Source organism: Herbiconiux sp. 11R-BC (assembly GCF_049472555.1).
Classification (GTDB): domain Bacteria; phylum Actinomycetota; class Actinomycetes; order Actinomycetales; family Microbacteriaceae; genus Herbiconiux.
This window is the reverse complement of record NZ_JBCEBO010000003.1, coordinates 283,513-339,330: the sequence shown is the minus strand read 5'-3', so window position 1 is coordinate 339,330 and position 55,818 is coordinate 283,513. Positions and strand designations below refer to the sequence as shown.

Below are 55,818 nucleotides of genomic sequence, written 5' to 3'. Positions count from 1 at the left end.
CCCGGCCCCGAGCAGCTCGCCCACGGCGCCCGAGCTGAGGCCGAGACGGTGGGCCTCGGCGAGGTCGAGCACGCCGGCGAGCGAGACCACCCGCTCGGCCCGGGCCCTGCCGTCTCCGGCCACCGCCTGGCTCCAGACGGCGAGGTGCCCGCCGGCGGAGTGCCCCACCACGGCGAGGGGGCCGGGTTCCCCGGCGCGGAGGGTCCGCAGCGCGGCGACCACGTCGTCGAAGGTGGCGGGGAAGCCGCCCGCGCCGCCGACCCGGCGGTACTCCGGCACCGCGACCCGGAACCCGCTCGCCGCGAGGCCTTCGGCCAGCGGATGCAGGTGGGTGCGGTCGTAGCGCTGGCGCCAGAAACCGCCGTGCAGCAGCACCACGAGCGGGCGCGGCGAGCCCGCCGGCGCGGGCACCGCATCCGGTTCGAAGCGGTCGATCACCTGATCGGGCAGCGGGCCGTAGCTCTCGGTGCGATCCGGGCGGCGCGCCGCGCGGTCGAGGACGTCAGTCGTCACCGTGCACGCGCGAGAACGAGGAGCGGTGGAAGACGAGGGGGTTGAGCTCGGGATTGAAGCCGAGCGCCGTCACCTCGAGCAGCACCACGTGATGGTCGCCGGCCGGCACCTCGCTGTAGATCGAGCACTCGAGCCACACCGGCGAGTCGGGCACGAAGAGCGCGCCCGTGCTGCTGATGTGCGCGTCGATGCCGTCGAAGCGGCGCGCCTTGTCCCGCGAGGCGATCTGCCGGCAGGTGTCACTGTGGCTCGACCCCATGATCGACACGCCCACAAACGGCGCCCGGCGGATGACCGGCCAGGTGGTGGAGCTGTTCTGCACGGCGAAGGACACCAGCGGGGGCTCGAGCGAGACGCCCACGGTGAACGACGAGGCCACGATGGCCTCCTGCACCCCGTCGACGACGGCGCCGATGCAGGCCACCCCCGAGGGGAACAGCGAGAAGGTCTGCCGCAGCAGGGCCGAGTCGGGGAGCTGCTTCTGCAGTGCCATGTCAGGCCTCCGTCGCGACGCCGGTGAGGAGCCCCTGCACCGCGTCGATCGTGATCTCCACCTCGGCGAAGCTCGTCGAGAGCGGCGAGAGGCCGATGCGGATGCCGGAGGGCGCCCGGAAGTCGGGGATGATCCCCCGGTTCCAGAGCACGCCCATCATGTCCCGGAACGCAGGGTGGTCGAAGGTCACGTGGCTGCCGCGCACGGCGTGGTCACGCGGGGTCGAGAGCTCGACGCCGAGCGGTGCGAGCCGTTCGTCGTAGAGGGCGATGGCGTAGTCGGTGAGCTGCAGCGACTTCTCGCGCACGGCGGCGATGCCCACCTCGGCGATCAGGTCGAGCATCTCCGACATCGCGAGCATGCCGAGCACCGGCGGAGTGCCGCTGATGAAGCGGCGGATGCTCTCGGCCGGCCGGTAGCCGTCGGCCATGTCGAAGGGGGCATGGTCGCCCATCCAGCCCCAGATCGGCTGGCGGGCCTCGCCGATGAGCGACGTCTTCACGTAGAGGAAGGCCGGGGAACCGGGGCCGCCGTTGAGGTACTTGTAGGTGCATCCGGTGGCGAAGTCGACGTCCCAGGCGTCGAGCTCGATCGGCACCGAGCCCACCGAGTGGCAGAGGTCCCACACCACCAGGGCGCCGTGGGAGTGCGCGAGCGCGGTGATGCCGGCGATGTCGGCCACGTAGCCCGAGCGGTAGGCGATGTGGCTGAGCAGCACCACGGCGGTGTCCGGCCCGAGCACGGGTTCGAGGTCGGCGGCCGTGACCCCGCTCGCCGGGTCGGCGTGCACCCAGCGGATGCTCGCCCCGGTCTCGTGCGCGATGCCCTCCACCACGAAGCGGTCGGTGGGGAAGTTGCCGCTGTCGATCACGATCTCGGTGCGGCCCGCGTTCAGCTCGAGCGCCGTGCGCACGAGCTTGTACAGCGAGACCGTGGTGGAGTCGGCGACGACGGTCTGCCCGGGAGCGGCCCCGAGGGTCTCGCGGCCGATGCGGTCGCCGAGCAGGAGCGGGAGCTCCAGCCACGACTCGTCCCAGCCGCGGATGAGCCGGCCGCCCCACTGGTCGCGGATGAACGCGGCGTACTTCTCGGGCAGCGAGCGCGGGGGGCGGCCGAGCGAGTTGCCGTCGAGGTAGGCGAGCACCGAGGGGTCGTCGGAGCCCACGAAGCGGTCGCGGTACGCGCCGAGCCGGTCGGCCGCGTCGAGTTCGGCCGCACTCGGCGTGGCCGTGCGGAGGGATTCGGTGGTCATGTCAGCGTCCAATCTCGGTGCGAACCGCGAAGAGCTCGGGGAAGAAGGTGAGGTCGAGGGCGCGGCGCAGGAAGTCGACGCCGGTGGAGCCCCCGGTACCGACCTTCATGCCGATGGTGCGCTGCACCGTGCGCAGGTGCCGGAAGCGCCAGAGCTGGAAGTTCTCCTCCAGGTCGACGAGCTCCTCGCACGCCTCGTAGACGGCCCAGTACTTCTCGGCGTTGTCGTAGATCTCGATGTAGAGCGGCAGCAGCTCGGGGGTCATCGTGTGCGCCACGGTGACGTCGCGCTCCAGCACCGCGGCCGGCACGTCGAAGCCCTGACGGGCGAGGTAGCGCAGGAACTCGTCGTAGAGGCTCGGCCGTTCGAGCAGCTCGGCGAGCAGCTCGCGCGCCAGCGGCTCGCCGTCGAACACGGCGAGCATCTTGGCGTTCTTGTTGCCCAGGATGAACTCGACCGCCCGGTACTGGAACGACTGGAAGCCCGAGGAGTTGCCGAGCGCCCCGCGGAACTGCGCGTATTCGCTCGGCGTGAGCGTGGCGAGCACCGACCACTGCTCGGTCATCGTCTTCTGGATGTGCTTGACCCGCGCGATCTTCTTGAGCGCGGCCCCCAGCTCGTCGGCGGCGAGCAGGGAGCACGCCTCGCGCAGCTCGTGCAGCACGAGCTTCAGCCAGAGCTCCGTGGTCTGGTGCTGGATGATGAACAGCAGCTCGTCGTGGTGCTCGGGGTCGCTCACCGGGTTCTGCGCGTCGAGCAGGGTGTCGAGCGAGAGATACGAGCCGTAAGTCATCTTCTCGCGCAGGTCGGTGACGATGCCCGGCTCGAGCTCGCGGGTGTTGCTCTGCGCTGTCTTGTCGTGTTCCACGTCTCCAGCCTATCTCTTAATCGTGACGAGCGTCGTTAATCCGACACAACATCCACGACGTACTTGGTGAACACCGGCGGCTCGACCGAGGCCGCGGCGATGAACGAGGTCCACTCCCCGACGTGCGGCTGCTGCGTGTGCACCGCGTGGGCGCCGCTCGGCTCCCAGATCTCGAGCAGGCGCAGGAAGTCGGGTTCGGCGATCGACCAGGAGAGGCTGTATTCGACGCAGCCCTCCTCGGCGGCGCAGAGCGCCTGGAAGGCGGTGGCCGCCGCCTCGATCTCGGCCTTCTTCGCGAGGTCGACGCGAACGCCGCCATAGACGTACAGCATGGGTGACTCCTTGTTCGATGTTTCGGTGGGGAAAGGGATTCAGAGCATCGAGCGCAGCACGGGCAGCACCTCGCTGCCGAGCAGACGCAGGGCTCCGTCGGGCTCAGGGCCCATCGGCGGCCCGAACGAGATGTGCCGCACACCGGCCTCGATCAGCGCGCCGCACTGGTCGATGACCTCGGCGGCCTCGCCCACGATGCCGAGGGTGAGCATCGAGTCGGTCACGGAGGCGACGGCGTCGTCCTCACGGCCGTCGAGCATGAGCTTCTGGGTGCGGGCGAACTCCTCCGGATCGAGGCCGTTCGCCTCGAGCGCCGCCGTGGAGAGCGAGCCGCTGTAGAGCGCGATGTGCCGCGCCATCAGGGTGCGCGCCTCGTCGCGGTCGGAGGAGATCGACACCCATACGCACGCGGCCACGTCGATCTCGTCGATCGAGCGGCCGGCTTTCGCCGCGCCGGCGCTGATCTGCTCGATCACTCCGAAGACATGACCGGGCGGCAGGCACAGCGGCAGGGCGCCGTCGGCCAGGCGCCCGGTGAGTTCGAGCATCCGGGGGCCCATGGCGCCGACGTAGATGGGCGTCGGGCGCGGGTCGCGCAGCAGCGCCTGCTCGGTCCAGCCCTCGGCGGCGCCGGCGACACCGGCCGGAGAGCGGCCGTTCACCAGCTCCCGGATGGCCACCACGGCCTCCCGGGTGCGCTTCACCGGAGAGTCCGGGGTGAGTCCGGCCCAGGAGAAGAACACCTCCGAACCGGCGCCGAGGCCCAGCAGGAAACGGTCACCCGAGAGCTCCTGCAGGGCGGAGGCGTACATCGCGATCTGCGCCGGGTGCAGCGACACCGGGTCGATCACGCCGGAGCCGAAGCGGATGCGCGAGGTGCGCATCGCGATCGCCGCGAGTCCCACGAGGCCCGAGTGGCCGAAGATGTCGTTGCCCGTCCAGACCTGGTCGAAGCCGCTCTCCTCGGCCAGCACCGCACGGTCGGCGAGGGCGTGCACACCGTGCGGCGAGCCGATGCGCGCGCTGAAGGTCACCGGTCGGGCGCTCATGCGGTCTCGCTCTCGTCGATCGCCTCGAGGCGCATCCAGAGCGCCTCCGGCGGGTCCGGACATTGCAGGAGTGGCTTGGAATCGAGCCACTCGGAGTCGTCGAGACGGCCGTTCACGAGCGGGAGCACGGTGCCGATGGCGAAGAAGCAGAACGACTGGCCGTCGGGCATCCGGAGTCCGTCGGCATCGATCTCGAAGTAGTCGCCCTTCTTCAGGGCGCAGGCCGAGTAGTTCATCGACTCGACGGTGCAGCGCACGCGCCGCCCGGTCACGAGGCGGCCCCGGCGGCGGACTCGGGCTCAGACTCGGGCTCGGGCGCGCCCGGCTCGTCGTAGACCGCTTCGACGCGCATCACCAGGTTCTCCTCCGCATCCGGCCCGCAGATCCAGGGTTTGCGCACGAGCCAGCTGTCGGCGGGCAGATCGGCCTGGCGCATCACGACGATCGGAAAGACGGCGGCCATGGCATAGGGGCAGAAGGACTTGCCCGCGGGCAGGAACAGCCGGCTCCCCACCACCTCGAACCAGTCCCCCACGCGGGTGGCGCCCCGGGGCTTGTCGATGCGCTCCACGGTCACCCGCACCCGTTCGCTGCCGGGCGAGATACCGGCGTCGGCGACGGTCATCGGGTGCTCCGGATGCGCGCGCCGCCGTCGTTGGAGCGGTCGTCGGGGATCGTGTAGGCGTACTCGGGGTTCTCGAGCGCCGCCGAGGCGTAGGCGGCCAGGTGCGCGCGCCGGGTGCCGGCGTGGGCCAGGGCGCTCATGCCGTCGCGGATCACGCGCTGGATGGGGTTCGCGTCGAGGATGTACCGGGCCGAGGCGATCTCCATGCACAGGCTCATCGAGCGGCGCAGGGCGTTGGCGGCCGCGGCGTTCGCGGCCGTCATCCGGGTGCGCTGCACCGCGGTGAGGGCGAGCCCCGGCGTCCAGAGCACCTCGTCGGTGAGCCGGGCCACCTCGCGCACGCCGGCGTAGGCGAAGTCGACCTCGCTCATGGCCTCGCCGAGCGCCTGCTTCGTGGCCGCGTCGATCTTCGAGGCGTCGGCCGAGCGCATCCGCTCGCGCACGAAGTCGCCGGCGAGCTGCACGGCGTGCCGGGCGACGCCGAGCACCACGCCGGTGAGGGCGAAGTGCGACACGCCCACGCTCTTGTCGAGCGGATGCGCGCCGCCGTCGTCGAGCGCCTCGCGGTCGAAGGAATGGCCGGCCGGCACGAAGGCGGGCTCCACGATGCTGTACGAGGTGCTGCCCGAGCCGCGCACGCCGAGGGTCTGCCAGTCGTGCGCGATGACGAGGCTCTGCTTCGGCAGCCACAGGCCGAGGTGCATCTGCTTGCCGTCGGCTCCGGCGACCGGCTCGCCGTTCCGGAAGACCTCGGCGCCGCCCACGATGTGCTCGGCGGTGTAGCTGCCGCTGCCCCAGTTCCAGGCGCCGGTCACGAGGAACCCGCCGTCGACGAGCTCGGCCCGGCCGCGCGGGTGGAAGGCGCCGCTCGTGGGCATGTCCTTGGTGGGGTAGAGCTCGGCGTAGGCCTCGTCGCCGAGGCGGCCGGCGTAGTAGCCTCCCGCGTTCAGCACGCCCACGTTCCAGCCCGTGGAGGCGTCGACGGCGGCGAAGAGCGCCGTCACCTCCACCTGCTGGACGAGCGACATCTCGACGCCGCCGCGGTGCGCGGGGAAGCCCATCTCGAACACGCCGGCGGCGCGCAGGGCGCGTTCGGCGCGCGGGCTCAGGCGTGCCAGGCGCTCGGTCTCGTCGGCCTCCTCAGCGGCGACGGAGAGGGTCTTGTGGGCGTTCTCGATGATCGCGTCGGCGGTGGTGGGCTCGCTCAGGCCGAACTCGGCGCGGGATTCGGGGGTCGCGGCGGCCGGCGAGGTGGCGGCGACGGGCGTGACGGGTGCTTCGGCGGTGCTCATGTTCGTGGTCCTTTCAGGAGCCGGCGTCTCGGGAGGCCGGGGAAGACGGATGCGGTTCAGGAGCCGATCGGCTCTCCCCCGGTCACCCACATGGTCTGCCCGGTGAGGGCGGAGGAGCCCGCGCCGACGAGCATCGACACGACCTGCGCGACCTCGGTGGGCGAGGGGAAGACGCCGAGCGCCGTGCGCTCGAGCAGCCGGGCGGAGAGGGCCTGGCGGGTCTCGTCGAGCTCGGCCTCGACGGCCGGGTCGACGACGCGGCCGGGGGCCACGACGTTGGCGGTGATGCCGTTGCGGCCCTCCTCGGCGGCGAGGTAGCGGGTGAGGGTGGTTGCGGCCGACTTGGCCGCTCCGTAGCCGCCGAAGCCCGGGTAGGGGCGGGTCATCAGGGCTCCGGAGACGTAGACCACGCGGCCCCAGCCGGCGGCGCGCATCCCGGGAACCGCACGGGCGCAGAGCGCCACGTGCAGCTTCACCGAGGCGAACTGCGCGTCGAGCTCGCCGGGGGTCAGCTCGGCCATCGGCACGATGCCGTGCGAGGCGTGCACGGTGTTGACGAGCACCGTCACCGGGCCCGCGGCCCGCTCCACGGCCGCGAAGGCGGCGTCCAGGGCCGCGGGGTCGTCGAGGTCGGCCTGCACCACGAGGTGCCCCGCGCCCGGGAGCGCCGCCGCGAGCGCCTCGGCGCCCGCCCGGTCGCTGCGGCAGTGCACGGCGACGGCGGCGCCGCCCGCCGCCAGTTCACGGCAGATCTCGCGCCCGATGACGCCGGAGCCGCCCGCCACGAAGGCGACCCGGCCCGAGAGCGGAGCACTCATCGGATGACCGCCGCCAGGAACTCCCGGGTGCGGGCGTTCTGCGGGGTGTCGAGAACCTGACTGGGCGTGCCCGACTCCACGATGCGCCCGTCGGCCATGAACACCACGCGGTCGGCCACCTCGCGGGCGAAGCCCATCTCGTGCGTCACCACCACGATGGTCATGTTGCTCGTGCGCACGAGGTCCTTCATCACCTCGAGCACCTCGCCCACCAGCTCGGGGTCGAGCGCGCTCGTGGGCTCGTCGAAGAGCAGCACCGTCGGGTCCATCGCCACGGCGCGGGCGATCGCCACGCGCTGCTGCTGACCGCCCGAGAGCTGCGAGGGGTAGGAGCCGGCCTTGGCGCCCAGACCCACCCGCTCGAGCAGGCTCTGAGCCCGGGCCAGCGCCTGCGCCCGGGGCGTCTTCTTGATCTTGATCGGGGCGAACGCGATGTTCTCGAGCGCGGTCATGTGCGGGAACAGGTTGAACTGCTGGAACACCATGCCCACGCCCACACGCTGGCGGCAGGCCTCGTGCTCGGGCATCTCGTGCAGGCGTCCGCGCTTCTCGGTGTAGCCGATGAGCTCGCCGCCCACCCGGATGCGCCCGGTGTTGATCTCCTCGAGGTGGTTGATGCAGCGCAGCAGCGTGCTCTTGCCGGAGCCCGAAGGACCGATCAGGCACACCATCTCGCCCTCGGCGATCGAGAGGTCGATGTCGAAGAGCACCTGGTTCTGGCCGAACCACTTGTCGACACCGGCCACCTCCACCATCGCCGGCACGGTCGCGATCGGGTCGTTCATCTCGAGCGTCATCGCGCCGCCACCCTCTTCTCCACGAAGTGCTGCACGATCGTGAGCACGGTGATCACCAGCAGGTACCAGATGGTGGCCACGATCAGCATCTCGATCGTGCGGAAGTTGACGCCCGAGATGCCGAGCGCCACGGTGAGCAGGTCTCCGCCCGCGATCACCGAGACGATGGCCGAGGCCTTGAGCATGCTGATGAACTCGTTGCCCATCGGCGGCAGCAGCACCTTCATCGCCTGGGGCAGCACGATGTAGCGCAGGGTGCGGGTGCCGTTCAGCCCCAGGGCCTTGGCGGCCTCGTGCTGGCCCCGGTTGATCGAGAGCAGCCCACCGCGCACGATCTCGGCCATGTAGCCCGAGCCGGCCACCGACAGTCCGATCACCGACGCCAGGAACGGCGTCATCACGTCCTTCACCGGCACCGACCAGAACACGATGTCGGTGAACGGGATGCCCAGGGCGAAGTTCTTGAAGAACAGGCCCAGGTTGCCCACGAAGATCAGCAGCACGATCATCGGGATGCCGCGGAAGAGGAACACGTAGCCCGCCGCGAAGCCGCTCACGATGCGGCTCGGCGAGATGCGCATGACCGCGATGATCACCGAGAGCACGAGTGCGATCACCATGGCGACCGCGCTGATGGCGAGAGTGGTGCCGAGGCCCTTGAGGATGGCGGGGCTGAACAGGAACTGCCAGACCACCGGCCACTGGATGTTCGGGTTGGTCCAGAGCCCGGCGACCACCGCGACCAGGATGATCGCCACCACCACGGCGAGCACGCCGCGGCCCCAGTGCCGCACCGGCACCACGTTGAGCTTCGTCTCGCGCATCAGCAGCGGCGGCGACTGCACCGGCGCGGTCATCGCACGGCCTTCGCGTCGTCGACGAGCGTCCTGCCCACGTCGACCCAGCGAGCCCGCCAGGTGGACGCGTGGGCGCACACGCCCACCAGGTCGCGGATCAGCCGTTCGAACGGCGCCGCCTCGTAGATCACGCGCGCACCCAGCAGCTCGGCGCAGAGGTCCACGATGCGGCGGGCCAGGTCGGCGGCCACCGGCGCGTCGCCCCGGGCCATGATCTCCGGGGTCGGGAGCTCACCCGGGGTGAAGACCGAGGCGTCGATCCGCTCCACGCCGGAGTACACCACGGCGCGGGCGGCCCGCAGGTAGCTCTCGGCCTCGCCGAGCAGACCCAGCTTGCGGGCGTCGACCGGCGCGGTCGCGGAGCGCTGGGCGAGCTCGGCGGTCGCGAGGTCGACGGCGTGCTGGGCGATGCCCACGGCGATGGATGCGGTGCTGTAGAAGGGCAGGTCGACGAGCTTGTTGAGCGGCTCGGCATCCGGGTCGGGGGTGAAGTAGCGGTCGAAGGAATGACCGGCCGGAATGAACACGTCCGAGACCGCGTAGCCGCTCGAGCCGGAGCCGCGGAGTCCGACCACCTGCCAGTCGTCTCGCAGCTCGACCTCGGAGGGCGGCAGCCACACGCCGAGCACGAGCGGGCTGCCGTCTTCGGCGAGCACCTGCTCGCCGCCGTCGAACACCTCGACGCCGCCGAGCATGTAGTGCGAGGAGTGGATGCCGCTGCCGAACTTCCACTCGCCGGTCACCCGGTAGCCGCCGTCGACGACGTCGGCGCGCCCGCGCGGGTGGAAGGAGCCGCAGGTGGGCCGGTCGAGCTCGGGGTAGAGCTCCGCGAAGGCGTCGTCGCCGAGGCGGCCGGCGTAGAAACCGGTGGCGGCGAGGATGGCCGCGTTCCAGGCGATGCCGGCGTCGATCGCGGCGATCATCTCCACCAGGCGGGTCTGCTCGGTGAGGTGCATCTCGGGGCCGCCGCGGTGGGCGGCGAAACCGATGCGGTAGACGCCCGCGGCCTGGAGGGCCGCCCCCATGCGCTCGGTCATGTGCCCGAGGGCGCTGCTCGCGTCGGCCTCCTCGGCGACGATCGGCAGGATGGCCTCGACGTTGGCGAGGATGGCGGCGGAGTCGAGGGGCGGCAGCAGCGAGGCCAGCAGCTCGGCGTCGGGCGGCGCGAGGGTGGTGCGGCCGGCGGCCAGGGTTTCGGTCAGTGTCATGAGGGAGTCATCTCCTGAAGTCGGTGAGGACGGACCGGGGGCGGGGNGNNGGGGCGCGACGGCGATGCCGCGACCCTGCGCACCGGGGCGATCAGGACGCCGGGGTGGGCGAGCTGCTCGAGACGGCGCCGGGCGCCGTGCCCGTCATCGGGTTGACGACCACCTGGTCGACGGTGATCGCCTGCGAGGGGACCTCGTACTTGTCGTAGACCGCGGCGTAGCTGCCGTCCTCGATGATCGCCTTCATGGCTCCCGCGAGGGCCTCCGTGAGTCCGGGCTGCGACTTCGAGACCGCGATTCCGGTGAACGAGGTCGGAACCTCGGACTCGGGGATGACCGCCGAGGTGTAGGTGGCCGAGTCGCTCGCGACGAGGGCGTCGATCGCCGAGGTGGTGTCGAACCAGGCGTCGACGGTTCCGGCGCGCAGGGCCTGGACGGCACCGGTGGCGCCGGGGTACTCGGCGAGCGTGATCGGCTTGCTGCCGCAGCTCGCGTCGCTGACCGCCTTGGCCTGGGCCGACTGGTTGGAGCCGACGGGTACCGCGATGGTCAGTCCGCACATGTCGGCGATCTTCGCGACCTTGTGGGGGTTGTCGGCCGGGAGCAGGAGCGACTCGGTCGACTGCTGGAAGGGAACCAGGTCGACGACGCTCTGCTCACGCTCGGCGGTGATGCTCACCTGGCCGAACAGGGCGTCGATGGTGCCGGCCTGGACGCCCGGCAGCTGTGCCGGCCACTGCATGTTGCTCCAGGTCACGTCGACGCCGAGCTTCGCGCCGAGCAGGGCGGCGAGGTCGGGCGCGATGCCGACCGGGACATCCGCGTTGTTCACGTCGACGCTGATGACGGGCGGGGTCTCCCAGAGGGCGCCCATCGTGATGACGCCGCTGGACTGGATGGAGGCCGGCAGCAGCTCGTGCAGGCTCTGGTCGACGGCGCCGGTGGCGGCGGCCGTCGAGGGGGTCGACGACGAGCTGCTGCAGCCGACGAGGGCGATCGCGGCGGCCACGGCGAGAACCGGCACGGCCAGCTGTTTCGCCCGGCGGGAGAGGGGAGTGGTGGAGGAACGCATGTCGGTTTCCTATCGATTCAGTCGGGATGGTGCGGGGGGTGCAGGCCCCGTGGTGCCAACCTGCCGAGTCCATTCCTACCGAACTGATGTGACCGTGACGTTTCTCGCGGTTACGACCATGTTTCAATTTGCTGACTTACGTCACAATTGCGTCAGATCACAGTCATGCGCTCCAGACGACCGCGCATCCCTGCCCCGCGAACGCCGTCTCGAGCGAGGCGACGGCCTCCGGCGCGGTCGCGAGCGCCGGTGCGAGCACGGCCACGGAGTACTCGTGGCCGTAGCGCGAGCCGAAGTCGGCCACGTCCGCCGCGCGCACCTCCGGCTCCCCCGGGCGCGGCTGCAGAACCGCCCGGCGGCGGCTGGGCTCGATGCCCTGGCGTTCGAGCACACGGCCCACCGTGGCGAGCGTCTCGGTGGTCACCGGGCCGGCCACGATCATGCCGAGCCGGCGCCCCTCGGGATGGAAGAGGGCGTCGAGCTCCGCCTCGAGCCCCGCCGGGGCGGGCCAGACACCGGTCTCGCACCACTCCAGCATCGCGGGCCACGGCCCGAAGCCCGCGGCCTGGTTGAGGTGCGCTCCGCCGGCGATCTCGACCGACGGCAGGCGCAAGGGCTCCCCGTAGGCGAGCCGTGCGCCCTCCGGCAGGTAGGGGTCGCCGAGCGAGAAGACGAGCAGAGTGCCCTCGGCCGAGGCCGCGGCGACGGCCTCCGGCGTCACCGAGGCGGGCAGCGCATCCGACACAGAACCGCCGTGCATCCCCGTCGCCGGGGGCGCCACGAGCACGACCCTCCGGGCGAGCGGCAGGGCCCCGGCCTCGGCGGCGTCGCCGCACATCCGCAGCCAGAGCAGAACGCTGAGGCCGTGGGCCACCACGACGGCATCCGGATGCCGGTCGAGCGCGCGCAGAGCGGCCGCCGACCACGCGGCGTAGTCGGGATGCTCCGGGTCGGGCAGCGTGAGGTAGTCGGCCACCGCACCGCGCTCGACGAGCCGCTCGGCGAGCCAGCCCTGCCAGTGGCCGGGCTCGCGGCGGTGCTGCCAGCCGTCCAGGAGCAGGACATGGGTGCCCTCCAGGGCGCGGGGCTGGGTCATCGGTTCCTCGAATCGGGTCGGGCGTTCACTCCGTGACGGTGAACGCAGGGGAGGCGTCGCGGGCCGGATCCAGCAGGGGGATGCCGGTGACCTCGGCCACGTAGTCGGTGCTCAGGGCGCTGAAGCGCTCCCGCAGCCGCCACTGCAGGGCGTTGCTCTCGTCGCCCGGCCAATCGGCGGGCAGCAGCTCGGCGGGGAGGCCGGGGTCGAGGTACGGGATGATGCGCCAGCTGTCGATGCTGCGGATGTACACCGAGAACGCCTCGCGCGCCGTCACGGGCTCGTCGACGCCCACCAGGGCGTCGGCCCGGTGCTGTTCCAGGAACTCCTCGTGGTGCGCGCGCAGCGCGTCGAGATCCCACCAGCTCGCGACGGCGGCCTGCAGGGAGCCGGCCACGAGCGGCCGTTCGGCGATGAACAGCGTCGAGTGCTCGCGGATGCCGAGGTCGTCGAGGATCTCCTCGACCTCGCCCGCCAGGTAGGCCGGGCAGATCCAGAGGGCCGGCGAGACCGTGCCGCAGCCGATCCAGTGCAGGCGGCGGCGCAGCTGATGGCGGAGATGGCGGTTCTCCTCCGGGATCGAGAACGACACGGCGCACCACCTGCTCTCGGGCCCCATGTTGCGCGGGTGGTAGATGCGACGGTCGCCCCGCTCGAGCATCGGCACGGCGTCGTCGACGAGGGCGTAGCCGGCCACCCGGTCGCGGGTCTCCGGCACGAGGAGGGACTTCTTCTTCACCCGCACCAGGGCCGTGCGGGTGCGGGGCCCCGGCACGTCGAGCGCCTCCATGAGTTCGAGCAGATGCGACACCGCGATCCAGCCGCCGAGCTCGCGCAGGTAGATGCCGAGCACGGTGCGCAGCAGCGACGTGGTGCTCCCGGGGCGGGAGTCCATGTCGTCGAGGATCTCGCTCACGACGCCATCCTTTCTTCGCCCGGCGACCCCCGCCGGTTCGATTCCCTCCCCATCATCGACGACCTCACCGTGGGCGGGAGAATTCGAGGGCGGTGAAGCGTGCCGAACCGGGGTTCCGGAGCCCCGAGACCAGCAGGTGGTCGAACTCGTGGAAGGCGAAGCCCGGCTCGAAGACCTCGTGCGGGGTGCCGGCGGCGATGAACGCGTCGGCCGGGCCGGACGAGGCGTCGGCGAGCCGGTACTCCACGGTCACCCGGGTTCCGGCGGCTTCGGCGAAGGCCGCCTTCCCCCGGCCGCGAACACGCCGGGGGAACTCCACCCGCAGGGCGCCGGTAGGCGTCTCGCGCACGGAGGCGGCCTCGAGCTCGGCCTCGATCCGCGTCGTCTCCGCTTGCTCGAAGGCGAGCCGGTCGAGGCCCTGGTCGGCCGACACGCGCACCGGGGTCCAGGCCGAGTCGTCGTACCCGGGCAGCTTCCAGCCGGCCTCGCGCAAGCGATGGTCCTGAACCTCGCCGGGGGCGTCGGCCGAGGAGACGATCGCGCCCGGCTTGGAGCGGAACTCCCCGTCGCTGCCCACGAGAACATGGTCGCCGCCGGGGAGTTCGACGTCGAGTTCGAGCAGGAGGGCGAGCGGAGGCCGCCCGGAGCCGTCGAACGGATGCCCGGTCTCCCACGCCGAGCCCACGATCAGCCCGAGCACGTTCTCGCCCGCCCGCAGACGCGACGTCACGTCGAAGCGGTGCCAGGCGACGAGTCCGTCGTTCCGCGGCTCCGGTGACAGAGCGGCCGAGTCGACGCGGTCGTCGTTCACGAACAGCGACCAGCTGCCGCGCGCGCTCACCCGCACGACGGCCGAGGTCACGTCTCCCGGGAGCACGACCGAGCGGCGCAGGCGCTGGGGCCGGCGCGGGGCATGCGCCGTCGGCACGGCCTCGACCCAGACCGCGCGCCAGGGCGCCGTGGGCCCACTGGGCTCGCGGAGCTCGCCGGCGGGCGCGGGCGGCACGGGGGTCATCGCGGTTCCGATCGTCGGGGACACTGTCTCCGACGACTCTACGGCGGTGATATTTCTATCGCGTTACGGCCGTCGCGCCCGCGACATCAGCGATGAGTGCCGAGTCCGAGCCGCTCGGCCACCACGCCCATCGCGTCGGCGAACGCCACCTCGGCCCCCGGCGCGGCGCCGCCCGAGAGGTTGACGCCCGCGACGCCCTCGAGCGCGAGCAGCCCCTCGCAGAGCTCCGTGACCGCATCCAGCCCGGCCTGATAGGGATCGGCGGCGTCGAGGATGCGCTCGAGGAAGCCCTCGGGCAGCACGAGCGTGGTGAAGGAGCGGAGGAGGGATGCGCTCCCCCGGTCGACCACCATCGGAACGCACGGGATGAAGCCGGGCGCGATGCCCTGCTCATGGGCGGCCGCGATGAAGCGGCGCACCGGCTCCACCCCGCCGGCGTGGTTGATGAAGCAGATGTCGGCGCCCGCGAGCGCCTTCTCGCGCAGGCGCTCGGCCCGCCGGTCCACCGGCGGGGTGGCCGGCGACTCGCCCACCGACACCAGGTGGCCGGCCTGCCGGGCGAGGGCCGCGAGCTGGGTGGAGTCGATGTCGAAGACGGGCAACGCGTCCGGCCGGTCGCCGGTGGAGGTGTGGTCGCCGGTGACGCAGTGCACTCCGCCCACGCCCACGTCGGCGAGCCCGGCGAGCTCGCCCTCGAGGGCCACGCGGTTGCGGTCGCGGCAGTTGACGCCGCTCCAGGCTGTGAGGCCCTCGGCCTGGATGAGCTGGGCCCGGTAGCTGGGCGAGAACTGCACGCGAGAACGGCCCGAGTCGCCGGCGAGGGTGGCGTCGACGCGCCCGGCGAGCGCCTGGGCGCAGTCGCGCAACGAGCCGCGGTCGACCGAGCGGCCCGGGAAGTCGGCGATCACGATCGGACGCGTGGCCATCAGGGCGCGCATCGCCGCGGCGCCCGGCTGCGGCGCCACCGCGAACTCGTGGGCGTCGCCGAGGCGGTGCACCGCGACGTCGGCGGCCGAGGTGCCCGCGGGCGACTCCGGGTTCGGCGCGATGCCGTGCCAGCGCACGGTCGGCGTCTCGAGGAAGACGCAGCGGAACTCGCCCACCTCGCAGCTTCCGTCGAACTCCACACCGCCGCACGGGCCGTACTCCATGTGCTTGGGGCAGGCGGTTCTCATCTCCGCGGTCACGACCATGGGCCCATGGTAGCCGCGGTTAGGCTGGCATCGCGGCGCGAGCATCCGTCGTTCCGCCCGCCAGGAAGCCGAGAAGGAGCACCCCGATGACCCAGCCCTACGACCTCGCGATCCGTGCCGGATCGGTCTACGCCGACGGCGAGTGGCGCTCGGCGGTCGTCGCGGTGCGCGACGGCGTGGTGGCATTGATCGCCGACCACGACGAGGACGTCCCGGCCCACGTCACGGTGACGCTCCCCGAGGGGCAGGTGCTCATCCCGGGCGTGGTCGACTCCCACGTGCACGTGAACGAACCGGGGCGCACCGAGTGGGAGGGCTTCACCACGGCCACCCGTGCCGCCGCGGCCGGGGGCGTGACGACCGTGGTCGACATGCCGCTCAACAGCATCCCGCCCACCACGACGGTCGAGGGGCTCGCCGTGAAGCGGGCCGCGGCCGAACCGCAGGCGAGCGTCGACGTGGGCTTCTGGGGCGGAGCCATCCCGTCGAACCTCGGCGCGCTCGAGCCCCTGTGGCGCGAGGGCGTGTTCGGCTTCAAGGCGTTCCTGGCGCCCTCGGGCGTCGACGAGTTCCCGCACCTGTCGGGCTCCGAGCTGCTCGAGGCGATGCAGGAGATCGCGTCGTTCGACGGGCTGCTCATCGTGCACGCCGAAGACCCCGAGGTGCTCGAGCGCTCCGAGAACCACGGCGGGCAGGACTACCGGGCGTTCGTGGCCTCACGCCCCGACCTCGCCGAAGAGGATGCGATCGCGCACGTCATCGCGGGCGTGCGGGCCACCGGGGCGCGCGCCCACATCCTGCACCTCTCGAGCGCCCGGGCGCTCGACCAGATCCGCGCGGCCAAGGCCGAGGGCCTGCCGCTCACGGTCGAGACCTGCCCGCACTACCTCGCCTTCTCGGCCGAGCACATCCCCGACGGCGCCACGCAGTTCAAGTGCTGCCCGCCCATCCGCGACGAGGCCAACCGCGATCTGCTCTGGGACGCCCTGCTCGACGGCACCATCGACCTCATCGCGAGCGACCACTCCCCCTCGACGGCGGAGCTCAAATTCAAGGGGAACGGCGACTTCCAGGAGGCCTGGGGCGGCATCTCGGGGCTGCAGCTGAGCCTGCCGGCGGTGTGGACGGCGGCGCGCGAGCGCGGCATCCCGCTCGACCGCGTGATCGGCTGGATGAGCGAGGGCACCTCGGCGCTCGTCGGCCTCACCGGCGTGAAGGGCTCGATCACCGCGGGCGCCGCCGCCGACCTCGTCGCCTTCGCTCCCGAGGAGTCGTTCGCCGTGCACGCCGAGGCCCTCGAACACAAGAACAAGGTCTCCGCCTTCGACGGGCGCACCCTGCGCGGGGTCGTGCACACCACCTGGCTCGCCGGCGACGTGGTGCACGCCCTCGGAGCGGAGGGCGCGGTGGGCGACGCCCAGCGCGTGCCCGGCGGAAAGCTCCTCACGCGTTCCACGAACTGACACGCCACGTAAATTGAACGTAAATTCCGGCGGCCGGGGCGCGCATCCGGAGCTCGCGGATGCGCGCTGCCGACAGACTGGAGGCGCGCGGCCCCGCGAACTCTCGCCGCGCAGTGAGTAGGGAAGCCATGTCCATCGTCCTCGGCCCGCACCAGTACGGCAAAGCGGAGAACCGCATCGTGCGCATCTACCGGGACTCCCCCCGGCACGAGATCCACGACGTCAACGTGTCGACCGCGCTGCGGGGCTCGTTCGACGCGGCGCACCTCGTGGGCGACCAGAGCGCCGTGCTGCCCACCGACACGCAGAAGCAGACCGCCTACTCCTACGCGAAGGAGAAGGGACTCGAGTCGATCGAGGACTACGGGCTCGTGCTGGCCCGCCACTTCGTCGACGACGTGGAGCCGGTGTCGGGCGCGCGCATCGAGATCGAGGAGTACGCCTGGGAGCGCGTGCTCGTCGACGGCTCCGAGCACGACTTCACCTTCGTGCGCAAGGGGCAGGAGACGCGCACGGCCGCCATCACCATCGAGGGCAAGGGCTCCGCGCAGAAGGCGTGGGTGATCGGCGGATTCAAAGACCTGGTGATCCTGAAGACCACGGGCTCGGAGTTCCACGACTTCCTCGAAGACGAGTACACGCTGCTGCAGCCCACCAGCGACCGCATCATGGCCACCTCGCTCGTGGCGCAGTGGCGCTTCTTCTCGCCCGACGGTAGCTTCGGCGACATCGACTGGGAAGGCACCTACGCGGGCATCAAGCAGATCATGGTGTCGACCTTCGCCACCGTGCGCTCGCTCGCGCTGCAGCAGACGCTCTACGAGATGGGCAAGGCGGTGCTCGAGGCCTACCCCTTCCTCGCCGAGATCCGGATGTCGGCGCCGAACAAGCACCACTTCCTCTACGACCTCTCGCCCTTCGGCGTCTCGAACGACAACGAGGTCTTCAACGCCGACGACCGGCCCTACGGCCTCATCCAGGCCTCGGTGCTCCGCGACGACGCCCCCGACGCCGGCCCGGCCTGGACGATCGCGGGCGGCTTCGCTTAGCTAGCTGCCGCATCTGCCCCGAAACGACGGAGCCTTCGGCCTTTCCCGGGCCGAGGCTCCGTCGATTCCGGCATCCGGCCTGAAAGTCCGTCGTTCTACCGGGCGGGGCGGGTCAGCTGCCGCGGTAGGTGGAGTAGGCGAAGGGGCTGAGTAGGAGGGGCACGTGGTAGTGGGCGGCGGCGTCGGCGAGTTCGAAGATGATCTGCACCTCGGGGTAGAAGGCCTTGACCTCCTGCTCGGCGAAGTAGGTGGCGGTGTCGAAGCTCACCCGGTAGCGGCCGGGGGCGAGCGTCACCGGGCCGAGCGCGTTCGCGCGGCCGTCGGCATCCGTCTCGGCGGAGCCGATCATCACCCAGTTGCCGAGGTCGTCGTGCTCGAGCCGCACGGGCACGCCCGCGGCGGGCCGCCCGATGGTGGAGTCGAGCACGTGGGTGGTGACGTGGCTGCGTTCGTCGGTCATGGCGGCTCCTCGGTTCGTGTGGCGCACGGTTCGGTCGGTGTGAGGGCGCGGATGCGCGGGGCTCGGCCTGGTCAGGCCGGGTAGAGCGACTGCAGGCGGAGCATCGTGATGTCGTGGAGCTCGGAGGCGACGGTGGCGGCCTCGGCGGTGTCGTCGAGCTCGAGGCGGCGGCTCAGCTCGGCGAGGATCTCGGCCCGGCTCCGGCCCGCGGCCCGGATGAGGAACACCCGGTCGAAGCGCTCCTCGTAGGCCCGGTTGCCGGCGGCGATCGCCTCGGCCAGTCCGGCGTCGGAGGCCTCGGCGGTCTGCTGCTCGGCGCGGCTGAAGCGCTGCGACTGGCCGTCGCCGGCCGCCCGCTCGCCGATGCGCGGGTGGTGCGCGAGCGCCGCATCCACCTCGGCCGGGGTCAGGCTCGACGCCACCCGGGAGGCCTCGGCGAGCAGCTCGGCGTTCGTGGCGAACGGCGCCGCCGCGGCCACCTCGTCGACGAAACGGTCGACCGCGAGGCACGAGCGCAGCGCCTCGCGCAGCGGCGGCGTGCCCTCGGCGGTCGACGCCGGGGCGTCGGGGCTGGTGCCGTCGGTGCTGGTGCCGTCGGTGCCGGTCGCGGAGGGGGTCGCCATGCCCTCCAGTTTACGATGAGCAGATGACCCCGCCCGCTCCGGATGCGCCGATCGTCGGCCTGCTCCTGGCCGCCGGCGCCGGCACGCGCATGGGCAGGCCGAAGGCCCTCGTCGCCGACCCGGAGACGGGCGAGCCCTGGCTGCGGCGCGCCGTGCGCACCCTGCAGAGCGGCGGCTGCGCGCAGCTCGTGGTCGTGCTCGGCGCCGAGGCGCAGCGGGCGGCGGCCCTCCTCGGTCCGCAGCCGCAGCCGTCCACTCCGGCCGCACCCTGGCCGGCGGAGCCCGGCGGCACCACCGCGGCACCGGCCTCCGCCGCGCCCGGGTCCGGGCCCACGACCCTGGCCGACCAGAGCGACGATGCCGCCGGCCCCGCGGGGCACGTGCACGTCGTGGTCGCCGAGGACTGGGCCACCGGTCAGGCCGCGTCGCTCCGTGCCGGCATCCGCGCCGCCCAGGGGCTCGGCGCCGCCGCCGTGGTGGTGACGCTCGTCGACCTGCCCAGTCTCGACCCGCGCGCGGTGGCTCGCCTGCTCGGAGCCGCCGCCCCCACTGATCCCGATACGGCCCCCCGTCCCGAGTCCGCCGGCCCGGCCACCCTGCGGCAGGCCGCCTACGACGGCCGGCCCGGGCATCCGGTGGTCATCGGCGCGGCCCACTTCGACGCCCTCCTCGCCGGGCTCTCCGGCGACACCGGCGCCCGCCCCTACTTGCGGGCCCACGGCGTCGAGCTGGTCGACTGCACCGACCTCGGCGGGGGCGACGACGTCGACACGCTCCGTGCCGGCTGACCGGGGTCTGCGATTGTGCTGAACCGCGGAAGAAGCCGGCGCCGTCAGGCGTTGAGGTGAGGCATGACAGCCACAGGACTCACCACGATCGGATTCATCGGCGCCGGACACATCGGCAGCCAGCTCGCCCGCCTCGCCGTCGCGCACGGCTACCAGGTGGTGCTGAGCAACTCACGCGGCCCGGAGACGCTCTCGGAGCTCGTGGCCGAGCTCGGTCCGCAGGCCACGGCGGCCACACCCGCCCAGGCGGCCGCCGCCGGCGATCTCGTGGTCGTGACCGTTCCGTTCAAGAACTACCTCGAGGTGCCCGCCGAGCCGCTCGCCGGCAAGGTCGTCGTCGACACGAACAACTACTACTGGGAGCGCGACGGCCGCATCACCCCGCTCGAGGAGGAGACCACCACCGTCTCCGAGCTGCTGCAGGCCCACCTCCCCACCTCGAAGGTGGTCAAGGGCGTCAACAACATCATGGCGGCCGACCTCACCACCGACGGCAGCCCGGCCGGTACCCCCGACCGCCGTGCGCTCCCGATCGCGGGCGACGACACCGACGCGAAGACCCTCGTCACGGCCCTCTTCGACGAGTTCGGCTTCGACGCCGTTGATGCAGGCCCCCTGGCCGAAGGATGGCGCTTCCAGCGCGACACGCCCGCCTACGTCACGAAGATGACCGCTCCCGAGGTCGTCGAGAAGCTCGCCGCCGCCCAGCGCCACGCCGCCATGACCGCCGAGGCCCTGGCCACGGCCGACGCAGAACACCAGTCCCAGCAGGCCTGACACCCCGCCCCACCCCGCCCGCCAGGTCGCGCTAGGTGCTCCCACAAGCGCCGAACGCAACGCTTGGCGCGACCCGCCACAAGTCGACGCTGCCAGTCGCGAGCCCGCCGGCCCGGCAGCACGCCGGAGACGTTCGAGTGGGTCCGAACGCAACAGGCCCTCCTCGACGACCCCGGGTGAGCGCACGGCCGTGAAGCGACCGCACGCTCGGCTGTCGCGGAGCGCCGGGCGAGGACCGGCGCGACCCGTGGACGGCGCGCGAAGCACGGCGGCCACGGGGCAGCCGGCACCGCCGGCACCCTTACTCGAGTTCGCCCAGCTCCTCATACAGCCCGTTGATCGCCGCGATCCGGGTGCGGCTCTCCCGCACCCGGGCCGCGAGCACGCTGGAGGCCAGCACGTTCACGAGGCTCGTGGCGCTCGCGTAGCTGTCCAGCGGTGCCACGCTGTCGATCGGGCACTCGATCCAGACCGCCGCGAACTCCGCATAGCGCCTCGCCGATGCGTCTCCGATGAGCACGATCGGCACCCCGCGCGAGGCGATGCCCGCGACCATGCGGCCGAAACCCGAGGTGCGCCGCCGGAATCCGAACACCACGGCCGCGTCGCGCGCATCCCGCTCGGCGAACTCCTCGGCCACGGTCTGCCCGGGCAACGGCGCGAGCTGAACCCCCGCGCGACCTTGCGCGAGCTGCTCACGCAGGTGCAGCGCCAGAGCGTGGCTGTTGCGCAGCCCCACCACCGTCACCGTGCGGCTGCGCACCAGCAGCGCCGTGGTCTGCTCGAGCCGATCGGGCCCGAGCGCGTCGAAGGTGCGCCGCAAATTCTCGACCTCGCGCACGAGGTGGGCCGAGAGGTCGGCGGATGCCCCCGGCGAGCCTCCGCCCACCGGCACGCCCGACGAGCGCAGCGATCGCGCGTGCTCCCGCACCTCCTGCGCGTTCTCGAAGCCGAGCCGGCGGAACAGCCGCGACACGGTGGCCTTGGACACCCCGCTGCGCTGCGCGAGCTCGGTGCCGGAGTAGATCGCCAGGTCGCCGAGGTGGTCGAGGATGAAGTCGGCCGCCCGCTGCTCCTGCGGCGAGAGTTCGCCGTAGGAGCGGTCGATGCGCTGCCCGATGTTCATCGGGGCAGCCGATCGCACCCGACGGCCCGCACCCGGATCGCCGGCGCCGGCCGTGGCGGCAGCAGCGCCCGCCCGAGCGCCCGCCGAGCCCCGCTCGGCACGCTGCCCCGACCCGGTGCCGGCCACGGCACCCGCCTCAGGCCCGGGCACCGTCCGCCGCCTCGCGCTCGGCCGCGTCGACGAGCGCGAGCACCGCGCGCTCGAAGGCATCGATCGTCTTCGCCACGTCGTCCTCGGTCACGTGCTCGGCCGGGTTGTGGCTCACGCCGCCCTCGCAGCGCACGAACAGCATCCCGATCTCGGTGATCTCGGCCACGGCCATGGCGTCGTGCCCGGCCTTGGAGAACAGCGACATGGGCCGCTGGTCGCCGGTGGAGCGGATGCCTTCGGCGATCACTCCGCGCAGGCGCGCACTGCACACGGCCGCCGGGGCGGAGTGCGTCTCCACGCTCTCCCAGCGCAGGCGCCGCTGGCGGCAGATGTCGGAGAGCATGTCCTGGATGACGGTCCAGATGCGATCGCGCTCGGAGTCGTACTCGCCGCGCAGGTCGAGGCTGAACTCCACCTTGCCCGGGATGACGTTGACCGCGTCGGGGAACACCTCGAGGTGGCCGACCGTGGCGATCAGCTGGGCGGAGCGGGCGATGCGCTCGATGGCGATGATCGCATCCGCGGCCCCGGCGAGGGCGTCGCGCCGCCGCTCGTAGGGGGTACCGGAGTGGCCGGCCCGGCCGATGACGGTCACCAGGAAGCGGCGGGCGCCCGCGATCGACGACACGATGCCGAGCGCCTTGTCCTCGTCCTCGAGGTAGGGGCCCTGCTCGATGTGGGCTTCGAGGTAGCCGATGAGGTCGTCGGGTTTTCGGGCGGCCTCGCCGATCGCCGCCGGGTCGAGCCCCCAGGCGGTGAAGGCGTCGCGCAGGGTGATGCCGTCTTCGCCCTGGAGCTCCCACCAGGCGTCGTCCCAGGTGCCGGCGAGCGCGCGGCTGCCGAGCAGGGCGCGACCGAAGCGGGTGCCCTCCTCGTCGGCGAAGGCCACGACCTCGAGGGCGAAGGGCAGCGCCCGGCCCGAGGCGTGGATGCGCTCCACCACGGCGATCGCGGTCAGCACGCCGAGGATGCCGTCGTACTTGCCGGCCGAGGGAACGGTGTCGAGGTGGCTGCCGAGCAGCAGCGCCGGAAGGCCGGGAACCGCGCCCTCGAGGCGGCCGCACTGGTTGCCCGCGGCATCCTGCCACGTCGTCATGCCGGCCTGCTGCATCCACTCGGCCGCGATGGCGTTGACCTCCGCGTGCTCCTTCGAGAGGTAGACGCGCTGGATGAGCCCGTCGGGCAGCGAGGAGTGCGTGGCGAGCTCGTCGCAGCGGTCCAGGATGCTCCGGGCGCTCGTGGTCTCGAGAACGGTCATGAGACGGTCCTTTCCGTGCCGGCGGCGCGGGTCATGCCCGGGCCGCGTCGGCGTAGAGGTCGAAGGCGGCGCCGACCCCGCCCCCGGAGGTGACGGAGGCGCCCTGCCGCCGCAGCACCTGCTCGAGGGCCGCGAGGGTGGTGAGCACCGCATCCTTTCGGGCGTTGTAGCCCATGGTGCCGATGCGCCAGACCTTGCCGTGCAGGGGGCCGAAGCTCGTGCCGATCTCGATGCCGAAGTCCTCCAGCAGCGACCCGCGCACGGCGTCGCCGTTCACCCCGTCGGGGATGACCACGGCCACCACGTTGTTCATCTTCACGCTCAGGTCTCCGAAGGTGGCGAGCCCGAGGCCCTGGACGCCGGCGAGCATCGCGGCGCCGTGCAGGCGGTGCCGCTCGACGGCCGCGGGCAGGCCCTCCTCCACGAGCAGTCGCGCGCATTCCCGGGCGCCGTAGAGCATCGAGGTGGCCTCGGTGTGGTGGTTGAGACGCTTCTCGCCCCAGTAGTCGAAGATCATGGCGAGGTCGAAGTAGTTCGAGCGGATGCGCGTGGCGTGGATCTCGGAGGCGTCGCCCGCGATGCCCGCCTCGATGCTCTTGCGCCCGTTGATCACCTCGACGGCCTTCGCCGAGAAGGTGGCGGGCGCCGAGCCGGAGGGGCCGCCGAGGCATTTCTGGAGGCCGGCGGTGACGGCGTCCAGGCCCAGCGCATCCGTGTCGAAGGCGTTGCCGCCGAGGCTCGCGGTGACGTCGGTGTAGAAGAGCACGCCGTGCTTCTCGCACAGGGCGCCGAGGCCCTCGAGGGGCTGCGCGACGGTGGTGGAGGTGTCTCCGTGCACCACGGCCAGCAGCTTCGGCTTCGTCTCCGCGATCGCGGCCTCGATCTCGGCCTCGGTGAACACGGTGCCCCACTCGCGCTCGATCACGTGCACCTCGGCCCCGGCGCGCTCGGCGATCTCGCGCAGCAGGTGTCCGAAGCGGCCGAAGATCGGCACGAGCACACGGTCGCCGGGTGCCACGAGGGACACGATCGCGGCCTCGATGCCGGCGCGCGAGGTGCCGTCGACGAGCAGCGTCTGCTCGTTGCGGGTCTGGAACACCTCGCGGTAGAGCGCCATGGTCTCGTTCATGTACGCGGTCATCGCCGGGTCGTACTGGCCCACGAGCTGGGCCGACATCGCCCGCAGCACGCGCGGGTCGGCGTTGATCGGGCCGGGACCCATGAGCAGGCGGGGCGGCGGGTTGATCGCGTGCGTGTCGATGACGGTCTCCTCGAAAAGTCTGTTTCTCGAGCTCCAGCCTACGAAACGACTGTTTCAACCATGTTTCACGCCGCCGGATGCGCGCACAGACCTCGCCGATGCCTCGTCCAGGGCGTCAAGGGCGCGAAAGGAGGGCATCGGCCAGCGAGGCGGCGAGGTCGATGAGGGCGAGGTCGGAGCCGCGCGGGCCCACGAGGCACAGACCGACGGGGGCGCTGCCGCCGGGGGCGGGCACGCGCAGCACGGGCGCCGAGACCGCCGGATAGCCACCGGTGCCGGCCACCGAGGTCATGCGCAGCGTCGCCGCGCGCACCGCGCCGATCTCCTCGGCGGGCGCGTTCACCCCCGGTGCGGCCGACGAGGCCGAGGGCAGCAGCAGGATGCGCCCCGCCAGGACCTCGTCGAACCGGGCGCGCGCCTCGGCGAGCGCCTGCCGGCCCGCGGCTTCGGACTCGGCGGTCACCGCCGCCCCGATGTCGAAGCGCTCGGCCACGTCGGGGGCGAGCACCCCCGGATGCGCGCTGATCCACTCGCCGTCGGCGCGCCACGCCTCGGCACCCTGCACCGTGCGGAAGGCCGCGAACACGGCGTCGAGATCGCCGAGGTCCACCTCGTCGACCGAGCCGAACACGGGCTCCTCGACGAGCGCGAGGAACGCGCGCTGCACCTCCGGCGCGCACGAGGCCACGAGCTCGCGCGACACCACGAACTGCGCGCCCTCTCCTGCTTCTCCAGCTTCCCCTGCCGGACTCGTCGTCTTCGGCGCCAAAACCGGCTCGTTCGAGCCGAAAGTGACGAGTCCGGGGGAAAGCGGCGGCATGGGGGCGAAGCCCGCGCCCGGAGCATCCTGCAGCGAGACCTCGGCGGCGGCGCGCAGCACGGCGGCCGAGCGCGTGAGCCAGCCGACGGTGTCGAAGGAGGGGGCGAGCGGAAGCAGACCGCGCGTGCTCACGGCCCCGTGGGTGGTGCGGATGCCCCACAGCCCCTGATACGACGCCGGCACGCGGATGGACCCCGCGGTGTCCGTCGCTAGCCCGATGGCGGCCTGCCCGAGCGAGACGGCGGTCGCCGGCCCGCTCGAGGAGCCGCCCGGGATCGCCCCGGCAACCGCGGGGTTCGGCGGGGTGCCGTAGTGCACGTTGCGGCCCGCGATGCTGTAGGCGAACTCGTCGGTCTGGGCGATGCCCTGCACGGCCGCACCGGCCGCTCGCAACGCGTGCACCGCATCCGCGTCGCTCGTGGCCACGGATGCCTCGGCCAGGTACTCGGGGATGCCGGCCCCCACCGCGAACCCGGCGACGTCGTAGAGGTCCTTCACGGCCACCGTCAGGCCCTCGAGCGCCCGGGGGCCGCGACCGGTCGACGCGGAGCCTGCGCCACCACCGGCCGCCGCGTCCGGTCCTGCGACGGCCGCTGCCGGCAGCGCGGGAACCAGAGGAGCCCCGACCACGCGCCACACCGCCTTGTTGAGCGCCGGCGCCGCACCGGTCACGTGCGCCGCCGAGATCGCCCAGCGCGAGCCGCCGTCCACCTTCTCCCACAGCTGCGTCTGCAGCCCCGAGCCCCCAGCCGCGAACGCGCTCACCGACACCACGAGCACGGCCGTCGGCGACAGCACCCGCAGGTGCACCTCGCTGATCGTGCGCGCCGGCACTCCCCCGCGCACGCCGCGGAACGCGCTGATGCGGTCGTGCCCCACGAGCAGCCCGTTGGCATCTCCCCGCAGCGTCGCGGCCCCCGGCGCGAACGAGGCGTCCAGCACTGCGAGATCGTTCGTCATCAGCGCGGCCTCATAGGCCCGGAAGGCCTCGAGCAGCGCGTCGGCCTCGGCCGGATCGAGTTCGACGGGGCCCGTCACGCTCGCCACCACCGAACCCTGCCGCGGCAGCGGAGCGCCCGAGGAGTGCCTACCCACGGAGCCCCACCCCCTCGAAGTCCGACACGCGCACGCGGGCGTGCACGCCCTTCACGATGTCGACGACCTGCGAGATGTTGAAGTCGGTGGCGGCGCTGAGGTAGGCGTAGGCGAGCGCGCGGTCCATGCCGTAGCGGGCCTCGAGCAGGCCGAGCGCGGCCCTCACGCAGTTCTGCACGGCCACGTCGAGGTCGCGGTCCATGCCGGTGGGCACGAGGAACTCGCTCGTCTGCGCGAGCGGCCCGGCCAGCTCGCCGAACTCGCGCCGCGCATCCGTCTGGTCGACGAGCTCGAAGCGGATGGTGACCCGCAGCGAGGCCTCCATCGCCGTGAGCGCCACCTCGCCGTCACCCTGGGCGAAGTGCGGGTCGCCCACGTAGGCGAGGGCGCCCGGCACCTGCACGGGCAGGTACAGCGAGGAGCCCACCGTCAGCAGGTTGATGTCGATGTTGCCGCCGTGCGGCCCCGGCGGCACCGAGTGCGGGCGCTCGTCGCCGGCGACGGCCACCCCCATGATGCCGAGGAAGGGGTTGAGCGGAAAGCGCACCGAACGCTCGCCGCCGGGCACGAGCGGCAGTGTGCCGAAGGCCGTGCCCTCGAGGGTGTGCTGCAGCTCGGCGAACACGCTCACGTCGGCGGCGCCCTGGGGCATCTCGCCCACGAGCGCGCCCTTGCCGTGCCGGTTCGAGATCACGCCGTAGGGCACGCGCGGCGAGGTCTCGAGCACCGTCATCTTGAGCAGGTCGCCCGGCTTCGCGCCGCGCACCGCGATCGGCCCCGTGACGACGTGCGGGCCGTCGGATGCGCTCCGCGCGTAGTCCGAGGCCGCCAGCGCGATCGCATCCTCGAGCACGAAGTCGCGGTCGACCCCGTGTGCCGCGAAGAAGGCGGCGGGGTCGCGGCCCTGGTCTTCGAGCACGCCCTCGTGGCTGATGGTGTCGATCGTGACGTCGGTGCCCGGATCGATCTCGAGCACGGCCCGGTCGGCGGCGCAGGGAAGCCGCCCCCAGAGCAGCGTGCCCCGGCTCGCCGCCAGGTATTCGGATGCGCGGATCGGCCCCGCGCCGGGTTGCAGTGCCGCAGACATCGACATCGGTCATCCATCCTCAGTGCTCGTTCCGCGAGCACGCCACCGCGCCACGGACTTCCGAGGCTACCGCTCGTTTGGCGTGCGATCGATCGAGCGGCTACCGTTTCAGGGCGTCGTCGGCGTCATCGCACGCCATCTTTTACACGCCTGTAACGTGCATCCACTTGGATGGCCCCACCCCACCGACAGGAACGCCATGCTCCAGACTCTCCGCGCCAATCGCGACAAGCTGCACCTCGGCCTCATGCTCGCGCTGACCTTCTCCACCGGCGTCGTCGACGCCGTCGGCTACCTCGGTCTCGACAAGGTGTTCGCGGGCAACATGACCGGCAACGTCGTCATCCTCGGCATGGCGCTCGCGGGCGCCGACGGCCTGCCCTGGGTGGGCCCGCTGCTCGCGCTCTTCGCCTTCATGCTCGGCGCCGCCATCGGCGGGCGCGTGCTGCGGCCGGTGAAGGCCGGGTGGACCACCCGCACCACGTCGACCTTCGCGGTGGTGGGCGCCATCCTCGCCGGACTCGCGGTGGCCCTGTTCGTCATGAACGGCAAGCCGCCGCAGCCGTGGGAACTGGTGGTGACCGTGCTGCTCGCCGCGGCGATGGGGCTGCAGGCCGCCACCGCCCGGCACATCGCGGTGAAGGACGTCACCACCGTGGTGGTCACCTCCACCATCACCGGTTTCGCCGCCGACTCGCGCCTCGCGGGCGGCAAGGGGCAGCCCTGGTTCCGCCGCGCGGCCGCGATCGTGCTGATCGCCGCGGGTGCCGGCGTGGGCGCGCTGCTGCTGAACCTCCACATCGGCTGGGGCGTCGCCGCCGCCGCCCTCATCACCCTCGTGGCCGCCCTCATCGGCCACATCGCCGCCCACGTGAAGCACACCCCCGCGGCATCCTGACCTCCGGCATCCTGACCCCCGGACATCCTGACCCCCGGACATCCTGACCCGCCGCCTCCCGGCTCTCCAAAAACAAGGAGTTCTTGCTCGACACCCCGGCCCCGGCTTCTCAGCCGACGGCGTGTCGAGCAAGAACTCCTTGTTTTTGTGCAGAGGGGGAGGGGGTCAGGGGCGGGGCGGGCGGGGCCGGAAGGGGCGCTGGCAGCGGGGGCAGAAGTGGGACGAGCGGTTCATGAACTGCTCGCGCACGATGGGAGTGCCGCAGCGCGGGCACGGCTTGCCCTGCTGGCCGTAGGCGTTGAGGCTGTGCGAGAAGTAGCCCGAGGCGCCGTTCACGTTCACGTACTGCGCGTCGAAGCTCGTGCCGCCCTCGGCGAGCGCCTTCTCGAGAACGAGGCGCACCTCGGCGAGCAGTTCGCGCATCCGGCGTCGTGACAACCGGTCGGCCGGATGCTCGTAGTGCAGCCGCGCCGCCCAGAGCGACTCGTCGGCGTAGATGTTGCCGATGCCGCTCACGAGCGTCTGGTCGAGCAGCGCCCGCTTGATGCCGGTCTTCTTGCGGGCGAGCGCGGCGAAGAACGCCGCCTCGTCGAAGGCGGGGTCGAGCGGGTCTCGCGCGATGTGGGCCACCTGCCCCGGCACCATGGCCAGCCACGCATGTTCTTCCCCCGCCCTCGTCACGTTCGGCTCCAAGAAGCTCGCTTTCGAGCCGGAAGCGACGAGGCTCGAGGCGGCGAAGCCGAAGTAGCCGCCGAGGGCGCCGTCGGGGGTGGGCTCGAGGCGGTCGACGGCCATCGAGCCGAAGATGCGCTGGTCGACGAAGTTCACCCAGAACTCGCCGTGCTCCGGATGCTCGATCTGCAGCCGGATGCGCAGCAGTCCTGCCTCCTGCACACCCGGACTCCGCAGCAGCACCTGCCCGCTCATCCCCAGGTGCGCCACCAGGGCCTGCGGATGCGCGCCATCGCCCGCTGCGGACAGCGGGAACCACAGGAACTTGCCCCGCCGCCCCGCCGCGAGCATCCGGCGCCCCGCGAGCAACGCCTCGAACGGGCCCTCGAGCGGGCTGTGGCGCTTGAGGGAACGCGGCTCGAACACCTCGACGCCGGTGATGAGCGCGCCGGCGACGGCGGGCTCGAGCCCGGCACGCACGACCTCGACCTCGGGGAGCTCCGGCACGGCTCAGGAACCGAGCAGCGCGAACGCCGCCGCGGCCGCGTTCGACTCGGCCTGCTTCTTGCTCGACCCCTCGCCGGTGGCCGAGGTCGAGGGGCCGACGGTCACGGTGGCCAGGAAGGTCTTCTGGTGGTCGGGGCCGCTCTCGCTGATCGCGTAGACGGGCGCATCGAGGCCGAGCTGGCCGGCGCGCTCCTGCAGCGAGGTCTTCGGGTCCATCGACACACCGAACCGCAGCGGATCGTTCGCGAGCGGGGCGACCAGCCGCAGCACCAGCGCGGTGGCGACATCCGGACCCTGGTCGAGGTAGGTGGCGCCGATGATGGCCTCGACGGTGTCGGCGAGGATCGACGCCTTGTCACGCCCACCGGTGAGCTCTTCGCCGCGGCCGAGCTTGATGTGCTCGCCGAGCCCGATCGTGCGGGCGATCTCGGCGAGGGCCACGGTGCTCACGAGCGACGCACGGCGCTTGGCGAGCTCGCCCTCGTCGAGCTGGGTGAAGGTGGTGTAGAGCATCACGGTGACGGCCTGCCCGAGAATCGAATCGCCGAGGAACTCGAGGCGCTCGTTGGTGGGGACGCCGCCGTGCTCGTAGGAGAACGAGCGATGGGTCAGGGCGAGGTCGAGCAGCTCCGGTTCGAGGGAGATCTGCAGGGTCGCCAAAAGGTGCGACCCGCTCTTCTCAGGTTCAGAAGACACGGATCGCACCTTTCAGAGGACTACTAAACGTCGGCGACCTTGCGGCCCTTGTACTCCATGAACAGCGGGGTGCCGGCGGAGTCTTCGACGACCTTCGCGCGGTGCGGAAGGCTGTAGGTGGTCTTGCCGTTCTCGACGGTCTTGACTAGCGTGGGGACCTCGGCCTTCCACTGCGAACGACGCGCGTGGGTGTTGGAACGTGACTGCTTCCGCTTCGGAACCGCCATGACTATCTCTCTTCTTCTCTGTCAGTCCGGTGCTTCTCAGCACGAACCGATTGTCAAGATCTCGCGACTATTTTTCGTCGGGATCCGTGTCTCGGGAAGCTTCCCTGCCGCTTGAATCACCCAGACCGGCGAGCGCCGACCATCTCGGGTCGACCACGTCAGGTACAGGAGCAGCCGGATGATCCGCCAGTCGCTCGCCCGTCACCGGGTCGAGGCCTGGGCAATCCGGCGTGCAAACCGGCTGGAACGGCAGTGCCAGCACCACCGTGTCCCTGATCAGAGGTTCGAGATCGACATGGTCGTCGTGAACCCCGTAATCAAAAGCTTCGTCAGAAGAATACGCGAAAAGCTCCTGGAATTCGACTTCGACCGGCAGAGTGATGTCGCGGAGGCATCGGCTGCACTCCCCGTCGGCGTCGGCCGAGAGCTCCGCGGTCACCAGAATGCCTTCGTGGACCGACTCCAGCCGCAACTCGATGTGCAGCTCTTCGCCCTTCTGAACGGCCACCAGACCTTCGCCGAGCTTCTCGGTGAGCGGGATGTCGAGCGTGTGCTCGCGCATCTCGCCCGGGTGGTGGATGAGGTCGCGCACGTTGACCGTGTATGGGGTCTTCTTGAATGTGCTCACCGAGAGATTCTACCCGCGTTCAGACGGGCCCCGGCGGGTTGCGGTGGCGGTTCGCGGCGACCACCGCATCCGCTTCGGCGCGGAGCGCGTCGACCACGGTGCGCACGGCGAGCCGCTCGGCGCGGTCGGGTCGCATGAGGGCGAAGATGTGGCGCTCCGAGACGACGCCGCGCAGGTTCTTCAGCACGATCTCGCTGCGGTACGCGCCGCCGGCGGTGTAGCAGGGCAGGATGGCGATGCCGAGCCCCGCCGCCACGAACGCCTCGGTCACGCGCGTGTCGCCGAAGCGCTGCACGACGTTCATCGGCGAGCCGGCGGCGGCGGAGATGTCGTGGATGGTGCGCTCGAAGGGATAGCCCCAGGGCACCCCGATCCAGCGTTCGCCGATGAGGTCTTCCGGGTCGAGCAGTTCCTTCGACGCCAGCGGATGCCCGGGCGGCAGGGCGATGTCGAGGGGCTCGGTCATGAGCTTGACAGCCGTGATCTCGTGGGCCGGCCAGTTGGTCGCGGCCGACGAGGCCGTGTGGGCCAGCACGATGTCGAAATCGGCGGTGAGCGCCGGGAAGTCGTCGCTCTCGGGGTCGCGGTCCGAGCAGTGCAGCGTGAGGCCTCCCACGGCGTCGAGGCGCCGCACCACGCCAGGCAGCAGCATCTGGCCGCCGGTGGGGAAGGTCGCGAGCGACACCTCCCCCGTGGGGTCGTTGCGGAACTCGTCCCAGAGGGCGGTGGCGTGCTCGATGGCCACGGCCACGTCGGCGGCGCTGCGGGCGAGCGCGCGGCCCGCATCCGTGAGTACGATGCCGCGGCCGGCCTTCTCGGTCAGCGGCAGGCCGGCTTCGCGCTCGAGCACGCGCAGCTGCTGCGACACGGCGGAGGGCGTGCGGTGCGTGGCGCGCGCGACCTCGGTGATGCTCCCGCGCTCGGCGAGTTCGCGCAGCAGTTCGAGCCGTCTCACGTCCATGAAGCGACTCTACTCAGTCGACGCCGGGCCGTCGCGCCGGGCTACAGAGCCCGGGGCGACGACCCCGCCGCCCACGGTTCAGGCGATGGGGCCCACTTCGGCGAAGGCCTCGTCGTAGATGGCGAGTGCCTTCTCGACCTCGGCATCGGTCACGATGCACGGCGGCACCACGTGGATGCGGTTGTCGGCCGTGAACGGCAACAGCCCGCGCTTGAGCAGCGCGGCCTTGAGCGCACCGATGCCCGCGGCGGAGAGCGGCGCGCGGGTCTCGGGGTCGGAGACCAGGTCGAGTGCCCAGAACACGCCGACGCCACGCACCTCGCCGATCAGCGGGTACTTGGCGGCGAGCGCGGCGAGCCCGGGAGCGAGCAGGTCGCGGCCGACGCGTGCGGCGTTCTCCACGATGCCCTCGTCGGCCATCGCGTCGAGCGTTCCCACGATCGCGGCCATCGCGAGCGGATGCCCGGAGTACGTCAGGCCGCCGGGGAACACGGCGTCGTCGAAGGTCTCCGCGATCGCCGGGGAGATGATCACGCCACCGGCGGGCACGTAGCCCGAGTTCACGCCCTTCGCGAAGGTGATGAGGTCGGGCTCGACGAGACCGCCCTCCTGCTCGGCGAGGGCCTGGAAAGCGAACCAGGTTCCCGTGCGGCCGAAGCCCGCCATCACCTCGTCGAAGATCAGCACGATGCCGAACTTGTCGGCCAGAGCACGCACCCCGGCCAGGTAGCCGGGAGGGGGCACGAGCACACCGGCGGTGCCGGGGATGGTCTCGATCAGCAGAGCCGCGATCGACGAGGCGCCCTCGGAGACGATGACCCGCTCGAGGTGGTGCAGCGCCCGCGCCGACTCCTCCTCGGGCGTCGTCGCCCAGAACTCGGAGCGGTAGGCGAACGGGCCGAAGAAGTGCGCGTGGCCACGGGCGTACTCGTTCGGCACCCGCCGCCAGTCTCCCGTCGCCACGACGGCGGCGCCGGTGTTGCCGTGGTAGGAGCGGTACATCGAGAGCACCTTGTCGCGCCCCGTGTAGAGGCGGGCCATGCGCATGGCGTTCTCGTTCGCATCCGCTCCGCCGTTGGTGAAGAACACCTTGCTGAACGAGGAGCCGGCGCGGTCGAGGATGCGCTGGGCCGCCTGGCCGCGGGTGAGGTTGGCGTGGGCCGGGGCGACGGTCGTGAGGATGTCGGCCTGCGCCTTGATGGCGGCCACGACGGCCGGATGCTGGTGGCCGATGTTCGTGTTGACCAGCTGCGAGGAGAAGTCGAGGTATTCGTTGCCCTCGAAGTCCCACACCGTGCATCCGGAGCCCCCGGCGATCACCATCGGCTTCAGGTTGCCCTGGGCCGACCACGAGTGGAACACATGGGCGCGGTCGAGTTCCAGCGTGAGCTGCTGGTCGGCGGGGTCGAGTGTCACGGTTGTTCCTGTCTTTCTGTCTCTCGGGAGTGTCGGCCCGGGTGCGGTTTCCCTTTCTGTCTTCGGTTGAGCGGAGCTCAAAGGCGACAGAAAGGGAAACCGCACCCGGACCGACGGGTGGGTGGGCGACTTATTTGCCGCCCTCCTTGAGGGTTACGGTGATGGGCTTGAACGAGGTGCCGTTGACGTCGACGCCGTCGGCCTTCAGCTCGTCGAGGGCCTTGGTGACGTACTCGTTCGAGAAGGCCGTCGCCGGCGGGTCGGACGTGATGATGGTCGCGCCCGTCTCGTTCTTGGTGCCCTTCGCGATGGAGACCGTCTGGTCCCACTCGTTCTGGTTGATCATGCCGACGCCGTTCTCGGAGGGCCAGATCAGTTTGTTGACCTCGTTGGTCATCCAGAGCTGGTGGCTTTCACCGAGCTGCGAGCCCGAGGCGGTCACGATCTTCGCGGCCTCTTCGGGGTTGTCGCGGGCGTAGGCCCAGCCCTTGATCGACGCCTTGATGAACTTCACCGTGGTGTCGGCGTAGGCCGGGTCGTCGGCGAGGCGGGTGGAGTCGGCCCAGACCGCATCCTGGAGCATGGCCGTGCCGACCGTGTTCCAGTCGATGACGTTGAGCTCGGAGGGCTGGTAGAGCTTGCCCGTGGCCGGGTTCACCGTCTCCAGCACCTGCGCGTACTCGTTGTAGGTCATCGCCTGGGCGGCCTGAATGTCGCCGGCCAGGAAGCCGTTCATGTCGAAGGCCTGTGACACGAGCGAGATGTCGCCCACGCCCACTCCGGCCTTCTGCATACCGGCGAAGAGCTCCCACTCGTTGCCGTAGCCCCAGCTGCCCACCGTCTTGCCCTTGAGGTCGGCCGGCGTCGTGATGCCCGCCGTCTTCATCGAGATCTGCGTGGTGCCGCTGCGCTCGAAGATCTGGGCGACGTCGGTGACGGCCGCGCCCTGCTCGATCGAGCCGAGCACCTTCGGCACCCAGGAGATGGCGTAGTCGGCCTGGCCGCTCGTGAGGGTGTCGATCGGCACGATGTCGGCCGCGCCCTCGAGGATCGAGACGTCGAGCCCCTCGTCCTTGTAATAACCCTGGTCGAGCGCCGCGTAGTAGCCCGCGAACTGCGCCTGCGAATACCACTGCAGTTGGAGCTTCACCGGGGTGAGTGCCCCGCTCGTCGCCGAATCGGTCGACGAGCTCGATGAGCCGCCGCTCGAACATCCGGCGAGCGCGATCGCCGTGGCGGCGATGGCGCTCATCGCGAGAAGACGTGTGCTGTGTTTCATTGCTTCCTCCTTTGGTACTGCTCGGGTGGTGCGGACATCCGTCGCCCCGCTGCTGCGGTCGGGTCGGCGAGGTCTAGGTGGCCGGCTTGTAGTGCCGGGTCGCGATGCGCTCGATGCCGAGCGTGACGCTGTAGAAGACGAGCCCCACGATGATGGCGCCGAGCACGTAGGCCCAGGCGAGGCTGTAGTTCGAGCCGCTCGCGGCCGTGGTGATCGACTTGCCGAGCCCGCCGACCGGCCCCCCGAAGTACTCCGCGATCAGGGCGGAGATGACCGCGAGGCTCGACGCGATGCGGAGGCCCGTGAAGATGAACGGCAGGGCACCCGGGATGGTGACGGTGCGGCTGGTCTGCCAGGCGGAGGCGGCGTAGACGTGCAGGAGGTCGCGATGCACCGGCCGCACCTGGCGTAGTCCGCGCAGGGTGTTGATGTACACCGGGATGAACACGGCGATCGCGGCCACGAGCTGGCGCGCGGTCTCGGCGCCGGCCCCGAACATCGAGTAGAGCACCGGCGCGAGGGCCACGATCGGCACCACGGCCACGGCCGACACGACGGCGGCGCTCAGCTCGTCGACCACCCGCACGAGCGCGGCCAGCACGGCGAACAGGATGCCCACGACCGCGCCCACGACGAGGCCCACGAGGGCGTTCCAGCCGGTGACCGCGGCCCCCGCCAGCACGGTGGAGATGTTCTTGCCGAACTCCCCGCCGATGGCCACGGGCCCCGGCACGATGAAGGGCTTCACGTCGAAGGCCACGATCACGAGCTGCCACACCGCGAGCAGGGCGATGCCCAGCAGCACGGGAGCGAGGATCGTGCGCGCGGTTCCGGCCGAGCTCCTCATCGCGTCTCGACCCCGCGGATGCCGACGGGCGCCTGGCCGTGCAGCAGCTCGCGCACCCGGCTCACGTTCTCGAAGAAGGCCTCGTTCTCGCGCAGCTGTTCCGTGCGCTCCGCCGCGCTCCCGAGCGAGACCGTGAGCACGTCGCGGATGCGCCCGGGCCGCGGCGACATCACCACCACCCGGTTCGAGAGGTAGACGGCCTCGGGGATGGAGTGGGTCACGAACACCACGGCCGCCCCGGTCTCGGCCGTGATGCGCACGAGCTCGGTCTGCATCCGCTCACGGGTCATCTCGTCGAGCGCCCCGAACGGTTCGTCCATCAGCAGCAGGCGTGGGCTCTCGGCGAGCGCCCGGGCGATGGCCACGCGCTGCTGCATGCCGCCGGAGAGCTGGTCGGGGTAGCTCTGGGCGAAGTCGGAGAGCCCCACGAGCGCGAGCAGTTCCGCCGAGCGCGCCTTGCGTGCCGCCGAGCCCACGCCGTGCAGTTCGAGCGGCAGCTCGATGTTGCCGGTGACCGTACGCCAGGGCAGCAGACCCGCCTGTTGGAAGGCGATGCCGTACTCCTGGTCGAGGCGAGCCTGCCGTGCGGTCTTGCCGAACACGCTGATCGAGCCGAGCGAGGGCGAGTCGAGGTCGGCGATCAGCCGGAGCAGCGTCGACTTGCCGCAGCCGGAGGGGCCGATGAGCGACACGAACTCCCCCGGCGCCACGGTGAGGTCGATCTTCTCGAGGGCGGTGACGGTGGCCTTCTTCTTGGCGGTGAAGATCTTGTCGACGCCCACCACCTCGACGGCGGCCGGAGCGGCGGATGCGGTGGTGGTGGCGGGCACAGGGCTGACGGAGGCGTCGCTCATGCGGGCACTTCCCCTCGGCGGTATCGGCGGAGCAGCACTCCGAGCAGGGCGATGAAGCCGGCGGCCACGAGGCCGATGGCGATGGCTCCGAAGATGGGAGCCCAGGTGCGGGCGGGATCGCCCGAAGCCTGCTGGGCGAACTCGATGATCATGCGGCCGATGCCGCCCCGGAGGCCGATCGAGACCTCCGCCACGACCGTGCCGATCACGGCGTTCGCCGCGGCCAGCCGCAGGGCCGGAAGCAGGTAGGGCACGCTCGCGGGCAGCCGCAGCGTGCACAGCGTCTTCCACCAGCCCACCCCGTAGCTCCGGAACAGCTCGACGTGGATGGCGTCGGGCGAGTTCAGCCCGCGGAGCGCCCCGACCGAGACCGGGAAGAAGGCGAGGTAGGAGGCGATCACGGCCACCGACATCCAGTTCTCCCAGGTGAACGAGCCGATCTCGATGGTGGATCCCCAGCGCTTCACGAGCGGCGCGATGGCGATGAGCGGAACGGTCTGGCTGAGGATGATCCACGGCAGCACCGCCGACTCCGCGGTGCGGAAGCGCTGCATCAGGATGGCGAGCAACAGCCCGACGAACACACCGACCACCCAGCCCACCGCGGCGACGCCGAGGCTGAAGAGCGAGGCCTGCACCACGGCCAGCCACACGGGCACCGCGTTGCGGCCGGAGCCGGAGGGCTCGAACAGCCGCCCGATCATGTCCCACACGTGGGGCATCGCGAGGTCGGTGGTGCGCGGCAGCACGGTGAGGTCGCCGATCACCACACCCGTCGCCGGCCCGAGCGCCTTGTAGAGCTCCCACAGCACCACCAGCAGCACGACCCCGGCCACGCCGAGGCCGACGCGCCGGAGCGTCGAGCTCGACCCCGCCGAGCCGCCGCCGCCTCCACCGCCGGAGCTTCGGCTCATGCCTTCGCCGTGATGTGGTCGCGGAGCGCGGGCATGACGGTCTCGCCGTAGACGCGGAGGGTCTCCTCCTTGTTGTCGTGCTGCAGGTACCCGGCGAACTGCGTGACGCCGATCTCCGCGTACTGCTTGAGCTTCTCGATGTGCTGCTCGGCCGTGCCGAGCACGCAGAACCGCTCGACGATGTCGTCGGGCACGAAGGCGGTATGGCTGTTGCCCGCCCGCCCGTGCTCGTTGTAGTCGTAGCCTTCGCGGCCCTTGATGTAGTCGGTGAGCGCATCCGGAACCGCGCCGTGCTCGCCGTACTTCGCCACGATGTCGGCAACGTGGTTGCCCACCATGCCGCCGAACCAGCGGCACTGGTCGCGCATGTGCTCCCAGTCCTCGCCGATGTACATCGGGGCGGCCACGCAGAAGGCGATCTCGTCGGGGTCGCGGCCCACGTTCTCGGCCGCCTGGCGCACGGTGGAGATCATCCACTTGGCGATGTCGATGTCGCCGCACTGCAGGATGAAGCCGTCGCCGACCTCGCCGGTGAGCTTGAGGGCGAGCGGGCCGTAGGCCGCCACCCACATCTCGAGTGAGGAGCCCTTGCTCCACGGGAACTGCAGCGTGGCGCCGTTGTACTCGACCGAGCGCGAGTTCGCGAGCTCCCGGATGACATGGATCGACTCGCGCAGGGTCTTCAGCGTCGTGGGGGCGCCGTTCGTGACGCGCACCGCGGAGTCGCCGCGGCCGATGCCGCAGATGGTGCGGTTGCCGTACATCTCGTTGAGCGTGGCGTAGACGGATGCGGTGACCGTCCAGTCACGCGTGGCCGGGTTCGTGACCATCGGGCCGACCTTGATCTTGTGGGTCTCCGAGAGGATCTGGCTGTAGATGACGTAGGGCTCCTGCCAGAGCAGGTGCGAGTCGAAGGTCCAGAAGTAGTCGAAGCCGTACTGCTCGCTGAGCTTCGCGAGCCCGACGGTGCGGGCTGCGGGGGGATTGGTCTGAACGACCGCGCCGAAGTCCATACTGTGCCTATCTGTGAGAAGGTGAGACTATATCAGGTACTGGCTCAGGCCGCGCTTGAAGTACGCGCCGTCGCCTTTCTTGCCGAGGTATGCGTCGTCGTCGACGATCTTGCGACCGCGGGAGAAGACGGTGTCGACGTGGCCGTCGATCTCGAAGCCCTCCCAGGCCGAGTAGTCCATGTTCATGTGGTGGGTCTTCCCGACGCCGATCGAGGTGTGTCCGCTCGGGTCGTAGATCACCACGTCGCCGTCGGCGCCGGGCTGGATGACGCCCTTCTTGCCGTAGATGCCGAACATCCGCGCCGGCGTCGTGCTCGTGAGCTCCACCCACCGGGGCAGCGAGATCTCGCCCATCACGACGCCCTGATAGATGAGGTCCATGCGGTGCTCGACCGAGCCGATGCCGTTCGGGATCTTCGAGAAGTTGCCGATGCCCATGTCCTTCTGGCCCTTCATGCAGAAGGGGCAGTGGTCGGTGGAGATGACCTGCAGATCGTTCGTGCGCAGGCCCTGCCACATGTGGTGCTGGTGGCCCTCGTGCTTCGAGCGCAGCGGGGTGGAGCACACCCACTTGGCGCCTTCGAAGTCGCCCCACTGCTCGCTGGTGGCGCCCAGCTGGTCCTCGAGCGAGAGGTAGAGGTACTGCGGGCAGGTCTCGGCGAACACGTTCTGCCCGGTGTCACGGGCCTGCGTGATCTGGGCGAGCGCCTCCTTCGCGCTCACGTGCACGATGTAGAGCGGGGCGCCGGTGAGGTTCGCGAGCATGATCGCCCGGTGCGTGGCCTCCTCCTCCGCCTGCCAGGGGCGCGAGACGCCGTGGTAGAACGGCGTCGTCTCGCCGCGCTCGAGGTGCTGCTGCACGAGCAGGTCGATGACCGAGCCGTTCTCGGCGTGCATCATCATCAGCGCGCCGTTCTGCGAGCCCTTCTGCATGGCCTTCACGATCTGGCCGTCGTCGGAGAGGAACACGCCCTTGTAGGCCATGAACAGCTTGAAGCTGGTGACGCCTTCGTTGATCAGCTCGTCCATCGCCACGAGCGAGGAGTCCTGAACGTCGGAGAGGATCTGGTGGAAGCCGTAGTCGACCGCGCACTGCCCGGCCGCCTTCTCCTGCCAGAGGGCGTACTGGTCGAGGATGTTCTCGCCCGCGTACTGCACCACGAAGTCGATGATGCTCGTCGTGCCGCCGTGCGCCGCGGCGCGCGTGCCGGTCTCGAAGGTGTCGCTGGCCTCGGTGCCGCCGAACGGCATCTGCATGTGGGTGTGGGCGTCGATGCCGCCGGGGATCACGTACTTGCCCGAGGCATCCACGACCTCGTCGACGTTCGACGCGAGGTCGAAGCCGAGAAGAGTGCTGCCGGGGGCCAGAACCGCGGCGATGGTGTCGCCGTCGATCAGCACGTCGGCCTGGGCCGTGCCCGTCGCGTTGACGACGGTTCCGCCGGTGATCAGGGTCTTCGTCATTGTTCGCTCCTGTCGCTGGTTCGCTGCGCTGTCTGCCGGGCGCCGGACTACGGCTTCGGGATGCTCGTGTACGACTCCGGACGGCGGTCGCGGTAGAACTGCCAGTCGTCGCGCACCGCGCGGATCATGTCGAGATCGAGGTCGCGGATGACGATCTCCTCGGTCTCGCCCGATCCGTAGTCGCCCACGATGTTGCCCTGCGGGTCGGCGAACTGGCTCTTGCCGTAGAAGGTGACGGCCAGGTCGCCGTACTCGTTGTCCTCGAGGCCGACCCGGTTCGGGGCGGCGACGAAGTATCCGTTCGCCGCGGCGGCGGCGGGCTGCTCGAGCTCCCAGAGCCGGTTCGAGAGGCCGGGCTTCGTGGCATTGGGATTGAAGACGATCTCCGCGCCGTTCAGGCCGAGCTCGCGCCATCCTTCGGGGAAGTGCCGGTCGTAGCAGATGTACACGCCGATCTTGCCGACGGCGGTGTCGAAGACCGGGTAGCCGAGGTTGCCGGGGCGGAAGTAGAACTTCTCCCAGAAGCGGTCGACGTGCGGGATGTGGTGCTTGCGGTACTTGCCGAGGATCGTTCCGTCGGCATCCACCACCACCGCGGTGTTGTAGTAGACGCCCGGCTGGTCCTCCTCGTAGATCGGGAGGATGATGACGAGGTTCAGCTCCTTGGCGAGGGCGGCGAAGCGCTGAACGATCGGCCCGTCGGCGGCCTCGGCGTAGGCGTAGTACTTCTTGTCCTGCGTGATGCCGAAGTAGGGGCCGTAGAAGAGCTCCTGGAAGCAGATGACCTGCGCGCCGTCGGCGGCCGCGTCACGGGCGAACTGCTCGTGCTTGGCGATCATCGACTCCTTGTCGCCGGTCCAGGTGGTCTGAGTGATCGCTGCGCGAACCACGCTCATCTGCCGATTCCTCTCTCATCCCACGGGGTGCTCCGCGCATCCCGTGTTTTGTTATTATTTGGCTTGAACATTTCTCGTGTGTTTCAGAGTGTGACGCGAGAGTAAATATGTCAAGTGCCAGGGGTCCGTGAGCCGAGACTGCGATATCAACGTAGTGGCGGGGATGCACCCCGAGCCAGCTTGAAGATTCGGACGCCGATGCTCGATCAGATCGTGGACGCTGTGGAGTACCGCACGCCCGAGGGCATCGCGGCGGCCATCTCGCGGCTCATCCGCTCCGGGGCGCTGAGCGCCGGAGAGCGCCTGCCGACGGTGCGCGACGTGGCCGCCACCCTCGGGGTGAGCCCCGCCACCGTGAGCAACGCCTGGCAGGCACTCTCGGGCGTCGGCCTCATCACCTCGCGCGGCCGGGCGGGCAGCTATGTCCTGCAGGCGGCGACGCCGTGGATGCCGCCGCACTTCGGCGAGCTCGCCGGCTCGCACGTGGTGGCCCGCCTCGACCTCTCCACCGGCACGCCCGACCCCGCACTGCTGCCCGACCTCAGCGAGGCGCTCACCAAGGTGCCCACGCGCGCCGACACGGCGAGCTACCTCTCCTCCCCCGTGCTGCCGGAGCTCGACCGGCACCTGCGGGCCTCCTGGCCCTACCCGGTGGCGGCGCTCACCATCGTCGACGGGGCACTGGATGCGATCTCCCGCGCCCTCGAGACCCTCGTGCGCTACGGAGACCGGGTGGTCGTGGAGAACCCCAGCTTCCCGCCGTTCTTCGACCTGCTCGACCACTTCGGCGTGGAGCGCATCCCGGTCGACGTCGACAGCGAGGGGATGCTGCCCGACCAGCTCGCGCAGGCGCTCCTGCTGAACCCGGTGGCGATCATCCTGCAGCCGCGGGCACACAACCCCACGGGGGTCTCGATGTCGGCGGCGCGGGCCCGGGAGCTCGCCCGGGTGCTGCGGGCGCACGAGCACCTCGGCGACCCCGTGGTGATCGAGGACGACCACTCGGGCGAGATCTCCAGCGCTCCGGCGCACAGCCTCGGAGCCTGGCTGCCGCTGCGCACCCTGCACGTGCGCAGCTTCGCGAAGTCGCACGGCCCCGATCTGCGCATCGCCGCACTCGGCGGCCCGGAGCCGCTGATCGACCGCATCGTCGCCCGGCGGATGCTCGGGCCGGGCTGGACCTCGCGGATGCTGCAGAGCATCCTCTACCAGCTGCTCGCGGCGAGCTCCTCGGTGTCGACCGTGCACGACGCGCGTCGCATCTACCAGGCCCGGCAGCGGCTGCTCTCGGAGGCGCTGGTGCGGCACGGCCTGCCGCATGAGCCGTCCGACGGCATCAACACCTGGATCCCGGTGACCGACGAGAAGACGGCGATCGTGAATCTCGCGGCGAGCGGCATCCGGGTGGCGGCGGGCTCGTCGTTCCTGGCGGGGCCCAGCTCGGGGCAGTTCCTGCGAGTGACGGCGGGGCGGGTGGCCGAGGACTTCGACCTCGTGGCGGGGCTGCTGGCGGCGGCGGCGCGGGCATCCTGAGGCGTTCCTGACGTTCTCTCGCTTTCGGGCCGGATGCGGTGCTAGCATTGACAGCACGACCTTGAGGGGGCGAGATGGCCACGATCACCGTGAGAGATCTCGACGAGGCGACCCGGAGCAAGCTGCGCGTCCGTGCCGCCCGCAACGGGCGCTCCATGGAGGCAGAAGTGCGCGACATCCTCGAAACCGCTGTGACGGCGGAACCCACCCACCAGTTCGGGCTGGGCAGCCGAATCCACGCGTTGTTCGCTGAGATCGGCGGAGCCGACGATCTCGTCATCGAACCTCGCGTGATCCATCGCGATCCGCCCTTCGCCGCCGAAGAAGAAGATCTCCGGTCCCAAGCAGCGTCGTGATCATCCTCGACACGAACGTCATCTCGGAGTTGACCCATCGTGATGCGGATCGGCGGGTGATCGACTGGATCGATGCGCAGCCGGCCCCCGACATCCATACGACGTCGATCAGCGTCGCGGAGCTGGTCTTCGGCGTCGTTCGCAAGCCGGCGGGATCCCGGCGCACGGAACTCTCGGAGCGCTTGAGTCGATGCTTCGACGACATGATCGGCGATCGGATCCTCTCTTTTGATGCGGATGCCGCGGTGGAGTGAGGTCATCTCCGCGCCGAGCGCCTGAGGTCAGGCCGGTCGTACAGCGTGGAAGACCTGCAGATCGCCGCAATCGCCCTCGTCGTCGGTGCAACCGTGGCGACGCGCAATGTCAGAGACTTCGACCACCCTGGCCTGGAGGTGGTGGACCCGTGGGCGCTCTGAGGGCTGGTTGAATGGTGACGTGAAGATCACGGTGTTGGCGGGCGGTGTCGGGGGTGCCAGGTTCCTGCGGGGGCTGCGCACGCATCTGCGAACCCGGTACCCGAACGGCGACGGCGGCTCGACCGCCGAGATCACCGCGGTGGTGAACACCGGCGACGACATGTGGCTCACGGGCCTGCGGGTGTGCCCCGACCTCGACTCCATCATGTACACCCTGGGCGGCGCCAACGACGACGAGCGCGGCTGGGGCCGCAAGGACGAGAGCGAGCGCGTGAGCGCCGAGCTGACCGCCTACGGCATCGGCTGGCCGTGGTTCACCCTCGGCGACCTCGACCTCGGAACGCACATCGCCCGGTCGGCGTTCCTGCGCGACGGGCTCACCCTCACCGAGGCCACCGCCCGCCTCGCCGAGCGCTGGAACCCGGGGGTGCGCCTGCTGCCGATGAGCGACCAGCCCGTCGAGACCCACGTCGACATCCAGGTCGACGGCAAGCGCCGCATCGTGCACTTCGAGGAGTGGTGGGTCAAGCACCGCGCCACGGTTCCCGCCCAGCGCTTCATCCAGGTCGGCGTCGACGCCGCCCGCCCGAGCCCTGCCGTGCTGCAGGCCATCGCCCAAGCCGACGTCATCCTGCTGGCCCCGTCGAACCCCGTGGTGTCGATCGGCACCATCCTCGGCGTGCCGACCCTGCGTCAGGCCCTGCTCGCCGCCCGCGCGCCGATCGTCGGCGTCTCCCCCATCATCGCCGGCGCCGCCGTGCGCGGCATGGCCGACGCCTGCCTCACGGCCATCGGCGTCGAGACCACCGCCGTCGCCGTGGGCAAGCACTACGGCGCACGCCATCGCGGCGGCATCCTCGACGCCTGGCTCGTCGACGAGACGGATGCCGCGAGCATGCCCGTTCTCGAAGCCGCGGGTCTGCGCACCCGCGCCGTTCCGCTCTGGATGCGCGACCCGGCCACGAGCGCCCAGCTCGCCGCCGACGCCCTCGCCGCCGCCATCGCCTGACCCGCCGGCGCCTGAGCCGGGGGCGACCGGTTTCTGCAGGAATAGCCGCGAGCATCGCACATAGCGCGTCGCTCGCGGCTATTCCTGCAGAAACCGGAGACCCGCCGTCCCGGCCCTACTCCGCGAGCACGACGATGCCGAACGGATGCCCGGCCGGGCCGGTTCTCGTCGCTCGCGCCGCCGAGCGTACGAGCCTCAGCCCCGCAGCGCCAGCAGCAGGGCGTAGACCGCCATCGACACCGCGTAGAGCGCGACGATGATCGCGTAGCCCGCGAGATGCACCCGAACCGGCTGGTTGCGCTTCACCCACCAGCCGAACAGCCGGAACGCCCAGGGCACGAAGAACCAGCCGAGCAGCTGGGTCGACACGACGTTGCCGATGAAGAGCGACAGCCAGAACGGCACCCCGTGGTCGGCGAACAGTGGGTCGGCGATGAAGTAGCCCCAGAGGAACACGATCGGGTAGAGCATCAGCAGCACGAGCAGGTTGCTCTTGAACACCGGGTCGGGCAGCGCCTTGTCCTTCTGGCCCGACCAGAAGCCGAAGCCGTAGCTCGCCCGGGTCAGCGTGAGCTGCTCGTTGTAGTCACGGCCGGCGTCGAGCAGCGCCTTGCGCTCGGGCGACTCGATCCACTTCTCGAGGTGCTCGGGGGTGTCGAAGCTGAGCGCGACGACCCAGTCGTCCTGCACGCCGGGGATGGGCCGCTCGATCTTGTGGCCGAGAAAGCCGTCGAAGCGCGATTCGGCCGCCGAGATCTGCCGCTGCCAGTCGAGGAACGCCCCCTCCTCGGTCTCGGGCACGCGGCTCGAGATGAGAACGGATGCCGCCTCGGCCGGCTTCTCGGAGTCCTCTGTGAACAGGTGCACGTCGTCGTTGCCGATGAAGTGGTCTTTGATCTGGTCGAGCAGGGCCATCCGGTCGGCGCTCTGCAGCCAGCCGCGGGCGGACTCGACGTCGCGGAAGCGCTGCACGATCACCCAGTCGACCTGCAGCGGCGGATCGGGCCGGATGACGCGGCGGTCGAGGAACCCCGGCCACGACTCGATCCGGCGCCCCACCTGCTCCTGCCACTCGGCGTACTCGGCGTCGCTGTGCTCGGCCAGCCGCCGGTGCACCACCAGGGCGACGGTCACGCTCAGGCCTTCTTGTAGGCGAGCTCGCCCATCACCCAGGTCTCGTCGACGGCGCGCTCGTCGCTCACCATCATGATGCCGAAGAGCAGGTCGGAGACCTCGTCGAGGGTGAGCACCTCTCCGGCCGATTCGGTGACGAGGCTCTGGTGCCACGCGGTGGCGGGCGGGCCGGCGGTGTAGTCGAGGGCCACGAAGTCGGCCTCCTTGCCGATGTCGAAGTTGCCCACGAGGTCGTCGATGTAGAGCGACTCGGCGCCGCCCTTGGTGAGCGAGTAGAAGGCGCGCATCGGCGAGAGCTTGTTGCGCTCCGACTCGGCGAGGTCCATCTCGCTCGGGACGATGCTGCCGTCGAGGATCGTGTTGTTCAGCATGCCCACCTTGTAGGCGTCCTCGAGGGTGTTCAGCAGGCTGAAGCGGTTGCCGCCGCCCATGTCGGTGCCGAAGCTCAGCAGCACGCGGTGCTCCGGATCGGTAGCGCGGCCCAGGCGGAACAGCCCCGAGCCGAGGTAGAGGTTCGACGAGGGGCAGAACGCCACGGCGGCGCCCGAGTCGGAGAAGCGGCGGAACTCGTCGTTCGAGAGCCACACACCGTGGCCTCCGGTGAACTTGGGGCCCACCAGGCCGAACTTCTCGTAGACGCCGAGGTAGTCGTGGCAGTCGTCGTGCAGGGCGAGCACGCCGTGGATCTCGGCCGGGTTCTCGGAGATGTGGGTGTTGATCCACAGCTCGGGGTATTCCTGCTTGAGCTTCTGGCAGGCTGCGAACAACTCGTTCGAGGCGCCGTAGCCGAAGCGCGGGGTGATGGCGTAGAGGTTGCGGCCGGTGCCGTGCCATTTCTCGATCAGGGTCTTCGAGTCGTCGTAGAACTGCTCGGGGGTGTTGGCGAAGTAGTCGGGCACATGCCGGTCGATGCCGGTGAGACCGCCGATCATGCGCATGTTGCGACGGGTGGCCTCCTCGAAGAACACCTCATTGCAGGTGAGGTTGCCGGTCGTGAAGGTCTGCGCCGTGGTGGTGCCGGAGGCGAGCAGGTTGTCGAAGAAGTGCTTCGTGCCCTCCTCGGCGTAGGCGCGGTCGGCGTACTTGTGCTCCTCGGGGAACACCCACTTCTGCAGCCACGGCAGCAGCTGCTCGCCGTAGGCGCCGAGCACCCGGGTCTGCGCGAGGTGGATGTGACCGTCGATGAAGCCCGGCAGGATGATGCGGTCGCGGATCTCCGTGATCTCGACCCCCGCGTGCTTCGGCGCGATCTCGGCGTAGGCGCCGAAGTCGACGATGATGCCGTCCTCGATCACGAGCAGGCCGTCGGCGTGGAACCGGGCAGCATCCTGTTCACTGCCGACGTGCTTCCAGGGGTCGTCGATGAAGTCGAGAAAAGTGCCTCGGATGGCTGTCGTAGACAAGAGGATCCCCATTCGTAGTCGGTGTCTTCATCGTGACATAGACACCCCACATCGGGGGGAATCGGCCTGCCCCCAGTACGGGGAGGGTGGCCGCTCCCGGATGGATTACCGTCTCACCCGGGCGCGGCGTAGAGTCCTGTCGTGCCCGAAGAACTGCCGTTCCCCACGCTCGCGCCGAGTTCCACCGAGGTGCGGCGAACCGGCCGCCGCGGGCGCGCATCCGGTTCCGCGGCGCAGGCCTTCGTGCCCGGCGCCGAGCAGCTGCTGGCCGCCCTGGCCGTCGCCGAAGGGGGCGAGTCCCTCTCGCACCGCGACGCCGAGACCCTGCTGCACGCCCGCGGCGACGAGCTCGACCGCCTGCTCGCGGTGGCGGGCCGAATGCGCGACGCCGGCCTGGCCGCGGCCGGACGGCCCGGGGTCATCACCTACTCCCGCAAGGTCTTCATCCCGCTCACGCACCTCTGCCGCGACCGCTGCCACTACTGCACCTTCGTGCAGTCGCCCGGCAAGCTCGCCGCCGCCGGCAAGGCCCCCTTCCTCTCCCCCGACGACGTGCTCGAGGTAGCTCGCCAGGGCGCCGCGATGGGCTGCAAGGAAGCGCTGTTCACCCTGGGCGACCGGCCGGAAGACCGCTGGGGCGCCGCCCGCGAGTGGCTCGACGAGCACGGCTACACCTCCACCATCGACTACCTGCGGGCGATGGCCGAGCTCGTGCTCGCCGAGACCGGGCTGCTCCCGCACCTGAACCCCGGCGTCATGTACCCCGAGGAGATCGAGCTGCTGAAGCCCGTGGGGCCGTCGATGGGCATGATGCTCGAGACCACCTCCGAGCGCATCTGGCTCGAGAAGGGCGAGGCGCACTTCGGCTCGCCGGACAAAGACCCGGCGCTGCGGCTCTCGGTGCTCGAGAACGCCGGCCGCCTCAAGGTGCCCTTCACCACCGGGCTCCTCTTCGGCATCGGCGAGAACTACGCCGAGCGCATCGACGGGATGTTCGCCATCCGCGACTCCGCCGAGCGGCACGGGCACGTGCAGGAGGTCATCATCCAGAACTTCCGGGCGAAACCGGCCACCGCGATGATGGGCGTGGCCGACCTCGAGACCCAGGAGTACGTGGCGGCCGTCGCCGTGGCGAAGCTCGTGCTGGGGCCGGATGCGCGCATCCAGGCCCCGCCGAACCTCACGGATGCGCTCGAGCTGTCGCTGCTCGTGCGCGCCGGCATCGACGACTGGGGCGGGGTGTCACCACTCACGCCCGACCATGTGAACCCCGAGCGGCCGTGGCCGCAGATCGACACGCTCGCGGCCCTCACGGCCGCCACCGGCTACACCCTGCGCGAGCGCCTCACCGCCCACCCGCACTACGTGCGCGCCGAGGAGCCATGGATCGACCCGCGGGTGCTGCCGCACGTGCGGGCGCTGGCCTCCGAAGACGGTCTGGCGATCGAGGGCCGCGTGGCCGTCGGCCTGCCCTGGCAGGAGCCGGAATGGGGCTCATCGGGGTCGGGGCGCACCGCGCTCCACACCGAGATCAACACGATCGGGCGCATCGGCGACCGTCCCAGCGACTTCGAAGACGTCTAAGGCGACTGGTCAGAGCTGCGCGAGCGCGTCGGGGCGAACGCCGGCAACGCGGTGCGGGCATCCGGAGACCGTGCGGCGCGCTCGGCGCTGCTGCGCGCATCCGTCGACCCGCTGGACTCACGGATGCCGAGTACCTCACGCTGCTCGGCGCCGACGGCCCCGACCTCGAAGCTCTCGCGGCCCTCGCCCACGAGGTGCGGCGCGCCACCGTGGGCTACGTCGTGAACCGCAACATCAACTTCACCAACGTCTGCTACACCGGATGCCGCTTGTGCGCGTTCACTCAGCGGCGCAACGATGCGGATGCCTATACCCTGTCGATGGAGCGGGCGGGCGACCGCGTCGACGAGGCCAGGCAGATCGGCGCCACCGAGATCTGCATGCAGGGCGGCATCCACCCCGACCTGCCGGGCACGGCGTACTTCGACCTGGCGCGCACGGTGAAGGCACGGCAGCCCGACATCCACCTGCACGCGTTCAGCCCGATGGAGATCGTGAACGGGGCGGCCCGCACCGGTCTGTCGTTCCGCGACTTCCTACTCGAGGCGAAGGCGGCGCTGTCGCGCATCCAGGACGAGACGGGCGGGTTCACGGAGTTCGTGCTGCTGCCGTTCATCCACATGAACTCCCCCGTCTACCTCGCCGGTGTGGCGCGGCCGGGGCCGAAGGTGCAGGAGAACCGGGCCATCCACGCGGTGTCGCGGCTCATGCTGCACGGGCGGATCGACCACGTGCAGACCTCGTGGGTGAAGCTCGGCAACGGCGGCACCCAGCAGATGCTGCGTGGCGGCCCCGACGACCTCGGCGGCACCCTCATGGAGGAGACGATCAGCCGCATGGCCGGCGCCGACAACGGTTCGGAGAAGACCGTCGACGAGCTGGAGCGCATTATCACCGAGATCGGCCGCACCCCCGTGCAGCGCACCACCACCTATGGTCGCCCGACCGACGAGCGTGTCGCGGTCGCCCGCGAGTTCGCCTCCCGAGGCTTCGCGGCCACGGGCAAGTCCCTGCGCCTCCTCCCCATGGCTTGACCCCGCACATCCGCAGGATCTTTCGTCATGCGTCGTCAGCGAACACGTCGACGAGCTCGAGCTCACCCGAGTAGTGCAGCGCGATGATCCGCCCGTCTGCGCCGATGCTCTGATCCACGCGCACCGCCGCGGCCCCGATTCCGGCGACGGTTCCCGAAGAGGGATCGAGCCGCAGGAGCTGTTCACCCGCGGCCACGACGATGCGGCCGGAAGTCGCGGCTAACCAGGTGGGCACGACAATCGGCCGGCCCGCGTCGGCGTGGGCGGATTCCGGCCCAGAACGGAGAACAGTGAGGGTGCCGGACGGTTGCCGCAGAAGCACGGCTCCGTGGCGTGAATCGGTTGTGACGACCGCGCCCTCCTCGCCCATCATGGCGATACTTCTCGGCATCGACTGGCGCGGAAGCTCGGCGAATAGCGCAAGGTCCTTCGTCACCGGGTCGAGGCGCCAGATGCAATCGCCGTGTGCGTCGGCGACAAGCAAGGTGGAGTCATGATCCACGACCACGGCGGAGGGCCTCATTCCGGCTGACGCCGTAGTCTGCCTGTCTTCCTCGAGCCCATCCAAGGAGCGCACGGTCCCGTCGTCAGTCATCACCACGTACGCTGCCGGAGAAGGGCGGCTCGCTATTGCCAAGAGCGCACGAGCATGGTTCGTTCGGGCCCGGAACGAGGTCGATTGCACCACCGCTCCGTCATTGTCGAGTTTCGACACCGTCACCACTGGTCTCCGACGTCCGCCGGGCGTGACCCCTGCGACATAGACGTTGCCCAAACCGTCGCGGCGAATGTCGGTCACGAAGCCGACGTCTATAGGTGTCATCCACTCGGTCTCGTCAGGGGTGCGTCGCAGGGCCCGGCGCCCTCGGTAGTCGACGACCACTGCGGCTCGCTCGTCGACTGCGACGAGTCTCGAGTACTCCCCTGGCGTGCACGACACAGTAAACCAGCCTACCTGAACAATAATCAGTTTCAGTAGTATCGGAACATGAGAATTCGTATCATCATTCGTGGGATCGCTGCGGTCGCTTCGGCTTCGTGCGCAATGGCGCTGTGCGCCTGCGTCGCCCAGCCCGGCGAAAGTGCGAGCACCGCTCCTTCGAACCTGTCTCGTATGCAGACCGTCCTGCAGCAGATCGACGATGATGGCGGTTACACGCCGCTGGTCGCCCTGCAGGCTTTAAGTGTGGCGTTCGGGCCCATCGCGGGGGTGAGGACGCCAGAAGGAAGCGTGAACGGAACCGACTCCGGGACACTCGCGGTCGACATGGTAAGAAGCAGCTGGAATGAACTCGAGCCGTCGGAGCAAGCCGCCGCTCTCGACCTCGTTCCGGAATTGAGCCCGTCGCCTTCGGCTCAGGGTGCATCGCTGACACCGACGTCCACGGTCGATCCATTCGAGCGGATCGCCGGCGATGCGTTCGCCTGGTATCTGCACGTCAGTGGAATTTCTGACCCAGGATGGCGCCCCCATGTCGCGTACGGGCAACACGAGAAAGCCACTGTTGCCGCATTCGCGATCGCGAATGCGGCCTCATGCGAAATCAAGCTCGTGCATGACCGCTTCGATCGCCGGGAGGCAAGCATCAAGAACTATCTGCTCGCCCATGAGGCATTCCACTGCGCGCAAGGACTTGTGACCGGCGGCGACGACGAATCGGCGCCGTGGCTGAATGAAGGTCTGGCGACGTGGGCCGCAGTCAATGCCCCCCGCGGCGCTGACGGCGCGATCCCGGCATCCTACTTCTACTCTGACGACAGCCCCGACTTCTGGTTCTCCTACTTTCTAGCCCCACATCGGTCTCTGTACGCGCGGTCCTACGACGCATTCGGCTTCTTCACCTATCTCGACCAGCACCGAGTCGACCTCTGGCATCTCTGGCCCACCCTTTCCTCCGACAGCCACGACGCGTTCGTGGCATTGACCGGTGCGACCAGCACCCTCGTCGATTGGGCGTCCGGTTACTTCCGCGACAGCTCGCGTGCGGGGTGGGACATGACGGGCCCTGGCATCCCTAGCGTGAAGCCCGACGACGTCGACGACACGTTTCGCATCGAGAACGGTTCGCACGAGGCGCAGCCGATTCTCGAGGCAGCCACCGATTACGCCCGCGTCGTCTCGACGGCAGACATTCTGGACGTCGTGCTGGACGGAGTCGGAAGAATGAAGGTGGGAACAGGTTCGGAGCCCTTCGTCCCAGCACATTCCATGTCGTTCTGCAGCCGTCCGGACGGGTGCAACTGTCCCGACGGGCTCACCTTGCTGAAGCCATTGGCGCCTCTGAGCAGGGGTGAGGAGGTCGTGGTCGCGCTGACCGGCGGTGTGCAACCGGGATCGTTCGGATTCACCGGCAGGTCGTTCGATCCCACACAGGAATGCGCCCGAACACCTGCCGGAGCGTGGACCCTGAAGTCGTTCGCAGTGACCGGGGACGAATTCTCGGTCGAGTATCGCCCGATCAGCGGCGCGACGACGATCACGGTCTCTGGAGCCGATCAACCCTCGACGATGGAGATGGCGTCAGACTTCGCGGGAACGCTGACACTGGGAAGTGACAGCACGACGAATGTGGTCTCGGGCCGTGGCCACGCATCACCTCAGCTCCTGTTCGATGCCACCTCGTCGACGTTGGAGTGGATCGACGGGCCGAACGACGTCGGATTCGCGTTCACGATCAACGGGCAGCAGGTCACCGACTCCGACGTCGGTGTGCAATCATCCTTCGAGCCGATCAACCATATGACATACTCGCTCAACGATTCGACGATGACCTGGGTCTATCCGGTAGAAGGTGGCAAGGGCACCTGGATCTGGCGACGCTGACTCGACAGCGCGTTCGCCATCAGGCAGTCACCCGTCAACGTTGAGCTGGAAGGCTGATCCGGTAGGTGCCGTCGTCGCTCAGAGTTAATCGTGTGCTCGTGTAGTCCTCGACCCGGGCCAGGCCCTCGGCCGCGCTCCCCGCGAAGCCTCCGACCACGACGACCTGGGCGCCCGAGGCGGTGGCCGCCCGGAGGCCGGCGTCGGTATCCTCGAAGATGACGATTCGGGGTCATGGCCGAGGAGTTCGGCGGCGCGGAGGTAACCCTCGGGGTGGGGCTTGCCGGCCGTGACGTCTTCGGCGGCGACCACCACCTTCGGAAGCCGGATGCCGGCCTCGGCCATGCACGGGCGCGCGAGTCCGCGTAGAGCCGAGGTCACGAGCGCGACGTCGACGGGGTCGAACGACGCCACGAACTCGGCGGCTCCGGGCACCTCGCGCACGACGCCCCCCACACCGGTCTCGTGCTCGCTCACGACGGCCAGCGCCGCGGCGACCTCGGCCTCGTCGTAGTCGGGCGCGGCGAGGAAGTGCTACACGGTGCCGGCGGCCCGGCGGCCGTGCGCGCAGGCGATGAGCTCGGCGAGATCGACGCCGTGCCGCTCCGCGAAGGCCGCCCACACCTTCTCGACCAGCTCGGACGAGTAGACGAGCGTCCCGTCCATGTCGAAGACGACGGCATCGGCCAGGATCTCGCGCTGTTCGTTCGCCTCCCCATCCTGTCAGGCCTATTGCCCGCGCTCAGCCGGCCTGCGGCTGGCTGAGCGCTCGTTGCTCGCGCCGCCGCTTCTGCGGCGCGACGCGACACGTTCGGTCGAGGTCGCTATCGCAGACTCGGCCTCACCCTGGGTCGTCGAACGCGGCCCGCGGCCTTCAATTCTCGTGCCGGATGGGTTGGGATGGGACGTGACGGAAGGGATGACGATGGGTGACACGCAGAGGACATATCCGCAAGGCGTGAGCTGCTGGATCGATACGGAGCAAGGGGCCCCGGCGCCGGCGGCAGCATTCTATGGGGGGCTGTTCGGGTGGACGTTCGACAACGCGATGCCGGCGGACGCCCCGGGCGTGTACCTCATCGCCCAGCTCGACGGGCTCGACGTGGCGGCAATCAGGTCGGGCGCAACCGGGTCGGTGACAGCCTGGAACACCTATTTCACCATCGACGACGTGGACGCCTTCGTGCCCGAGGTGGTGCGGGCCGGGGGTCTCGTGCTCTCCGGTCCCGACGACGCCGGCCCGGCGGCCGCACCGCAGCCTGCCGCGACTCGCAGGGCGCGGAGCTCCGCCTCTGGCGCCGGCGACCTCCCCACGGCGAAGGAGTTCTACGAGCGGCTTTTCCACTGGAAATACCTCGACCTCGGCGAGAGCGTCGAGGCGATGACAGCGGTCGACGGCTACGGCCGCCACCTTCAGAGCACGGTCGACCCCGGCATCTACGAGCGCCAAGCCGGCGCACCGGAGGGCTTCGCCGACGTCATCGGCACCGTGCAGTCCACCACCGGCTCCGAGCAGCCTCACTGGGAGGTGGTGATCAGCGTGGCCTCGCGCGTCGAGAGCGTGGAGCGCGCCCAGGAGCTGGGCGCGACCCTGCTGAGCACGGAGGACACGCCCTGGACGGACTTGGCGCGGATCGAGGACCCGCAGGGGGCCACCCTCGCGTTGAGTGAGTTTCGCGAGCCTGGCGACAGTTAACCAAAAATCACCCACGAGAGGGAGAGCTGCGGGCCGCGCTCAGACAACCCAAAGTGTGTGCGAGGCCGCGTGAGCGACCTCACCCGAACATGTCGCCTCGCGCCACAGAAACGGCGGCGCGAGCAGAAAGGGCTCGCCCAGCCGAAGGCCGGGCGAGCCCGAAGGGTGCGGGGCCGTACGCCTGTCGAGGCAACCCTCAACAGGCGATAACCCCACGGGCCCGCTAGTTGACGTCGTCGTCGACCCAGTCGAAGGTCTTGGTGACGGCTTTCTTCCAGTTGCGGAGCTGGCGTTCGCGTTCTTCGGTGCTCATGTTCGGGGTCCAGCGGGAGTCTTCCTGCCAGTTCGCGCGGAGTTCGTCGAGGTTGGCCCAGAAGCCGACCGCGAGGCCGGCCGCGTAGGCGGCGCCGAGCGCGGTGGTCTCCGCGACCACGGGACGCACGACCGGGACGCCGAGGATGTCGGCTTGGAACTGCATGAGCGTGTTGTTCGCGATCATGCCGCCATCGACCTTGAGTTCGGTGAGGTCGACTCCGGAGTCGGCGTTGACGGCGTCGAGGACCTCGCGGGTCTGGAACGCGGTCGCTTCGAGGGCGGCGCGGGCGATGTGGCCCTTGTTCACGTAGCGGGTCAGTCCCACGAGGGCGCCGCGGGCATCCGATCGCCAGTAGGGGGCGAACAGGCCCGAGAACGCGGGCACGAAGTACGCGCCGCCGTTGTCCTCGACGGTCTTGGCGAGTTCTTCGACCTCGGGGGCGGAGTTGATGATGCCGAGGTTGTCGCGGAGCCATTGGATCAGCGARCCGGTGACCGCGATCGAGCCCTCGAGCGCGTAGTGCGCGGGAGCGTCGCCGAGTTTGTAGCCGAGGGTGGTGAGGAGGCCGTTCTTGGAGTGGACGATCTCGGTGTCGGTGTTGAAGATCAGGAAGTTGCCGGTGCCGTAGGTGTTCTTCGACTCGCCCGCGTCGAACGCGGCCTGACCGAAGGTCGCCGCCTGCTGGTCACCCAGAATGCCCGACACCGGAACCTCACGCAGCARSGAGGAGTCGTGSACCGTTCCGTAGACCTCSGASGASSWCCTGATCTCCGGGNAGCATCGACTTGGGCACATTGAACGCCTCGAGGATGTCGTCGCGCCASYGGAGGGTCTCGAGGTCCATGAAGAGCGTGCGGGAGGCGTTCGTGACATCCGTSGCGTGCACGCCGCCRTCSRCGCCGCCGGTGAGGTTCCASAGMACCCAGCTGTCGGTSGTGCCGAASAWSAGGTCTCCGGCYTCGGCGGCCTCGCGGGCGCCCTCGACGTTCTCGAGGATCCAGACGATCTTCGTGCCCGAGAAGTAGGTCGCCAGCGGCAGACCGACGATCTGCTTGAACCGCTCCACGCCACCGTCGGCCGCGAGGCGGTCGACGATCGACTGGGTGCGCGTGTCCTGCCAGACGATCGCGTTGTAGACCGGCTCACCGGTGTTCTTGTTCCACACCACCGCGGTCTCGCGCTGGTTCGTGATTCCCACGGCCTTCACGTTGTGGCGGGTGATGTTGGCTTTCGACAGCGCCTGGCCGATGACCTCGCGCGTGTTGTCCCAGATCTCCTTCGGGTCGTGCTCGACCCAGCCCGCTTTGGGGAAGATCTGCTCGTGCTCCTTCTGGCCGCTCGCGACGATCGATCCCGAGTGATCGAAGATGATCGCTCTCGTGCTCGTCGTTCCCTGGTCGATGGCGATGATGTAGTCCGTCATGGCAACTCCTTCGTTATGAGACGGTCGTGATACGTGCGAAAGCTGCGTGCTCGAAAGAGCAGGGGGCCGATCCAGACTCTGGACCGGCCCCCTGTGTATCAGGTGAGGATGGGGAGGAGCGGGATGGCCAGCAGGCCGGCCAGGACGCCGCCGATGATCGGGCCCACGACAGGCACCCAGGAGTAGGACCAGTCGGACGAGCCCTTGCCCTTGATCGGGAGCACGAAGTGCGCGATCCGCGGGCCGAGGTCACGGGCCGGGTTGATCGCGTACCCCGTCGGGCCACCGAGCGAGGCGCCGATGCCGATCACGAGCAGCGCCACCGGCAGAGCACCCAGGGCCGCGAGACCCCCGTCGCCCTGACGACCRCCACCGAAACCGATCACCACGAACACCAGCACGAAGGTGCCCACGATCTCGGTCACGAGGTTCCAGCCGTAGGAACGGATCGCCGGCCCGGTCGAGAA

General features: G+C 70.2%; 58 protein-coding genes and 1 pseudogene (2 of these 59 cut by a window edge). 13 read left to right on the top strand and 46 right to left on the bottom strand.

Features of this window, described 5'->3' with window-relative positions; all coding sequences use genetic code 11:
* The 18 genes from VD659_RS10155 to VD659_RS10070 all read right to left on the bottom strand — a co-directional run.
* Positions 1–513: the 5' portion of an alpha/beta hydrolase gene (locus VD659_RS10155; RefSeq protein WP_423260969.1), read on the bottom strand. Its footprint begins 252 nt before the window's first position; only the first 513 of its 765 coding nucleotides appear in the window; its start codon is at positions 511–513; its stop codon lies beyond the left edge, outside the window.
* Complete coding sequence (locus VD659_RS10150) at positions 503–1,006, bottom strand: flavin reductase family protein (RefSeq protein WP_137837530.1); 504 nt, start codon at positions 1,004–1,006, stop codon at positions 503–505. Before VD659_RS10150 ends, VD659_RS10155 begins: the two co-directional genes overlap by 11 nt.
* Before the next feature lies 1 nt (position 1,007).
* Entirely contained in the window at positions 1,008–2,258 is a 1,251-nt protein-coding gene (kynU, locus tag VD659_RS10145) for a kynureninase (RefSeq protein WP_423260967.1), read from the bottom strand.
* A 1-nt stretch (position 2,259) separates the two neighbouring features.
* Positions 2,260–3,051 (bottom strand): tryptophan 2,3-dioxygenase, encoded by a 792-nt coding sequence (locus tag VD659_RS10140; RefSeq protein WP_137837548.1) that lies wholly within the window; start codon positions 3,049–3,051, stop codon positions 2,260–2,262.
* 110 nt (positions 3,052–3,161) lie between these two features.
* Positions 3,162–3,458 (bottom strand): putative quinol monooxygenase, encoded by a 297-nt coding sequence (locus tag VD659_RS10135; RefSeq protein WP_423260966.1) that lies wholly within the window; start codon positions 3,456–3,458, stop codon positions 3,162–3,164.
* Between the two features lie 39 nt (positions 3,459–3,497).
* On the bottom strand, positions 3,498–4,508 hold the full coding sequence (locus tag VD659_RS10130) for an LLM class flavin-dependent oxidoreductase (RefSeq protein WP_423260965.1): 1,011 nt from the start codon (positions 4,506–4,508) through the stop codon (positions 3,498–3,500).
* A complete protein-coding gene (locus tag VD659_RS10125) occupies positions 4,505–4,780 on the bottom strand; it encodes a TIGR04076 family protein (RefSeq protein WP_423260964.1) in 276 nt (91 codons plus the stop codon). Before VD659_RS10125 ends, VD659_RS10130 begins: the two co-directional genes overlap by 4 nt.
* Complete coding sequence (locus tag VD659_RS10120; protein WP_423260963.1) at positions 4,777–5,133, bottom strand: TIGR04076 family protein; 357 nt, start codon at positions 5,131–5,133, stop codon at positions 4,777–4,779. The genes VD659_RS10125 and VD659_RS10120 overlap by 4 nt, the downstream gene beginning before the upstream one ends.
* Positions 5,130–6,425, bottom strand: a complete 1,296-nt coding sequence (locus VD659_RS10115; RefSeq protein ID WP_423260961.1) for a hypothetical protein — start codon at positions 6,423–6,425, stop codon at positions 5,130–5,132. Before VD659_RS10115 ends, VD659_RS10120 begins: the two co-directional genes overlap by 4 nt.
* Positions 6,426–6,481: 56 nt before the next feature.
* Positions 6,482–7,243, bottom strand: a complete 762-nt coding sequence (locus tag VD659_RS10110; protein WP_423260960.1) for an SDR family NAD(P)-dependent oxidoreductase — start codon at positions 7,241–7,243, stop codon at positions 6,482–6,484.
* Positions 7,240–8,040, bottom strand: coding sequence for an amino acid ABC transporter ATP-binding protein (locus tag VD659_RS10105; protein WP_423260959.1), 801 nt, complete (start codon positions 8,038–8,040; stop codon positions 7,240–7,242). Before VD659_RS10105 ends, VD659_RS10110 begins: the two co-directional genes overlap by 4 nt.
* Positions 8,037–8,897 (bottom strand): amino acid ABC transporter permease, encoded by an 861-nt coding sequence (locus VD659_RS10100; protein WP_137837523.1) that lies wholly within the window; start codon positions 8,895–8,897, stop codon positions 8,037–8,039. The genes VD659_RS10105 and VD659_RS10100 overlap by 4 nt, the downstream gene beginning before the upstream one ends.
* Positions 8,894–10,105, bottom strand: a complete 1,212-nt coding sequence (locus VD659_RS10095) for a hypothetical protein (RefSeq protein WP_423260958.1) — start codon at positions 10,103–10,105, stop codon at positions 8,894–8,896. The genes VD659_RS10100 and VD659_RS10095 overlap by 4 nt, the downstream gene beginning before the upstream one ends.
* Positions 10,106–10,196: 91 nt before the next feature.
* The gene (locus VD659_RS10090; protein ID WP_137837521.1) at positions 10,197–11,177 is read right to left on the bottom strand and encodes a transporter substrate-binding domain-containing protein; all 981 of its coding nucleotides are present in this window, start codon (positions 11,175–11,177) and stop codon (positions 10,197–10,199) included.
* Between the two features lie 163 nt (positions 11,178–11,340).
* On the bottom strand, positions 11,341–12,273 hold the full coding sequence (locus VD659_RS10085) for an RBBP9/YdeN family alpha/beta hydrolase (protein WP_423260957.1): 933 nt from the start codon (positions 12,271–12,273) through the stop codon (positions 11,341–11,343).
* 25 nt (positions 12,274–12,298) lie between these two features.
* Positions 12,299–13,189, bottom strand: a complete 891-nt coding sequence (locus tag VD659_RS10080) for a PaaX family transcriptional regulator C-terminal domain-containing protein (RefSeq protein ID WP_423260956.1) — start codon at positions 13,187–13,189, stop codon at positions 12,299–12,301.
* A 64-nt stretch (positions 13,190–13,253) separates the two neighbouring features.
* Positions 13,254–14,228: an alpha-L-rhamnosidase N-terminal domain-containing protein gene (locus VD659_RS10075; RefSeq protein ID WP_423260955.1), complete on the bottom strand. Its 975-nt coding sequence runs from the start codon at positions 14,226–14,228 to the stop codon at positions 13,254–13,256.
* Between the two features lie 62 nt (positions 14,229–14,290).
* Positions 14,291–15,397 (bottom strand): methylenetetrahydrofolate reductase C-terminal domain-containing protein, encoded by a 1,107-nt coding sequence (locus VD659_RS10070; RefSeq protein ID WP_423260954.1) that lies wholly within the window; start codon positions 15,395–15,397, stop codon positions 14,291–14,293.
* A gap of 86 nt (positions 15,398–15,483) precedes the next feature.
* Between VD659_RS10070 and allB the strand changes: the two genes are divergently transcribed.
* Both allB and pucL read left to right on the top strand, forming a co-directional pair.
* Positions 15,484–16,860 carry an allantoinase AllB gene (allB, locus tag VD659_RS10065; protein WP_423260953.1) on the top strand — a complete coding sequence of 459 codons (1,377 nt, stop codon included), beginning with the start codon at positions 15,484–15,486 and terminating at the stop codon, positions 16,858–16,860.
* 128 nt (positions 16,861–16,988) lie between these two features.
* Positions 16,989–17,909, top strand: coding sequence for a factor-independent urate hydroxylase (gene pucL / locus VD659_RS10060; protein ID WP_423260952.1), 921 nt, complete (start codon positions 16,989–16,991; stop codon positions 17,907–17,909).
* Between the two features lie 112 nt (positions 17,910–18,021).
* On the opposite strand, the gene uraH is transcribed toward pucL, so the two are convergent.
* Positions 18,022–18,369 (bottom strand): hydroxyisourate hydrolase, encoded by a 348-nt coding sequence (gene uraH, locus VD659_RS10055; protein WP_423260951.1) that lies wholly within the window; start codon positions 18,367–18,369, stop codon positions 18,022–18,024.
* A 71-nt stretch (positions 18,370–18,440) separates the two neighbouring features.
* On the bottom strand, positions 18,441–18,992 hold the full coding sequence (locus VD659_RS10050) for a 2-oxo-4-hydroxy-4-carboxy-5-ureidoimidazoline decarboxylase (protein WP_423260950.1): 552 nt from the start codon (positions 18,990–18,992) through the stop codon (positions 18,441–18,443).
* 23 nt (positions 18,993–19,015) lie between these two features.
* Between VD659_RS10050 and VD659_RS10045 the strand changes: the two genes are divergently transcribed.
* Positions 19,016–19,780 carry a nucleotidyltransferase family protein gene (locus VD659_RS10045; RefSeq protein WP_423260949.1) on the top strand — a complete coding sequence of 255 codons (765 nt, stop codon included), beginning with the start codon at positions 19,016–19,018 and terminating at the stop codon, positions 19,778–19,780.
* 63 nt (positions 19,781–19,843) lie between these two features.
* Positions 19,844–20,557 carry an NADPH-dependent F420 reductase gene (locus tag VD659_RS10040; RefSeq protein WP_423260948.1) on the top strand — a complete coding sequence of 238 codons (714 nt, stop codon included), beginning with the start codon at positions 19,844–19,846 and terminating at the stop codon, positions 20,555–20,557.
* A 301-nt stretch (positions 20,558–20,858) separates the two neighbouring features.
* Here the strand turns inward: VD659_RS10040 and VD659_RS10035 are convergent, their stop codons facing one another.
* The 5 genes from VD659_RS10035 to VD659_RS10015 form a co-directional block, all read right to left on the bottom strand.
* A complete protein-coding gene (locus tag VD659_RS10035; protein ID WP_423260947.1) occupies positions 20,859–21,833 on the bottom strand; it encodes a MurR/RpiR family transcriptional regulator in 975 nt (324 codons plus the stop codon).
* Positions 21,820–23,091 carry an allantoate amidohydrolase gene (locus tag VD659_RS10030; RefSeq protein WP_423260946.1) on the bottom strand — a complete coding sequence of 424 codons (1,272 nt, stop codon included), beginning with the start codon at positions 23,089–23,091 and terminating at the stop codon, positions 21,820–21,822. The genes VD659_RS10035 and VD659_RS10030 overlap by 14 nt, the downstream gene beginning before the upstream one ends.
* A gap of 31 nt (positions 23,092–23,122) precedes the next feature.
* Positions 23,123–24,313, bottom strand: a complete 1,191-nt coding sequence (locus VD659_RS10025; RefSeq protein WP_423260945.1) for a pyridoxal-phosphate-dependent aminotransferase family protein — start codon at positions 24,311–24,313, stop codon at positions 23,123–23,125.
* A 154-nt stretch (positions 24,314–24,467) separates the two neighbouring features.
* Entirely contained in the window at positions 24,468–26,267 is a 1,800-nt protein-coding gene (locus VD659_RS10020) for an AtzH-like domain-containing protein (RefSeq protein ID WP_423260944.1), read from the bottom strand.
* Entirely contained in the window at positions 26,260–27,360 is a 1,101-nt protein-coding gene (locus VD659_RS10015) for an acetamidase/formamidase family protein (RefSeq protein WP_423260943.1), read from the bottom strand. The genes VD659_RS10020 and VD659_RS10015 overlap by 8 nt, the downstream gene beginning before the upstream one ends.
* Positions 27,361–27,553: 193 nt before the next feature.
* Here VD659_RS10015 and VD659_RS10010 point away from each other — a divergent pair, with 193 nt between their 5' ends.
* Positions 27,554–28,252 carry a YoaK family protein gene (locus VD659_RS10010; protein ID WP_423260942.1) on the top strand — a complete coding sequence of 233 codons (699 nt, stop codon included), beginning with the start codon at positions 27,554–27,556 and terminating at the stop codon, positions 28,250–28,252.
* Between the two features lie 165 nt (positions 28,253–28,417).
* Here the strand turns inward: VD659_RS10010 and VD659_RS10005 are convergent, their stop codons facing one another.
* The 13 genes from VD659_RS10005 to VD659_RS09945 all read right to left on the bottom strand — a co-directional run bounded on the left by VD659_RS10005 (position 28,418) and on the right by VD659_RS09945 (position 40,626).
* Complete coding sequence (locus VD659_RS10005) at positions 28,418–29,431, bottom strand: Fpg/Nei family DNA glycosylase (protein ID WP_423260941.1); 1,014 nt, start codon at positions 29,429–29,431, stop codon at positions 28,418–28,420.
* A gap of 3 nt (positions 29,432–29,434) precedes the next feature.
* Entirely contained in the window at positions 29,435–30,127 is a 693-nt protein-coding gene (rnc, locus tag VD659_RS10000) for a ribonuclease III (protein WP_423260940.1), read from the bottom strand.
* 23 nt (positions 30,128–30,150) lie between these two features.
* The gene (gene rpmF, locus VD659_RS09995; RefSeq protein ID WP_022895112.1) at positions 30,151–30,354 is read right to left on the bottom strand and encodes a 50S ribosomal protein L32; all 204 of its coding nucleotides are present in this window, start codon (positions 30,352–30,354) and stop codon (positions 30,151–30,153) included.
* Positions 30,355–30,421: 67 nt separating this feature from the next.
* Positions 30,422–30,916: a YceD family protein gene (locus tag VD659_RS09990; RefSeq protein ID WP_423261095.1), complete on the bottom strand. Its 495-nt coding sequence runs from the start codon at positions 30,914–30,916 to the stop codon at positions 30,422–30,424.
* Between the two features lie 85 nt (positions 30,917–31,001).
* On the bottom strand, positions 31,002–31,943 hold the full coding sequence (locus tag VD659_RS09985; protein WP_423260939.1) for a LysR family transcriptional regulator: 942 nt from the start codon (positions 31,941–31,943) through the stop codon (positions 31,002–31,004).
* Between the two features lie 78 nt (positions 31,944–32,021).
* Positions 32,022–33,359 carry an aspartate aminotransferase family protein gene (locus VD659_RS09980; protein WP_423260937.1) on the bottom strand — a complete coding sequence of 446 codons (1,338 nt, stop codon included), beginning with the start codon at positions 33,357–33,359 and terminating at the stop codon, positions 32,022–32,024.
* Positions 33,360–33,489: 130 nt separating this feature from the next.
* Positions 33,490–34,638 (bottom strand): ABC transporter substrate-binding protein, encoded by a 1,149-nt coding sequence (locus VD659_RS09975; protein WP_423260936.1) that lies wholly within the window; start codon positions 34,636–34,638, stop codon positions 33,490–33,492.
* A gap of 73 nt (positions 34,639–34,711) precedes the next feature.
* Positions 34,712–35,485: an ABC transporter permease gene (locus VD659_RS09970; RefSeq protein WP_423260935.1), complete on the bottom strand. Its 774-nt coding sequence runs from the start codon at positions 35,483–35,485 to the stop codon at positions 34,712–34,714.
* Positions 35,482–36,339: an ABC transporter ATP-binding protein gene (locus VD659_RS09965; protein WP_423260934.1), complete on the bottom strand. Its 858-nt coding sequence runs from the start codon at positions 36,337–36,339 to the stop codon at positions 35,482–35,484. The genes VD659_RS09970 and VD659_RS09965 overlap by 4 nt, the downstream gene beginning before the upstream one ends.
* On the bottom strand, positions 36,336–37,253 hold the full coding sequence (locus tag VD659_RS09960) for an ABC transporter permease (protein ID WP_423260933.1): 918 nt from the start codon (positions 37,251–37,253) through the stop codon (positions 36,336–36,338). Before VD659_RS09960 ends, VD659_RS09965 begins: the two co-directional genes overlap by 4 nt.
* Complete coding sequence (locus tag VD659_RS09955) at positions 37,250–38,266, bottom strand: TIGR03842 family LLM class F420-dependent oxidoreductase (RefSeq protein ID WP_423260932.1); 1,017 nt, start codon at positions 38,264–38,266, stop codon at positions 37,250–37,252. Before VD659_RS09955 ends, VD659_RS09960 begins: the two co-directional genes overlap by 4 nt.
* Before the next feature lie 27 nt (positions 38,267–38,293).
* A complete protein-coding gene (hydA, locus tag VD659_RS09950; RefSeq protein ID WP_423260931.1) occupies positions 38,294–39,730 on the bottom strand; it encodes a dihydropyrimidinase in 1,437 nt (478 codons plus the stop codon).
* Between the two features lie 47 nt (positions 39,731–39,777).
* Positions 39,778–40,626, bottom strand: coding sequence for a nitrilase-related carbon-nitrogen hydrolase (locus tag VD659_RS09945; RefSeq protein WP_423260930.1), 849 nt, complete (start codon positions 40,624–40,626; stop codon positions 39,778–39,780).
* Between the two features lie 198 nt (positions 40,627–40,824).
* On the opposite strand from VD659_RS09945, the gene VD659_RS09940 reads away from it, so the two are divergent.
* The 4 genes from VD659_RS09940 (at position 40,825) to cofD (ending at position 43,940) form a co-directional block, all read left to right on the top strand.
* Positions 40,825–42,159, top strand: coding sequence for an aminotransferase class I/II-fold pyridoxal phosphate-dependent enzyme (locus tag VD659_RS09940; protein ID WP_423260929.1), 1,335 nt, complete (start codon positions 40,825–40,827; stop codon positions 42,157–42,159).
* 74 nt (positions 42,160–42,233) lie between these two features.
* On the top strand, positions 42,234–42,515 hold the full coding sequence (locus VD659_RS09935; RefSeq protein WP_423260928.1) for a FitA-like ribbon-helix-helix domain-containing protein: 282 nt from the start codon (positions 42,234–42,236) through the stop codon (positions 42,513–42,515).
* On the top strand, positions 42,512–42,769 hold the full coding sequence (locus VD659_RS09930; RefSeq protein WP_423260927.1) for a PIN domain-containing protein: 258 nt from the start codon (positions 42,512–42,514) through the stop codon (positions 42,767–42,769). The genes VD659_RS09935 and VD659_RS09930 overlap by 4 nt, the downstream gene beginning before the upstream one ends.
* A gap of 181 nt (positions 42,770–42,950) precedes the next feature.
* Complete coding sequence (cofD, locus tag VD659_RS09925) at positions 42,951–43,940, top strand: 2-phospho-L-lactate transferase (RefSeq protein WP_423260926.1); 990 nt, start codon at positions 42,951–42,953, stop codon at positions 43,938–43,940.
* 195 nt (positions 43,941–44,135) lie between these two features.
* Here cofD and VD659_RS09920 read toward each other — a convergent pair whose 3' ends face one another.
* Positions 44,136–45,074: a hypothetical protein gene (locus tag VD659_RS09920; protein ID WP_423260925.1), complete on the bottom strand. Its 939-nt coding sequence runs from the start codon at positions 45,072–45,074 to the stop codon at positions 44,136–44,138.
* Between the two features lie 2 nt (positions 45,075–45,076).
* Positions 45,077–46,477: a guanine deaminase gene (gene guaD, locus VD659_RS09915; protein WP_423260924.1), complete on the bottom strand. Its 1,401-nt coding sequence runs from the start codon at positions 46,475–46,477 to the stop codon at positions 45,077–45,079.
* A gap of 141 nt (positions 46,478–46,618) precedes the next feature.
* Between guaD and cofG the strand changes: the two genes are divergently transcribed.
* Positions 46,619–48,061, top strand: coding sequence for a 7,8-didemethyl-8-hydroxy-5-deazariboflavin synthase CofG (cofG, locus tag VD659_RS09910; protein ID WP_423260923.1), 1,443 nt, complete (start codon positions 46,619–46,621; stop codon positions 48,059–48,061).
* On the opposite strand, the gene VD659_RS09905 is transcribed toward cofG, so the two are convergent.
* Positions 48,058–48,252, bottom strand: coding sequence for a hypothetical protein (locus VD659_RS09905; RefSeq protein ID WP_423260922.1), 195 nt, complete (start codon positions 48,250–48,252; stop codon positions 48,058–48,060). The two genes, cofG and VD659_RS09905, sit on opposite strands and share 4 nt — an antisense overlap.
* Before the next feature lie 30 nt (positions 48,253–48,282).
* On the opposite strand from VD659_RS09905, the gene VD659_RS09900 reads away from it, so the two are divergent.
* Positions 48,283–49,095, top strand: coding sequence for a radical SAM protein (locus VD659_RS09900; protein WP_423260921.1), 813 nt, complete (start codon positions 48,283–48,285; stop codon positions 49,093–49,095).
* Positions 49,096–49,120: 25 nt separating this feature from the next.
* On the opposite strand, the gene VD659_RS09895 is transcribed toward VD659_RS09900, so the two are convergent.
* The gene (locus VD659_RS09895) at positions 49,121–49,894 is read right to left on the bottom strand and encodes a hypothetical protein (protein ID WP_423260920.1); all 774 of its coding nucleotides are present in this window, start codon (positions 49,892–49,894) and stop codon (positions 49,121–49,123) included.
* A gap of 189 nt (positions 49,895–50,083) precedes the next feature.
* Here VD659_RS09895 and VD659_RS09890 point away from each other — a divergent pair, with 189 nt between their 5' ends.
* Entirely contained in the window at positions 50,084–51,919 is a 1,836-nt protein-coding gene (locus VD659_RS09890; RefSeq protein ID WP_423260919.1) for a hypothetical protein, read from the top strand.
* Between the two features lie 84 nt (positions 51,920–52,003).
* On the opposite strand, the gene VD659_RS09885 is transcribed toward VD659_RS09890, so the two are convergent.
* Positions 52,004–52,393, bottom strand: coding sequence for an HAD family hydrolase (locus tag VD659_RS09885; protein ID WP_423260918.1), 390 nt, complete (start codon positions 52,391–52,393; stop codon positions 52,004–52,006).
* A gap of 57 nt (positions 52,394–52,450) precedes the next feature.
* A complete protein-coding gene (locus VD659_RS09880; RefSeq protein ID WP_423260917.1) occupies positions 52,451–52,582 on the bottom strand; it encodes a hypothetical protein in 132 nt (43 codons plus the stop codon).
* Here VD659_RS09880 and VD659_RS09875 point away from each other — a divergent pair.
* The gene (locus tag VD659_RS09875) at positions 52,581–53,612 is read left to right on the top strand and encodes a VOC family protein (protein ID WP_423260916.1); all 1,032 of its coding nucleotides are present in this window, start codon (positions 52,581–52,583) and stop codon (positions 53,610–53,612) included. The genes VD659_RS09880 and VD659_RS09875 overlap by 2 nt on opposite strands.
* Positions 53,613–53,835: 223 nt before the next feature.
* Here VD659_RS09875 and glpK read toward each other — a convergent pair.
* Together glpK and VD659_RS09865 are read right to left on the bottom strand one after the other, a co-directional pair.
* A pseudogene (gene glpK / locus VD659_RS09870) lies at positions 53,836–55,351 on the bottom strand (glycerol kinase GlpK).
* Between the two features lie 98 nt (positions 55,352–55,449).
* Positions 55,450–55,818 carry the 3' end of an MIP/aquaporin family protein gene (locus tag VD659_RS09865; RefSeq protein WP_423260915.1) on the bottom strand. It continues 402 nt past the right edge of the window, so 369 of the gene's 771 nt are visible here — the last part of the coding sequence; its start codon lies beyond the right edge, outside the window; it ends in the stop codon at positions 55,450–55,452.

Bases quoted from the DNA above. Each gene is read 5' to 3' on its own strand.
- VD659_RS10150 (WP_137837530.1), bottom strand. From the start codon at position 1,006: ATGGCACTGCAGAAGCAGCTCCCCGACTCGGCCCTGCTGCGGCAGACC.
- kynU (WP_423260967.1), bottom strand. From the start codon at position 2,258: ATGACCACCGAATCCCTCCGCACGGCCACGCCGAGTGCGGCCGAACTC.
- VD659_RS10140 (WP_137837548.1), bottom strand. From the start codon at position 3,051: ATGACTTACGGCTCGTATCTCTCGCTCGACACCCTGCTCGACGCGCAG.
- VD659_RS10135 (WP_423260966.1), bottom strand. From the start codon at position 3,458: ATGCTGTACGTCTATGGCGGCGTTCGCGTCGACCTCGCGAAGAAGGCC.
- VD659_RS10130 (WP_423260965.1), bottom strand. From the start codon at position 4,508: ATGAGCGCCCGACCGGTGACCTTCAGCGCGCGCATCGGCTCGCCGCAC.
- VD659_RS10120 (WP_423260963.1), bottom strand. From the start codon at position 5,133: ATGACCGTCGCCGACGCCGGTATCTCGCCCGGCAGCGAACGGGTGCGG.
- VD659_RS10115 (WP_423260961.1), bottom strand. From the start codon at position 6,425: ATGAGCACCGCCGAAGCACCCGTCACGCCCGTCGCCGCCACCTCGCCG.
- VD659_RS10110 (WP_423260960.1), bottom strand. From the start codon at position 7,243: ATGAGTGCTCCGCTCTCGGGCCGGGTCGCCTTCGTGGCGGGCGGCTCC.
- VD659_RS10105 (WP_423260959.1), bottom strand. From the start codon at position 8,040: ATGACGCTCGAGATGAACGACCCGATCGCGACCGTGCCGGCGATGGTG.
- VD659_RS10100 (WP_137837523.1), bottom strand. From the start codon at position 8,897: ATGACCGCGCCGGTGCAGTCGCCGCCGCTGCTGATGCGCGAGACGAAG.
- VD659_RS10095 (WP_423260958.1), bottom strand. From the start codon at position 10,105: ATGACACTGACCGAAACCCTGGCCGCCGGCCGCACCACCCTCGCGCCG.
- VD659_RS10090 (WP_137837521.1), bottom strand. From the start codon at position 11,177: ATGCGTTCCTCCACCACTCCCCTCTCCCGCCGGGCGAAACAGCTGGCC.
- VD659_RS10085 (WP_423260957.1), bottom strand. From the start codon at position 12,273: ATGACCCAGCCCCGCGCCCTGGAGGGCACCCATGTCCTGCTCCTGGAC.
- VD659_RS10070 (WP_423260954.1), bottom strand. From the start codon at position 15,397: ATGGTCGTGACCGCGGAGATGAGAACCGCCTGCCCCAAGCACATGGAG.
- allB (WP_423260953.1), top strand. From the start codon at position 15,484: ATGACCCAGCCCTACGACCTCGCGATCCGTGCCGGATCGGTCTACGCC.
- pucL (WP_423260952.1), top strand. From the start codon at position 16,989: ATGTCCATCGTCCTCGGCCCGCACCAGTACGGCAAAGCGGAGAACCGC.
- uraH (WP_423260951.1), bottom strand. From the start codon at position 18,369: ATGACCGACGAACGCAGCCACGTCACCACCCACGTGCTCGACTCCACC.
- VD659_RS10050 (WP_423260950.1), bottom strand. From the start codon at position 18,992: ATGGCGACCCCCTCCGCGACCGGCACCGACGGCACCAGCACCGACGGC.
- VD659_RS10045 (WP_423260949.1), top strand. From the start codon at position 19,016: ATGACCCCGCCCGCTCCGGATGCGCCGATCGTCGGCCTGCTCCTGGCC.
- VD659_RS10040 (WP_423260948.1), top strand. From the start codon at position 19,844: ATGACAGCCACAGGACTCACCACGATCGGATTCATCGGCGCCGGACAC.
- VD659_RS10030 (WP_423260946.1), bottom strand. From the start codon at position 23,091: ATGACCGTTCTCGAGACCACGAGCGCCCGGAGCATCCTGGACCGCTGC.
- VD659_RS10025 (WP_423260945.1), bottom strand. From the start codon at position 24,313: ATGGGTCCCGGCCCGATCAACGCCGACCCGCGCGTGCTGCGGGCGATG.
- VD659_RS10015 (WP_423260943.1), bottom strand. From the start codon at position 27,360: ATGTCGATGTCTGCGGCACTGCAACCCGGCGCGGGGCCGATCCGCGCA.
- VD659_RS10010 (WP_423260942.1), top strand. From the start codon at position 27,554: ATGCTCCAGACTCTCCGCGCCAATCGCGACAAGCTGCACCTCGGCCTC.
- rpmF (WP_022895112.1), bottom strand. From the start codon at position 30,354: ATGGCGGTTCCGAAGCGGAAGCAGTCACGTTCCAACACCCACGCGCGT.
- VD659_RS09990 (WP_423261095.1), bottom strand. From the start codon at position 30,916: ATGCGCGAGCACACGCTCGACATCCCGCTCACCGAGAAGCTCGGCGAA.
- VD659_RS09985 (WP_423260939.1), bottom strand. From the start codon at position 31,943: ATGGACGTGAGACGGCTCGAACTGCTGCGCGAACTCGCCGAGCGCGGG.
- VD659_RS09975 (WP_423260936.1), bottom strand. From the start codon at position 34,638: ATGAAACACAGCACACGTCTTCTCGCGATGAGCGCCATCGCCGCCACG.
- VD659_RS09970 (WP_423260935.1), bottom strand. From the start codon at position 35,485: ATGAGGAGCTCGGCCGGAACCGCGCGCACGATCCTCGCTCCCGTGCTG.
- VD659_RS09965 (WP_423260934.1), bottom strand. From the start codon at position 36,339: ATGAGCGACGCCTCCGTCAGCCCTGTGCCCGCCACCACCACCGCATCC.
- VD659_RS09960 (WP_423260933.1), bottom strand. From the start codon at position 37,253: ATGAGCCGAAGCTCCGGCGGTGGAGGCGGCGGCGGCTCGGCGGGGTCG.
- VD659_RS09955 (WP_423260932.1), bottom strand. From the start codon at position 38,266: ATGGACTTCGGCGCGGTCGTTCAGACCAATCCCCCCGCAGCCCGCACC.
- hydA (WP_423260931.1), bottom strand. From the start codon at position 39,730: ATGACGAAGACCCTGATCACCGGCGGAACCGTCGTCAACGCGACGGGC.
- VD659_RS09945 (WP_423260930.1), bottom strand. From the start codon at position 40,626: ATGAGCGTGGTTCGCGCAGCGATCACTCAGACCACCTGGACCGGCGAC.
- VD659_RS09940 (WP_423260929.1), top strand. From the start codon at position 40,825: ATGCTCGATCAGATCGTGGACGCTGTGGAGTACCGCACGCCCGAGGGC.
- VD659_RS09935 (WP_423260928.1), top strand. From the start codon at position 42,234: ATGGCCACGATCACCGTGAGAGATCTCGACGAGGCGACCCGGAGCAAG.
- VD659_RS09890 (WP_423260919.1), top strand. From the start codon at position 50,084: ATGAGAATTCGTATCATCATTCGTGGGATCGCTGCGGTCGCTTCGGCT.
- VD659_RS09875 (WP_423260916.1), top strand. From the start codon at position 52,581: ATGTCGAAGACGACGGCATCGGCCAGGATCTCGCGCTGTTCGTTCGCC.
- VD659_RS09880 (WP_423260917.1), bottom strand. From the start codon at position 52,582: ATGGACGGGACGCTCGTCTACTCGTCCGAGCTGGTCGAGAAGGTGTGG.